The organism is Streptomyces sp. NPDC093546 (genome assembly GCF_044765045.1).
Taxonomy (GTDB): Bacteria; Actinomycetota; Actinomycetes; order Streptomycetales; family Streptomycetaceae; genus Streptomyces.
The window spans coordinates 110637-167349 of sequence record NZ_JBIWJG010000013.1 but is presented as its reverse complement, the minus strand read 5'-3'; the positions used below and the strand labels follow the sequence as shown (position 1 = coordinate 167349).

At 74.8% G+C, this 56713-nt stretch carries 46 protein-coding genes and 1 pseudogene (1 of these 47 running past the window's edge); 25 read left to right on the top strand and 22 right to left on the bottom strand.

The features are described 5' to 3' along the window. Window positions 1–183, top strand: the final stretch of a protein-coding gene (locus ACIRNI_RS25875) for a glycosyl hydrolase family 95 catalytic domain-containing protein (protein WP_403554763.1). 2082 nt of this gene lie to the left of the window's left edge; only the last 183 of its 2265 coding nucleotides appear in the window; its start codon lies off the left edge, out of view; it ends in the stop codon at window positions 181–183. On the opposite strand, the gene ACIRNI_RS25870 is transcribed toward ACIRNI_RS25875, so the two are convergent. After that, a complete protein-coding gene (locus ACIRNI_RS25870) occupies window positions 170–1180 on the bottom strand; it encodes a LacI family DNA-binding transcriptional regulator (RefSeq protein WP_403554761.1) in 1011 nt (336 codons plus the stop codon). The genes ACIRNI_RS25875 and ACIRNI_RS25870 overlap by 14 nt on opposite strands. Window positions 1181–1362: 182 nt before the next feature. Continuing rightward, window positions 1363–3936 carry an alpha-L-arabinofuranosidase C-terminal domain-containing protein gene (locus ACIRNI_RS25865; RefSeq protein ID WP_403554759.1) on the bottom strand — a complete coding sequence of 858 codons (2574 nt, stop codon included), beginning with the start codon at window positions 3934–3936 and terminating at the stop codon, window positions 1363–1365. 160 nt (window positions 3937–4096) lie between these two features. Here ACIRNI_RS25865 and ACIRNI_RS25860 point away from each other — a divergent pair, with 160 nt between their 5' ends. The 5 genes and pseudogenes from ACIRNI_RS25860 (at window position 4097) to ACIRNI_RS25840 (ending at window position 10554) form a co-directional block, all read left to right on the top strand. Continuing rightward, window positions 4097–6166, top strand: coding sequence for a SpoIIE family protein phosphatase (locus ACIRNI_RS25860; RefSeq protein ID WP_403554757.1), 2070 nt, complete (start codon window positions 4097–4099; stop codon window positions 6164–6166). Then, complete coding sequence (locus tag ACIRNI_RS25855) at window positions 6166–7191, top strand: PHP domain-containing protein (RefSeq protein WP_403554755.1); 1026 nt, start codon at window positions 6166–6168, stop codon at window positions 7189–7191. Before ACIRNI_RS25860 ends, ACIRNI_RS25855 begins: the two co-directional genes overlap by 1 nt. A gap of 93 nt (window positions 7192–7284) precedes the next feature. After that, window positions 7285–7425: pseudogene (locus tag ACIRNI_RS25850) on the top strand (MBL fold metallo-hydrolase); the annotation flags it as partial. A 171-nt stretch (window positions 7426–7596) separates the two neighbouring features. After that, complete coding sequence (locus tag ACIRNI_RS25845; RefSeq protein WP_403554753.1) at window positions 7597–8238, top strand: hypothetical protein; 642 nt, start codon at window positions 7597–7599, stop codon at window positions 8236–8238. A gap of 180 nt (window positions 8239–8418) precedes the next feature. After that, window positions 8419–10554, top strand: coding sequence for an FG-GAP-like repeat-containing protein (locus tag ACIRNI_RS25840; RefSeq protein ID WP_403554751.1), 2136 nt, complete (start codon window positions 8419–8421; stop codon window positions 10552–10554). 291 nt (window positions 10555–10845) lie between these two features. On the opposite strand, the gene ACIRNI_RS25835 is transcribed toward ACIRNI_RS25840, so the two are convergent. Both ACIRNI_RS25835 and ACIRNI_RS25830 read right to left on the bottom strand, forming a co-directional pair. Then, window positions 10846–11598 (bottom strand): class I SAM-dependent methyltransferase, encoded by a 753-nt coding sequence (locus ACIRNI_RS25835; protein ID WP_403554749.1) that lies wholly within the window; start codon window positions 11596–11598, stop codon window positions 10846–10848. Window positions 11599–11937: 339 nt separating this feature from the next. Next, complete coding sequence (locus ACIRNI_RS25830) at window positions 11938–12570, bottom strand: restriction endonuclease (RefSeq protein WP_403554747.1); 633 nt, start codon at window positions 12568–12570, stop codon at window positions 11938–11940. A gap of 351 nt (window positions 12571–12921) precedes the next feature. Here ACIRNI_RS25830 and ACIRNI_RS25825 point away from each other — a divergent pair, with 351 nt between their 5' ends. The 4 genes from ACIRNI_RS25825 (at window position 12922) to ACIRNI_RS25810 (ending at window position 19986) form a co-directional block, all read left to right on the top strand. Further along, on the top strand, window positions 12922–13350 hold the full coding sequence (locus ACIRNI_RS25825) for a CU044_2847 family protein (protein WP_403554745.1): 429 nt from the start codon (window positions 12922–12924) through the stop codon (window positions 13348–13350). Further along, on the top strand, window positions 13347–15575 hold the full coding sequence (locus ACIRNI_RS25820) for a trypsin-like peptidase domain-containing protein (protein WP_403554743.1): 2229 nt from the start codon (window positions 13347–13349) through the stop codon (window positions 15573–15575). The genes ACIRNI_RS25825 and ACIRNI_RS25820 overlap by 4 nt, the downstream gene beginning before the upstream one ends. Before the next feature lie 76 nt (window positions 15576–15651). Then, window positions 15652–16698 carry an AAA family ATPase gene (locus ACIRNI_RS25815; RefSeq protein WP_403554820.1) on the top strand — a complete coding sequence of 349 codons (1047 nt, stop codon included), beginning with the start codon at window positions 15652–15654 and terminating at the stop codon, window positions 16696–16698. A 3-nt stretch (window positions 16699–16701) separates the two neighbouring features. After that, window positions 16702–19986, top strand: a complete 3285-nt coding sequence (locus ACIRNI_RS25810; RefSeq protein ID WP_403554741.1) for an SAV_2336 N-terminal domain-related protein — start codon at window positions 16702–16704, stop codon at window positions 19984–19986. A 339-nt stretch (window positions 19987–20325) separates the two neighbouring features. Here ACIRNI_RS25810 and ACIRNI_RS25805 read toward each other — a convergent pair whose 3' ends face one another. Beyond that, on the bottom strand, window positions 20326–21426 hold the full coding sequence (locus tag ACIRNI_RS25805; RefSeq protein WP_403554739.1) for a hypothetical protein: 1101 nt from the start codon (window positions 21424–21426) through the stop codon (window positions 20326–20328). 360 nt (window positions 21427–21786) lie between these two features. Here ACIRNI_RS25805 and ACIRNI_RS25800 point away from each other — a divergent pair, with 360 nt between their 5' ends. Continuing rightward, entirely contained in the window at window positions 21787–22632 is an 846-nt protein-coding gene (locus tag ACIRNI_RS25800) for a helix-turn-helix domain-containing protein (RefSeq protein WP_403554737.1), read from the top strand. Window positions 22633–22718: 86 nt separating this feature from the next. Then, on the top strand, window positions 22719–23702 hold the full coding sequence (locus tag ACIRNI_RS25795) for a glutathione S-transferase family protein (RefSeq protein WP_403554735.1): 984 nt from the start codon (window positions 22719–22721) through the stop codon (window positions 23700–23702). A gap of 4 nt (window positions 23703–23706) precedes the next feature. Here the strand turns inward: ACIRNI_RS25795 and ACIRNI_RS25790 are convergent, their stop codons facing one another. From ACIRNI_RS25790 to ACIRNI_RS25775, 4 genes are all read right to left on the bottom strand, one after another. Further along, window positions 23707–25101 carry an NADP-dependent succinic semialdehyde dehydrogenase gene (locus ACIRNI_RS25790; RefSeq protein ID WP_403554733.1) on the bottom strand — a complete coding sequence of 465 codons (1395 nt, stop codon included), beginning with the start codon at window positions 25099–25101 and terminating at the stop codon, window positions 23707–23709. Between the two features lie 81 nt (window positions 25102–25182). Further along, window positions 25183–26343, bottom strand: a complete 1161-nt coding sequence (locus ACIRNI_RS25785) for an aromatic acid exporter family protein (RefSeq protein ID WP_403554731.1) — start codon at window positions 26341–26343, stop codon at window positions 25183–25185. After that, window positions 26340–27230, bottom strand: a complete 891-nt coding sequence (locus ACIRNI_RS25780) for an SDR family oxidoreductase (protein ID WP_403554729.1) — start codon at window positions 27228–27230, stop codon at window positions 26340–26342. Before ACIRNI_RS25780 ends, ACIRNI_RS25785 begins: the two co-directional genes overlap by 4 nt. 126 nt (window positions 27231–27356) lie before the next feature. Continuing rightward, window positions 27357–27776 (bottom strand): nuclear transport factor 2 family protein, encoded by a 420-nt coding sequence (locus ACIRNI_RS25775; protein ID WP_403554727.1) that lies wholly within the window; start codon window positions 27774–27776, stop codon window positions 27357–27359. Between the two features lie 105 nt (window positions 27777–27881). Between ACIRNI_RS25775 and ACIRNI_RS25770 the strand changes: the two genes are divergently transcribed. The 4 genes from ACIRNI_RS25770 to ACIRNI_RS25755 are packed head-to-tail and all read left to right on the top strand — an operon-like array spanning window position 27882 to window position 32678. Then, window positions 27882–28469 (top strand): TetR/AcrR family transcriptional regulator, encoded by a 588-nt coding sequence (locus ACIRNI_RS25770; protein WP_403554725.1) that lies wholly within the window; start codon window positions 27882–27884, stop codon window positions 28467–28469. A 9-nt stretch (window positions 28470–28478) separates the two neighbouring features. Continuing rightward, on the top strand, window positions 28479–30887 hold the full coding sequence (locus ACIRNI_RS25765; RefSeq protein WP_403554723.1) for an FHA domain-containing protein: 2409 nt from the start codon (window positions 28479–28481) through the stop codon (window positions 30885–30887). A 7-nt stretch (window positions 30888–30894) separates the two neighbouring features. Next, a complete protein-coding gene (locus ACIRNI_RS25760) occupies window positions 30895–31689 on the top strand; it encodes a hypothetical protein (protein WP_403554721.1) in 795 nt (264 codons plus the stop codon). Further along, complete coding sequence (locus ACIRNI_RS25755) at window positions 31689–32678, top strand: serine/threonine-protein kinase (protein WP_403554719.1); 990 nt, start codon at window positions 31689–31691, stop codon at window positions 32676–32678. The genes ACIRNI_RS25760 and ACIRNI_RS25755 overlap by 1 nt, the downstream gene beginning before the upstream one ends. On the opposite strand, the gene ACIRNI_RS25750 is transcribed toward ACIRNI_RS25755, so the two are convergent. Next, on the bottom strand, window positions 32655–33986 hold the full coding sequence (locus ACIRNI_RS25750; protein ID WP_403554717.1) for a streptophobe family protein: 1332 nt from the start codon (window positions 33984–33986) through the stop codon (window positions 32655–32657). The two genes, ACIRNI_RS25755 and ACIRNI_RS25750, sit on opposite strands and share 24 nt — an antisense overlap. Before the next feature lie 324 nt (window positions 33987–34310). Here ACIRNI_RS25750 and ACIRNI_RS25745 point away from each other — a divergent pair, with 324 nt between their 5' ends. From ACIRNI_RS25745 to ACIRNI_RS25715, 7 genes are all read left to right on the top strand, one after another. Beyond that, window positions 34311–35276, top strand: a complete 966-nt coding sequence (locus ACIRNI_RS25745) for a DUF6777 domain-containing protein (protein ID WP_403554715.1) — start codon at window positions 34311–34313, stop codon at window positions 35274–35276. 16 nt (window positions 35277–35292) lie between these two features. Further along, entirely contained in the window at window positions 35293–36387 is a 1095-nt protein-coding gene (locus tag ACIRNI_RS25740; RefSeq protein ID WP_403554713.1) for an ABC transporter permease, read from the top strand. Between the two features lie 68 nt (window positions 36388–36455). Further along, window positions 36456–37382, top strand: a complete 927-nt coding sequence (locus ACIRNI_RS25735; RefSeq protein ID WP_403554711.1) for an alpha/beta fold hydrolase — start codon at window positions 36456–36458, stop codon at window positions 37380–37382. 64 nt (window positions 37383–37446) lie between these two features. Beyond that, complete coding sequence (locus ACIRNI_RS25730; RefSeq protein ID WP_403554709.1) at window positions 37447–38580, top strand: hypothetical protein; 1134 nt, start codon at window positions 37447–37449, stop codon at window positions 38578–38580. After that, window positions 38561–41515, top strand: a complete 2955-nt coding sequence (locus ACIRNI_RS25725; RefSeq protein WP_403554708.1) for an AAA family ATPase — start codon at window positions 38561–38563, stop codon at window positions 41513–41515. The genes ACIRNI_RS25730 and ACIRNI_RS25725 overlap by 20 nt, the downstream gene beginning before the upstream one ends. Further along, the gene (locus tag ACIRNI_RS25720) at window positions 41512–42636 is read left to right on the top strand and encodes a trypsin-like peptidase domain-containing protein (protein WP_403554707.1); all 1125 of its coding nucleotides are present in this window, start codon (window positions 41512–41514) and stop codon (window positions 42634–42636) included. The genes ACIRNI_RS25725 and ACIRNI_RS25720 overlap by 4 nt, the downstream gene beginning before the upstream one ends. 21 nt (window positions 42637–42657) lie before the next feature. Then, window positions 42658–43722 carry a trypsin-like serine peptidase gene (locus ACIRNI_RS25715; protein ID WP_403554705.1) on the top strand — a complete coding sequence of 355 codons (1065 nt, stop codon included), beginning with the start codon at window positions 42658–42660 and terminating at the stop codon, window positions 43720–43722. A gap of 66 nt (window positions 43723–43788) precedes the next feature. Here ACIRNI_RS25715 and ACIRNI_RS25710 read toward each other — a convergent pair whose 3' ends face one another. The 6 genes from ACIRNI_RS25710 to ACIRNI_RS25685 all read right to left on the bottom strand — a co-directional run bounded on the left by ACIRNI_RS25710 (window position 43789) and on the right by ACIRNI_RS25685 (window position 48742). After that, complete coding sequence (locus tag ACIRNI_RS25710; protein ID WP_403554703.1) at window positions 43789–44442, bottom strand: DUF305 domain-containing protein; 654 nt, start codon at window positions 44440–44442, stop codon at window positions 43789–43791. Window positions 44443–44529: 87 nt separating this feature from the next. Then, window positions 44530–44988: a DUF6153 family protein gene (locus tag ACIRNI_RS25705; RefSeq protein ID WP_403554701.1), complete on the bottom strand. Its 459-nt coding sequence runs from the start codon at window positions 44986–44988 to the stop codon at window positions 44530–44532. Between the two features lie 59 nt (window positions 44989–45047). Then, window positions 45048–46118, bottom strand: a complete 1071-nt coding sequence (locus ACIRNI_RS25700; RefSeq protein WP_403554699.1) for a class I SAM-dependent methyltransferase — start codon at window positions 46116–46118, stop codon at window positions 45048–45050. A 160-nt stretch (window positions 46119–46278) separates the two neighbouring features. Next, entirely contained in the window at window positions 46279–47079 is an 801-nt protein-coding gene (locus tag ACIRNI_RS25695) for a polysaccharide deacetylase family protein (RefSeq protein WP_403554697.1), read from the bottom strand. Beyond that, the gene (locus tag ACIRNI_RS25690) at window positions 47073–47957 is read right to left on the bottom strand and encodes a DMT family transporter (protein ID WP_403554695.1); all 885 of its coding nucleotides are present in this window, start codon (window positions 47955–47957) and stop codon (window positions 47073–47075) included. The genes ACIRNI_RS25695 and ACIRNI_RS25690 overlap by 7 nt, the downstream gene beginning before the upstream one ends. A gap of 2 nt (window positions 47958–47959) precedes the next feature. Beyond that, entirely contained in the window at window positions 47960–48742 is a 783-nt protein-coding gene (locus ACIRNI_RS25685; RefSeq protein WP_403554693.1) for an SDR family NAD(P)-dependent oxidoreductase, read from the bottom strand. A 225-nt stretch (window positions 48743–48967) separates the two neighbouring features. Here ACIRNI_RS25685 and ACIRNI_RS25680 point away from each other — a divergent pair, with 225 nt between their 5' ends. Beyond that, a complete protein-coding gene (locus ACIRNI_RS25680) occupies window positions 48968–50131 on the top strand; it encodes a galactosyldiacylglycerol synthase (protein WP_403554691.1) in 1164 nt (387 codons plus the stop codon). On the opposite strand, the gene ACIRNI_RS25675 is transcribed toward ACIRNI_RS25680, so the two are convergent. The 4 genes from ACIRNI_RS25675 to ACIRNI_RS25660 form a co-directional block, all read right to left on the bottom strand. Beyond that, entirely contained in the window at window positions 50096–51262 is a 1167-nt protein-coding gene (locus tag ACIRNI_RS25675) for a lanthionine synthetase LanC family protein (protein ID WP_403554689.1), read from the bottom strand. The genes ACIRNI_RS25680 and ACIRNI_RS25675 overlap by 36 nt on opposite strands. A gap of 70 nt (window positions 51263–51332) precedes the next feature. After that, a complete protein-coding gene (locus ACIRNI_RS25670) occupies window positions 51333–51485 on the bottom strand; it encodes a hypothetical protein (protein WP_403554687.1) in 153 nt (50 codons plus the stop codon). 19 nt (window positions 51486–51504) lie between these two features. After that, window positions 51505–54237, bottom strand: a complete 2733-nt coding sequence (locus tag ACIRNI_RS25665; RefSeq protein ID WP_403554685.1) for a lantibiotic dehydratase — start codon at window positions 54235–54237, stop codon at window positions 51505–51507. A gap of 1 nt (window position 54238) precedes the next feature. After that, entirely contained in the window at window positions 54239–55204 is a 966-nt protein-coding gene (locus ACIRNI_RS25660) for a thiopeptide-type bacteriocin biosynthesis protein (RefSeq protein ID WP_403554683.1), read from the bottom strand. A gap of 230 nt (window positions 55205–55434) precedes the next feature. Between ACIRNI_RS25660 and ACIRNI_RS25655 the strand changes: the two genes are divergently transcribed. Further along, window positions 55435–55836 carry a ChaB family protein gene (locus tag ACIRNI_RS25655; protein ID WP_403554681.1) on the top strand — a complete coding sequence of 134 codons (402 nt, stop codon included), beginning with the start codon at window positions 55435–55437 and terminating at the stop codon, window positions 55834–55836. Window positions 55837–55926: 90 nt separating this feature from the next. On the opposite strand, the gene ACIRNI_RS25650 is transcribed toward ACIRNI_RS25655, so the two are convergent. Both ACIRNI_RS25650 and ACIRNI_RS25645 read right to left on the bottom strand, forming a co-directional pair. Further along, window positions 55927–56202 carry a DUF1876 domain-containing protein gene (locus ACIRNI_RS25650; RefSeq protein WP_355359328.1) on the bottom strand — a complete coding sequence of 92 codons (276 nt, stop codon included), beginning with the start codon at window positions 56200–56202 and terminating at the stop codon, window positions 55927–55929. Window positions 56203–56369: 167 nt separating this feature from the next. Next, window positions 56370–56678: a DUF1876 domain-containing protein gene (locus ACIRNI_RS25645; RefSeq protein WP_403554678.1), complete on the bottom strand. Its 309-nt coding sequence runs from the start codon at window positions 56676–56678 to the stop codon at window positions 56370–56372. Between the last annotated feature and the right edge of the window lie 35 nt (window positions 56679–56713).

Here is a 56713-nt window from a genome sequence, read left to right as displayed (position 1 = left end):
CTGCGCGGCGTGCGCACCCGCTTCGGCGCCGAGGTGGACCTCGACTGGGGCGGCGGCGCGGCCGGCGCCACGGTACGGCCGTCCCGCACGGTCCGGGTCGAGCTGCGGACACCCGACGGCCGCCCGCGGATGCTGGAGCTGATGGCCGGTGAGGAGCGCGCCCTCACGTTCAGCGTGCGCTAGACCGGCCGGTACTCGCGCGGACGGTCAGCTCCGGGGCGAGCAGGACGACTTCGTCGGTGCCGCGGCCCTCCAGTTTGGCGACGACCTGCTCGACGGCGTACCGGCCCATCTTCTGCGCCGGTACGGCGACGGAGGTGAGGGGTACGGAGGCGTGCGCGGCGACCTGGTCGGGGCAGATCGCCATCACGGAGACGTCCTCGGGCACGGCGCGGCCCTGCTGGCGGAGCAGGGCGAGGAGCGGGTCGGTGGCGGCCTCGTTCTGGACGACGAAGGCGGTGGTGGCGGGCCGTTCGTCGTGGATGCGGGCGAGGGTGGCGGCGACGGCGGCGTAACTGCCCTCACAGGGGCGGTGCAGGAGGCGCAGGCCGAGCTCGTCGCTGCGGCGGCGCAGCCCGGCGAGGGTGCGCTCGGCGAAGCCGGTGTGGCGTTCGTAGACGGCGGGGGCCTCGCCGATGACGGCGATCTCGCGGTGGCCGAGGGAGGCGAGGTGGTCGGCGCACAGGGCGCCCGCGGCTTCGAAGTCGAGGTCGACGCAGCTCAGTCCGGCGGTGTCGGCGGGCAGGCCGATGAGGACGCCGGGGCGTGCGGCCTCGCGCAGCAGCGGCAGCCGGTCGTCGTCCAACTCCACGTCCATGAGGATCATCGCGTCGGCGAGGGCGCTGCCCTCGATGCGGCGGACGGCGGCGGGGCCCTCCTCGCCGGTGAGCAGCAGGACGTCGTAGCCGTGGGCGCGGGCGGTGGTGGCGACGGCGATGGCGATCTCCATCATCACCGGGACGTACATGTCGGTCCGGAGCGGGATCATCAGCGCGATGATGTTGGACCGGCTGCTGGCCAGCGCGCGGGCGCCGGCGTTGGGGTGGTAGCCGAGCTGGGCGATGCTGCGCTCGACGCGGGCGCGGGTGGAGGCGGAGATGGACCGCTTGCCGCTGAGGACGTAGCTCACGGTGGAGGCGGAGACTCCGGCGTGCTGAGCGACGTCGGCGAGGGTGACCATGCGGCTCTCCCGGAGGTGAAGCGCTTCGATGCGTGGGGCTCCGAGATTAGGGGGGCTACGGGGAGCTGTCCAGGGGCTGTTCGGCGGCGGTGGTCGAAGCGCTTCGACTCCGGTCGGCGAAAAGGCCGGGGAGTGCTGGCGGCGCTCCCCGGCCAGGGTGGTGAGGCGGAACCCTCTCCGCCCTACCGGGTTTTGATCCGCAGGAAGGTGACCGAGTGGGCCGGGAAGGTGTACGTGAACTCCCGCGCGATACCGCTCAGGGTGGATTCGCGTGGCTGGACCGGCCGTGCGTCGGCCGTGTTGACGGCGTCCGGGGCGCCCTGGAGCGTGGTCAGCCGGGCCGTCGGGGCGACCTTGTCCGTGCCGAGGTCGACGCGGGTGTGGGCAGGCGCGGCCTGCGCGTTGACGACCTTGACGACGAGGTCGTCGCCGTCCCGCGTCACCACCTGGCGGAACGGTTCGGCGGTCTTGTCGTCGGTGAAGGAGCCCCACTTCTTCCCGTCGAGGTAGAGCGTGACCTGGCGGCCCCGCACCTGGACGTGGAGGTCGTACGTCCGGCCGGTCTCGATGGTGGTGGCGTCCTCGAGCAGCGTCTGCTTGCCGCCGTCCACGGACTCCTCCACGGCGGAGCGGGTGTTGCCCCAGCCGCCGAGGTTCCACCAGTAGTGGTTGCCGGTGTCGCGGACGCCGAAGGCGACGAGGAAGCCCTCCTTGCCGGACTTCTTGGTGGCCTTGAGCCGTAGGTCGTAGTCGTGCCAGCCGGTGTCGCCCGCCGTCACGAGGGTGTTCTCGGCGGCCGCGTCGGACTGGAGATACGCGCCGTCCACCACGGCCCAGTCGCCGCGCCCGGCGGCGCGGGTCCACCGCGCGTCACCGGCAGAGAAGTCGTCCTTCAGGAGCGGGGTGCCGTCCGCGCCGGTCACCTCGACGTCGTCGTACGCGGCGCTCGTCGCCCACGTCGACAGGCCGACGGCGCCGGTGATCGGGCCGGAGACGGCGGGCGTCGTGGAGGCACGGCTCGGTACGACCCGGTCGCCGGTGTTGTTCATGAAGAGCTTCTGCACCTCGTAGCTGGTCGAGCCCCAGGAGCGGTGGTTGTCGAACCAGATCATGTCCGGGCGCCACTGGTTCTGGTGGACGTCGGCGAGGAGCGGGGCGTAGGAGGCGAGCTTGACGACGTCGGCGTTGCGCTCGAGTCCGGTCATGTAGGCGGCTTCGGCGAGCGCGTTGGAGAAGCGGTTGTCGAGGGACGCGTACTCGCCGAGGAAGACCTTGGGGCCCCGGCGGTCGTAGGAGTCGTAGCGGTCGTTGTTCTCCAGAAACCACTGGGGGCTGTTGTAGTAGTGCTCGTCGACCATCGCGACCCCGGCCTCGCGGTTCAGCTGCCAGTGGCGGTCGAAGACGCCGCCGGCGTCGTCGGGGCCGGAGTTGGAGATGACGGTGATGTCGGGGTGCTTCGCCTCGACGGCCTTGCGGAACTCGGTGAAGCGGGCGAAGAAGGCGTCGGGGAGGTTCTCCTCGTTGCCGACCCCTATGTGTGTGAGGCCGAAGGGCCTGGGGTGGCCCATCGCGGCGCGTTTGCGGCCCCATTCACTGGTGACCGGGCCGTTGGCGAACTCGATGAGGTCGAGGGTGTCCTGGATGTGGCGCTTGAGCAGCGCCGGGTCGTCGGTGGCCTGGTTCTGGCCGCAGCCGGTGACGAGGGCGGGGACGACCGGCAGCGGCATGGCGCCGATGTCCTCGGCGAACTGGAAGTACTCGTAGTAGCCGAGGCCGTAACTCTGGTGGTAGCCCCAGAAGTTGGCGTTGACGGCGCGCTGTTCGACGGGGCCGATGGTGTCCTTCCACTGGTAGGACCGCTTGCGTTCCCAGTTCGGCGCCTCGTACGCCTGGTGGCTGCCGGTGTTGACCAGGCAGCCGCCCGGGAAGCGCAGGAAGCCGGGCTTGAGGGCGGCGATCTTCTCCGCGAGGTCCTTGCGCAGGCCGTTCGGGCGGCCCTTGTAGGTGTCGCGCGGGAAGAGCGAGACCATGTCGAGGCGTACGGTGCCGGTGCCGGCCGCCGTGACGGCGAGGCGCCCGCCGGTGGTGGTCACCTTGGGGACGAGCGTGCCGGTGTACTTCGCCCAGCGGTCGCCGCGCACGGTGAGGTTGAGGGGCGCGGACAGCACGGTGCCGTCGGCGGCGCGCAGCTCGGCGGCGAGGCGGGTGCCGGAGGGGCGGTCGGTGCGGGCCCAGACGGAGAAGTCGTAGCGGCGGCCCTCGGTGAGGGCCATGCCGGCGCCGTAGCCGCTGTTGACGACGCCGAACCGGCCGGTGGGGGTGTTGGCCGGGGCGAGGTCGAGGCGCAGGTGGTGGCGGTTGCGCTCGTTCAGCCGCTCGGCGTCGTCCGCCACCTTCAGCTCACCGGCGGCGCCGCCGGTGGCGGTGCGCTGCCAGGCGGTCAGCGCGTTGTAGGCGGGGTTGTCGGCGGGGGCGAATTCGAAGGAGCGGTTCTGTACGAGCTCGGCGTACAGCCCGCCGTCGGCGGCGTTGTTGATGTCCTCGTAGAAGACGCCGTACATAGTCCGGTCGATCGCCGGGCCCACGCGGTCGGGGCTGACCGTGAGCGCGTAGTCGGCCGGCGCGGCGGCCGCCGGGGGGTGCTGGGCCCGGGTGTCGTCGGCGCGTGTGGTGGGCGCGGTCAGCACCGTACCGGCGAGGAGGGCCGGGAGGAGAGCCGCCAGCGCGAGGGCGTGCCTCGGCCGTGTGCGTGGCATGGGTGTGCTCCTGGAAGGGTCATTCGTTCGAGATATCGGACATTGACCAGCACTTCGAACAGACCATAGGCATGGGGCGTGAACGCGTCAACGGGCTGAACACGAAGGGCGGACGCCGACACCTTGGCGTTCGAGCGTGACGCACTCGACAATGAGGGTGATGACGGACAACCGGGCACACAGCGGCGAGATCGGCACGCCGGAGCGCCTCGCCATGAACCGCACCGGCAGCTTCGACTGGGATCTCGACGCCGGGACGATCGACGTCGACGAGGCGGGCCTGCTCGTGTTCGGCCTGACCCCCGGCACGTTCGACGCCCGGCCCGCCTCCCTGGTGCGCCGGCTGGAGCCGGAGGAGCGGACGCGGCTGGAGGCCGTGATCCGCGAGGCGCTGACCAGCGGCCGCACCTCGTACGCCGCCCACTTCCAGATCCCGCTGGACGACGGCTCACCGCAGTGGACGCACGTCCAGGCGCGCATCCTGCGGGGCCCCGACGGCCGGGGCCACCGGATCGTGGGGATCGTCCGGGACGCGACCTTCGAGGTCACGCACTCCGCCTTCGTGGTGGAGTTGGAGAAGCGCAGGGAGCGCCAGACCAACATGGTCGAGCGCACCACGCAGGCGCTGTCCCGCGCGGTCACCGTGGACGACGTCACGGCCGCGCTCACCGGCCCCGGCGGCCTCGCGCGCCTCGGCGCCGACGGGTTCGCGCTCGGCCTGGTCGAGAACGGCTCGCTGAACATCATCGCGCTCAGCGGCGAGTCGCTGGACGTGCTGGAGGACCTGCGGGTGCAGCGGCTGGAGCGCGGGATGCCGCTCGCCGAGACGGTGCTCAGCGGGCGCCCGCTGTTCTCCAGCTGCTTCCAGAACCTGGTCCGCGGCTACCCCGCGCTCGCCCCGTACGCCGGGCAGCTGCGCTTCCGGGCCGCCGCGTACCTGCCGCTGGTGGCGCAGGCCCGGACGCTCGGCGGGATGGCGCTGTTCTACCGCAGCCGCACCGCATTCAGCGCGGACGAGCGCAACCTCACGCTGGGCCTGGCGGCGATCGTGGCCCAGTCGCTCCAGCGCGCGATCCTCTTCGACGAGGAGCGCGAGGTCGCCACCAGCCTCCAGGCCGCGATGCTGCCGCGCCGCATCCCGGCCGTCGAGGGCGGCGAGATCGCCGTGCGCTACCACTCGGCGTGGAGCGGCCGCCAGGTCGGCGGCGACTGGTACGACGTGATCCCGCTGCCCCGGAGCAGGGTCGGGGTCGTCGTCGGCGACGTCCAGGGCCACGACACGCACGCGGCCGCGATCATGGGCCAGCTGCGCATCGCCCTGCGCGCGTACGCCGGTGAGGGCCACGCCCCCTCCACGGTGCTGGCGCGGGCCTCCCGGTTCCTCGCCGAGCTGGACACCGAGCGGTTCGCCACCTGTGCCTACGCGCAGGCCGACCTGGGCACGGGCACGGTCCGGGTGGTGCGCGCCGGCCACCTGGGCCCGCTGATCCGGCACACCGACGGGCGGGTCGGGGCGCCGAAGGTGCCGGGCGGGCTGCCGCTCGGCGTGGCGTCGGTCTTCGGGGACGAGGAGTTCCCGGAGACCCGGCTCGACCTGGTGCCCGGCGAGACGCTGGTGATGTGCACCGACGGCCTGGTCGAGCAGCCGGGCGTGGACATCGGCGAGGGCTTGGCCGCGCTGGAGCGGGCGGTGAGCAGCGGGCCGCCGGGCGCGGAGGCGCTGGCCGACCACCTCTCGGAGCGGTTCTGGGAGCGGTGGGGCGCGGGCGACGACGTGGCGCTGCTGGTGCTGCGGCGCAGCCCCGACCCCGGCACGCCCCGGGCACCGCGCATCCACCAGTACATCCACCAGGCCGACCCGCAGGGCCTGTCGGAGGCGCGGGCGGTGGTACGGCGGGCGCTGCGCGACTGGGGGATGCAGGAGTTCGCGGACGACGCGGAGCTGGTCACCGGCGAGCTGCTGGGCAATGTGCTGCTGCACACGGAGGGCGGTGCGGTGCTGACCCTGGAGGTGCTGCCCGAGCCGGTGCGCCGGGTGCGGCTGGCGGTGCAGGACCGCTCCAGCGCCTGGCCCCGTCGGCGCTCGCCGGGCGAGGCGGCGACGGGCGGGCGCGGGCTGCTGCTCCTCGACGCGCTGGCGCTGCGCTGGGGCGTGGAGCCGCGCGGTGAGGGCAAGGCCGTGTGGTGCGAGATCGGCCCGTCACCCCGGCGCGGCCCGGGAGGCGCGTGATGGACCCCGTCGAGGCGCTGGACCGGATCGCCTTCCTGCTGGAGCGGGCGCAGGCGCCGACGTACCGCGTGCGGGCGTTCCGTACGGCGTCGGCGGCGCTGTCGGCCCTGGACGCGGGCGAGGTGGCCGGGCGGGCGGCGGCCGGGACGCTGGAGCGGCTCAAGGGCGTCGGGCCGAAGACCGCGCAGGTGGTGCGCGAGGCGCTGAACGGCGGGGTCCCGGCGTACCTGGAGCGGCTGGAGGAGGAGGCGGGCGAGGCGGCCACGGTCGGGACGGAGCTGCGGGCCGCGCTGCGCGGCGACTGCCACCTGCACTCGGACTGGTCCGACGGCGGCAGCCCGATCGAGGCGATGGGCCGGGCCGCGGCGGCGCTCGGCCACGAGTGGGCGGTGCTCACCGACCACTCCCCCCGACTGACGGTGGCCCGGGGCCTGTCGGCCGAGCGGTTGCGGGAGCAACTGGACGTGGTGGCGGAGCTGAACGAGCGGTGGGCTCCCTTCCGGCTGCTGACCGGCATCGAGTGCGACATCCTGCTGGACGGCACCCTCGACCAGGAACCGGAGCTCCTCGACCGCCTCGACGTGGTGGTGGCGTCCGTCCACTCCAAGCTGCGGATGGAGGCTCCCGCCATGACGCGGCGCATGGTCAGGGCCGTACGCAACCCGCTGGTGGACGTGCTCGGCCACTGCACCGGCCGGCTCGTCGGCGGGAAGCGGCCGGAGTCGCAGTTCGACGCGGAGGCGGTCTTCGCCGCGTGCGCCGAGTCGGGCACGGCGGTGGAGATCAACAGCCGCCCGGAGCGCCTGGATCCGCCCCGGCGGCTGCTGCGCGAGGCGGTGGCGGCCGGGGTGTTCTTCGCCATCGACACCGACGCCCACGCCCCCGGCCAGCTGGACTGGCAGATCATCGGCTGCGCCCGCGCCGAGGAGTGCGGCGTACCGGCCGGCCGCGTGATCAACACCTGGTCGGCCGACGAGCTGCTGACGTGGACGCGGACCCGGCAGGCGCCGAAGGGAGCGGACTGAGCCGCTCTTCCCGATCTGAAGGCCGAAAGTTGACGCTCTTCGCCTCATACGGGTCGCAGGGGCGCGGATCCTGGTCGACCGGTTCTCGACACGTCCTTCGGGCACTCGTCCGCACTCCGCTTCGAGATCCACCCGGCGCGCCGCATCGACGTGGACCTGATGCCGCCGGTGGACGCCGTGGTCGTCACCAACGAACACCTCGACCACTTCCACCTGCCGTCACTTCGGCGCCTCCCCGCCGACATCCGTCGGACCAGTCGCCGGGGGTCCGTCGCCGCCGCCTCGTCACCGGGAGCGGGGGCTGCTGCTCAACATCGCCCCCTTCGTCTTCAGCATGGCGACACTGGTGCGCCTGGACGAACCGCGCCCCGGCTCAGCCGCCGACGGCTCGGGAAGGCAGGGCTGGTGCGGGAGGCGTTGGACGGCGTCGCGTACGTCCGCGGCCACAGCTGGATGCTCGGCATCATGCTGCAGGGCACCGCCCAGGCCGCGCTGGTCATCGCCCCGATGGCGGTGGTGGTGCCGCTCGTGATCGGCGGCCGCGGACCTGCGGCGCTCGGCCTCGTCACCGGTGCGACGGCGTGCGGCGCACTGGTGGCGACGCTCGCCGCCCCGCACATCCGGTCTCGCCGGGCCGGTACCGTCGCCATGCTCGGCCTGCTGTGCGAACTGCCGCAGATCGGCACCGTATGGGCGGGGGCACCGACCGTGTGGGTGGTCCTGTGCGGCATCTGCGCCGGTGCGGGCTCCTCGGTGTTCGCGGTCCTGTGGGGCGCGGCGCTCCAGGACCGCACCCCTGACAGCATGCTCGGCCGGGTGTACGCCCTCGACGCCCTCCTCACCCAGGCACTCGTGCCGGTGTGCGTGGCGGCGTCGGGACTCCTGCTGGGAGTGTTCTCCGCGTCGGTGCTCACCGCCTTCGCCGGGTGTGCGCTCATCCTCACCGTGGTCGCCGTCCTGCCCCTGCCGGGCGTCTCCACCCTCGGTTCGCCGCCGGAGCGGGAGCCGGCGGCGAACCGGTCCGGGCCGCCGCCGCGCCGAGCCTAGCCGCACACCGAAAACCGGTTCGATAACCCCCTATGTGTGCTGTTAGGCTCCTTGATCACTGGATGTGCATGGGGAGAAGCAGCCGGGGTCGGGGGACTTCACACACTGCAGGGCGGCACGCGAATCGCGCGGGCCGTCTCCTCGCCATGCCTTTGACCACCGGTATGGGGAGATCTTTCAATGCGGAGAAGCAGGCTCATCAGCGCGGCCGTGGCGTCCACGCTGACGCTCGGGGTCGTCGGCGCGGGGGTCTCCGTCGCGATCGTGGCGGCGGCGCCGGCCGGTGCCGCGACGCCGCGGGCGTGGGGAGGGCCCGCGGCGCTGACAGAGGCGGGGGTGCACAACTCCGTGCACGAGGTGAAGGTGACCACGGACGGAACCGCCGTCACCGTGTGGACCCGCGACAAGGGCGACGGCAACCAGGAGCTCTGGGCCGCCACCCGCCCAGCGCAGGCCACCGCGTGGAGCGCGCCGGTTCTCGTGGCCGCCACGAAGGGCGAGGTGTACTCGGCCGAACTGACTGCCGGCACCGATGGTTCGGCGACGGTCGCCTGGCACCACTGGGGAGGTTCCGGTTACACCCTGAGCTCGTCCACCCTGCTCGCCGGGGCGGCGTCGTGGACGCCCGCCGCGCAGGTGTCGACCGCGACGCACCCGGCCTGGTACGTCCTCGCGAGCGGCCCCGGCGGACGCCTCGTGGCGGCGTGGACCAGCTTCGGCGACCCAGCCGAGGGCGACGCGGGCAAGGGGCTCTACGTCTCCGAGCGCTCGGCTCCGGGCGCCGCCTGGTCCGCGCCCGTCAAGCTCACGGGCGTCCTCGCCTTCACGCCGACCGCGACGGTCGCGGCCGACGGCACCATCACGGTCGCCTGGGACGACAGCCTCGGCGACGGCGGCGTGCGCATCACCTCCCGGGCCGCGGGCGCGACCGAGTGGGAGGCGCCCCGGGGCATCGAGGGGGCCACGTCCGGTTCGTTCTCGGGCCTGACGCTGCAGTCCTCCGCGTCCGGCGCCACGCTGCTGGGCTGGTCGGAGGGCAGGTATGCACATCGCTACGCCTACCGCCCCGCGGGCGGCGCGCCGTGGGGCGCCGTGGAGACGCCCCCGTCCGACGGCACCCCGCTCGGCTCCGCCATGCCCCAGCTCGGTCCCGACGGCGAGGTGACGGCCCTGTGGCAGGACTACTCCGCCCTGCGTACGGCGACCCGCTCGGCGGCCGGTGCCTGGTCGGCGCCCCACACGCTGACCGAGTCGTACATCGGCAAGATCTGGTCCCCGAGCGTCGGCCCCGACGGGACGGTCACCGCCCTGTGGACGGCGGGCGAGGGTGAGCTGACGGTCGCCACGCGCAAGGGCGGCACCTGGACACGGCCCCTGATCCTGGGCCGGATCGATGCGACCGCGGCCGGCCGCAACGCCAGCGCGACCGGTCCGGACGGCCGGGCCGTCGTCGTGTGGAACCGCAAGACCGGTGTGACCAACGCGGACAAGGACGTCCACCAGGTGTGGTCCGCGTCCACGCTGCCGGTCACCGCCCCGCCGACCTCCCCCGCCAAGCACCGGGATTACGCCGGTGGCGACGGCCTGCCCGACCTCTACGCCCAGACCACCACCGGTGCGCTCACCGTCTACCGGGGCAACACCAGCGGTACCGTCTCGGCCCGCGTCGACGGCGGCACCTGGCCCACCGGCTCCACTCTGATCCCCTTCGGTGACCTGAACGCCGACGGCGCCAACGACACCCTCGTGCGCACCGGCACGGGAGAGCTCGACCTCTACAGCCCGCCGCGCGGCCAGGCCGTCACCCCGAACACGCCGTACACCCGCATCGGCACCGATTGGTCCGGGCTCGACGCCCTGACCTACTCCGGCGACTTCAACGGCGACGCCATCCCCGACCTGGTGGCCCGTCAGACGGACACCGGCGACCTCCTCCTCCACACCGGTACCAGGAACGGCACGCTCTCCGCCGGCGTCCGCATCGGCACCAAGTGGAAGGGGCTCACCATCGTCGGCGCCGGCGACCTGAACAACGACAAGAACGCCGACCTCCTGGCGCGTACCGCCACGGGTGACCTCTACCGCTACAACGGCACCGGCAAGGGCACCATCGCGGACGGCACCAGAATCGGGTCCCGCTGGGGCGGCATGGTCGACTTCGTCGGCATCGGCGACCTCAGCGGGGACGGGAACGCCGACATCCTGGCGCGCCACACCACCGGCGACCTCTACCGCTACAACGGCACGGGGGCCGGCGCCATCGGCGACGGCACCAAGATCGGCACCGGCTGGAAGTCGTTCGCCGGGATCCGCTGAACCGGATGCCCGGGGCCCGTCAGGCCGGACGCGTCACCAGCGCCCGGCCGGACGGGCCCGGGCCTTCCTGCGGGCGCTGCCTCGCGGACGAGTGCGTCAGGCCCCGCCGCCGCCGACACCGGGGGCGACGAAGCGGCGGGGGGCCGGCGATCACTTCAGCCGGGGTCCGGCGTCGCCTTGAGCATCACGCGCATCGCGTTCTCCCTCGGTCGACACACACAAGGCCAGAATGACCGAAGTCCCCCTTTCCCGTACCGCAGGAAGACCAGCCGTCGGCACGCATGGACGCCGTCAGGCGTCGCGCCGGATCCGGAGGAAATCCTGGTCGCAGCTGAGGGCGAAGCCTCCCCCGGGCTCGGCGCAGTGGGTGTGCAGGTAGCCGGCGACGGCTGTCCGGGCCGAGGGGTTCTCCAGCGGGCCGACCAGCAGTTGGCAGACCTCCAGGGCCGTGGGCAGGTCCGGAACGCGGACGGAGGCGCGCTGGCGGACGAGTTCGGCGCGGTACGGCCGGTCCGCGGCACCGTCCAGGTACGGGAGCAGTGCGTTCAGGCTGCGGGTGGGGCCGCCGAAGTGCCGGACCATGGCCATGCAGGCGTTGTGGGGGTGCTGGAGCACCAGGACCAGTTCACCGCCCGGGCGCAGCCAGGACAGCATCCTCGCCACGTGCCCGGGCCAGTCGGCCTCGGGTACGTAGTACAGGACGTGCGAGCACAGGACGAGGTCGGCGGGACCCGCGGGCTCGGCGGCGGCGATCGGCACGGGCAGCACTTCGGCGTCCGGGCAGGCCGTGCGCAGCTCCCGCCGCAACGCCGGATCGGGTTCGACGGCGACCGTCCTGTCGAACCTCTCGGCGAGGCCGGCGGTGAACAGCCCGGGTCCCGCGCCCGCATCGACGAAGACGTCGTGCTGCGGCAGCTCGTCGACGATGGCGTGGAGGAGGCGCTGCTGGTTCTTCTTCTCGTCGGTGTGGGCGAGGTACGTACGGAAGATGTCGCCGTAGCGCGGGTGGGAGGGGTCGAGCTCCCTCCACCGGTGACCGTCCATGCGGGGCTCCTACGAGTCATGGTTGCGGGCATGGCTGCGGCGATCGGCAAGCCGCTCGCCGCGGCAGCGCAGCCGTGCGCGGCCCGTCGTGTCCGTTACGGCGATCGAGTGGCCGGGCCCTGGACGACGTCACCGACACGGCCGGTCCGACAGCACCCGGCCGGTGCGGAACGCACCGGCCTGCCGGGCACGACAAGATCACCTCCACGGGATCCTGCCGTAGCCGGTGACCCGCCCGCGATGCTCCTTTCGGGGATCACGGAGGTGCGCCCGCGCGCTGGGGGCGCACACAAAGGAGGGGCCCGGCGGCGTCGCCGGGAGCGGCACGGACGGGCCGGTTCAGGAGAGGGCCGACGGCTTGCGCGGCGGCGGGACGGCCCTGAGCAGTTCCCACAGGGGACGTGAGCCCGACGCCCATACTCCGAGGGTGTGGCGGCGGGCGGTGCCGTTGAGGACCTGGAGATCCGGGGTGCCCACCGCAGAGCCGGCGAGTCCCTGGCGACGGTGCTTGCACTGGATCACCCAACGCCGACCGTAGGGGTCGGTTGCCTTTACGTCGGCACCCAGATCCCCACCACCGCCGACGCGGACCGCGTCCCGGCAGCCGTCACGGTGCATCAGGTCCCGCACCGCCTCCTCGAACCGGGCATGGTGCAGGTCGTCCAACTGGGACAGGCCGTACCGCAGGCCTTGCGCACGGACCGCTTCCCACCGCGCCCTGCGCTGCTGCCGGCAGAGCCGGCCGCCGCCCGCCAGCACCGCGAGCGCGGCGACGATGACGAGGACCCACCAGTGGGCCAGCAGCCAGTTGACGACGGCCACCGCCGCGCCGACGGCCACGACCGCGGCTACGCCGAGACCGATCAGGCGGTCCTCCGCACGCTGCCTCCGCTTGACCGGCCTCCGGGTACGCCGCCGTGTCGTCGGGCGCCCGGTCGTCGCCGCCCGCCCCTTGCGGGCACGGGAGCTCATCGGCCGGCCTGCGTCACGCCGCCCGCGAGCAGCACGGCCACATCGATGGTCAGCAACCGCCCAGACCTCCCCCAACGACCGGCCATCACCATGAGGGCAGAGCAGCACGCTCCCTCGGCCTTCTTGTGTATCCGGGCCGCGGCACCGCTGGAGGCAGGTTGCCGGTGAATGGCACAAAGCGATCGGACCTGGCTGGATACCGCGCGGCGGATCATCCGTGGACGTACTCATGCGGCCCGCGTGCTCCCCAACGCCGGTGCGGGTTTGCGCGAGGATGCGAGAGTTCGAGGGTTCGCACTCGCTTACGGAAACCACACCAACCCCGCGGCCATGATCGGACACAATGACCGCATGCCCGAATACGCAGAACTCGATCTCGCCGGCGCCGCATTGCGGGTGGAGCTGTCCGACACCGGAACACCGGCGGCCGGCGGCCGCACGGCACCGGAGCGGGCCGACGGACCGGACCTGCCCGGTGGTTTCGGCACGGCCACGCCCGTGGCCCGTGGCGGCGGCCGGACGGCGGCGCTCGCGGCCGACGCGCTGCGCACGGCGCTGCGCCCGCTCGGCCCGCTGCTCGAAGAGGTGCACGCGGCGGTGGCGAGTGCGCCGAACCCGCCGCAGGAGCTGACGGTGGAGTTCGGCGTCCAGATCGGGCAGGACCTCAAGCTGGGCATCGTCGGCGCGAACGGGAACGCCACGATGACGGTGTCGGCGACCTGGCAGCACGGCGCCGGGCCGGCCGCCGGAGCCGAGCACCGACAGGACCGGCACGGATGACGTGGTTCCGCAGCCCGGCAGCCGCCGGCACCCGCGTCTCGCTGCTTTACGAGGGCAGCTCCAAGGCCGCGGGCGCCGCCGCGCTCCTCTCCCCGAACCGCGTCCTGACCTGTGCCCACGTCGTCAACGACGCGCTGGGCAAGGACCTTTACGCCGCCGAGCGGCCGGGCGCCGCCGGGCCGCTCACCGTGGCCTTCCGCGGCTCCGGCGCGACGGGCCGTCGGACGGCCACCGTGTCCGTGTGGGTGCCCCCGCAGCGGCGCCCCTCGGCCCTGGAGTGGGAGGGCGACCTCGCCGTGCTGGACCTCGACGAGCCGGCGCCCTCCTGGCTGCGGCCCGTGGTGTGGCGGGACATGGAGGAGGGCCAGGAGCTGCGGGCCTGGCACGGCGGCGGCGAGGCCATCACCTTCGCCGACATCGTCGTCCGCCTCAAGGAGGGCCGGTACGGCTACCTCGACGGCCGGCTGTCGGGGGCGGCCATCGGGCCCGGCTACAGCGGCGGTCCGCTGTGGACGCGGGACGCCTCCTCGGTCGCCGGGCTCGTGGTGGCGCACCTCATGCCCGACGAGACCCAGCCGTTACGGGCCCAGCAGGCCGTGCGGCGCAGCTGGGCGGTGCCGTGGCAGGCGGTGCGCGAGGAGCTGGCCCGCGCCGGCGCGGCCGACGTCCTCGACGAGTGCGCCGTCGCGGCCCCCGCCGCCGCGGGCCCCTGGTGCGGCGGGCCGGACGTGGCGCGTGCGGCGGCCGGGCTCGCCCCCGTACTGCGGGCGCTGCTGGACGACCCCGGGCGGCGCGCGGACCACGCCAGGACGCTGGCGGCCGGGCTGGGCCGTCCGATGCCGCCGCCCGAGGAGGGTGCGGCGCCCACCGTGGAGGAGCTGGCGGAGTTCCTGGTCACCGAGGAGCGGGCCCTCGCGACCCTCACCGAGTCGCTGGCGCCCGCGGTCCGCGGTCCGGCCGACCGCGAGGCGCTCGACAGCCTCCTCGCGCTGGGGCGGCTGGAGGAGAACGTCCGGCTGCTGTCGGTCGGGGAGCACCGGCACCTCCTGGACGACCTGCGCCGGGTCACCGCCGCCGACGCCACGCTCGTGCCGCGCGCCGCCCGGGAGGCCCTGCGCTACATGGTGCTGCCCGGGCCGCTGGCGGCCTCGGGCCGCCTGACGGAGGCCGACCTCGACGCCGTGGTGCTGAGTCTGGAGGGGTTCCCGGACGGACCGGCGCCCGACGGGGGCGCGCCGCCGGTGCCGGCGCTGCTCAGGCTCGCCGCGTTCGTGGCGTCGGCCGCGCCGGACCGGGAGACCCGCGGCTCCCTGCACGGCTGGTGCGACCGGGTCGCGCAGCGGCTCGGCATCAGCCCGGTCGCTCTGGCCGAGCGCCGCGCCGACGCGGCCGGCTGGGCCGCGCACCGCTCGTCGCCGGTCAGCCGCATCGTGCTCAGACTGACCGCCGACGGAACGAACATGGGAGCGGAACAGGCGGGCGGCGCCGGACGCTACCGGTGCCGGGTGGGCCTGGTGCGCCAGGACGGTACGACGTCGACCGTCGCGGCACCGGAGGGCGCGTGCGCCCCGGAGGAGATCGGCCGTCTGGTGCGCGAGGCGGCGGAGAGCGGCCAGGGGGACGACCCGTACCCGGTGACCCGGGTGGACGTCGTCGTGGGGCGCGACGGGCTGCAACTGCCGGTCGACAGCTGGGACACGGGCAACGCGCTCGGTGACCTGTTCCCCGACCTCGGGGGCCTGCGGCTCGCGCTCGGCGCCAAGTACCAGGTGGCGCTGCGCTGCCCGGAGATGAGCCGCCGCTCCCCGCGCCGCGACGCCGAGATGCGCCGCCGCTGGGCGTCCGGGCATCCGGAGATCCTGGTCGTCGACGAGACCTCGGCGACGCTCCAGCAGCTGTACCAGCGGCTGGAGACGAGCCACAAGGACGTCGCCGGGGTCGTCCTGCACGGGCCGCGCGAGGAGCGGGACCGGCTGCTGGACCTGTGCCTGGCGCTGGGGGTGCCGGTGGTGCTCTGGGACCGCGAGGCGGACGACCACGCGGACGCGGCCCGGCTCGACGCGCTCGCGCCCACCGGGCCGCTGCACCAGCTGCCGGAGCGGGTGCGGGAGTTCCGGGAGGGGGTCTTCGGCTCCTCGGTCGTCTCGGCGGCGCGGCCCGCCCTGGTGTGGGAGGACGCCGAACTGCCGGTGCCGGACTCCCTCGAACTGCTCGACCCCTCCTGAGACCCCGCATGACACCTCTCATGGCATCCCCCAGGACACCCCTCATGACATGGCACGGAACGGAAGCGAACGGCTGATGACGGTGAACGGTCCCGGCACGGGACGCGAAGAGGGCGACGGCGGCGGCGCCGAGGCGTGGCGGCTGTTCCGGGGCGACGGGCGGCCCCGTACGCCCGCGTTCCCCGAGGCGCCCCCGTGGCGGCGGTTCCGCGGCGCGGCGGACGGCGCGCCGCGCCGCCCGCGGCCGTACCTGATCGGCCCGGCCGAGGCGGACGTCGTCAACGCCGCCCTGCTGCTGCGGCGGCCCCTGCTGGTCACCGGGCAGCCCGGCACGGGCAAGTCCTCGCTGGCGCACGCCATCTCCCACGAGTTGTCGCTCGGGCGCGTGCTGCACTGGCCGGTCAACAGCCGTACGACGCTCCAGGACGCGCTCTACCGGTACGACGCGATCGGCCGGCTGCGCGAGACGAACCTGCGGCGCGACCGCGACCTCGACGGGGACGGCGCGCCGGACGAGGGCCCCGGCATCGGCTCGTACGTGCGCCTCGGTCCGCTCGGCACCGCGCTCGTGCCGTCCGGCCGGCCCCGGGTGCTGCTCGTCGACGAGCTCGACAAGGGTGACGTCGACCTGCCCAACGACCTGCTGAACGTCTTCGAGGAGGGCGAGTTCGAGATCCCCGAGCTGGCCCGGCTGCCCGAGGAGCAGGCCCGGGTGCGGGTGATGACGGCCGATCCGCACTCCTGGACCGAGGTCGTACGGGGCCGGGTGTGCTGTGCGGAGTTCCCGGTCGTCGTCATCACCAGCAACGGCGAGCGGGACTTCCCGCCCGCCTTCCTGCGCCGCTGCGTCCGGCTCGACCTGCCGGAGCCCGACGAGGAGCGGCTGCGCGCGATCGTCCGGGCGCACCTGGACGCGGCGGGCGCCGGGGACGGCGACGGCTCCGGTGCCTCCGGTCTGGAGGGCGTCGACGACCTCATGCGTGCCTTCCTCGCCCGCCGGGCGCGCGGCGAACTCGCCACCGACCAGCTGCTGAACGCGGTCTTCCTGCGCCGGGGCGGCGTGGACCTGGACGCCGACGGGCTGCTGGACGCCGTGCTGCACCGGCTCGGCGGGACGGTGTGACCGGTGCTGGAGCGGGTGCGGGACGTCCTGGCGGACTGCGGGGCGGAGCTGTCGGCCGAGGAGCTGCTGGACGCGCTGTGGCTGGCGGCCCGGCTGCCGTCCGCGGGTGTGCTTCCCGGCGCGGCCGGGCCGCCGCCCGCCGCTGAGCCCTCGCGCGGACCGGAGCCGCGGGATCCGGACCGGGCCGGGCCGTCCGGCGAGTCGCCGGAGCTTTCCGGGCCGTCGGAGGGGCGCGAGCCGTCCGGGGCGCCGGGCGGGGCCGGGGCCCTGCACGCCGCGCCCGTTCCGGCGGCGCGGCGGGAGCGCTCCGCGACCGAGGTCCCGGCGATGCCCGTGCGCGCTCCGGGCGAGAAGGCGCTGGGCGGCGCCGAGTTGCGTCTCGGCCGGGCGCTGCGGCCGCTGCGGCACCGGCGCCCGGACGCGCTGCGGTGGGAACTGGACGTGCCGGCCACGGTCGCGGTGATGGCCGAGACGGGGCTGCCGGACGCGGTGGTGCGGCCGGCCGTGACGCGCTGGCTCGACCTGGTGCTGCTCGTCGACGACGGCGTGTCCATGCTGCTGTGGCAGCGGCTGGCGGCCGAGGTACGGGTGCTGATGGAGCGGAGCGGGGCGTTCCGTGACATCCGCGTCTTCGGCCTGGACAGCCGGAGCCCGGGGGGCCCGCGGCTGCGCCACCGCCCCTTCGGCGACGGGCCCGCCACGCTGTCGCTGTCCACCGTCGGCGACCCGTCCGGGAACACGCTGCTGCTCGTGGTGAGCGACGGTGTGGGAGCGGCGTGGCGCGACGGGCGGATGCACGCCGCGCTGGAGCGGGCGGCGGCGACCGGACCGGCCGCGGTGCTCCAGGTGCTGCCGCCGCGGCTGTGGGACGGCTCGGGCATCCGGGCCGAGCGGTGGAAGGTCACCACGCGCCGCCGAGGCGCGGCGGGTGGCTCCTGGCAGATCGCGGACCCGGTGCTGCCGCCCGAACTGGCCCCGTTCGACGGGATCCCGGTGCCGGTGCTGGAGGCGACGCCCGAGTCGGTCGGCGCCTGGGCGGCGCTGGTCGGCTCGCCCGGGGGCAGCGCCGTCCTGCCGCTGCTGGCGCGGCACGGGACGCACGCCGGCGGTACGCCGCCGGGGGGCGGCGCCGCGCCCGGGCGCGCGGGTGGGGAGGCGTCCCCGGAGGCGGTGCTGCGGTTCCGGGAGGCGGCGTCCCCGGAGGCGTACCGGCTGGCCGCGCACCTGGCGGCGGTGGCGCCGCTGCCGGTGCCGGTGATGCGGCTGGTGCAGGGCGCCATGACCCCGGCGGTGGACACCGGCCACCTGGCGGAGGTCTTCCTGGGCGGGCTCATGCACCGGGACGAAGAGGGGGCGCGCAGCCTGCCGCACCAGCGGGAGTTCGACTTCCGCGAGGACACGCGGCGGATCCTGCTCGGCACCGTTCCGCCCGCCGAACTGGTGCGGACCACCCGGGCGGTGACGGCGCGGCTGGCCCAACTCGGCCGTTCCTCGGCCGACTTCCCCGCGTGGCTGCCGCATCCGGAGGGACCGGAGCGGGTGGCGGTGGACGGGCCGCGTCCGTTCGGGTGGGTGGACGAGCGGGTGATGCGCAGGCTCGGGGTGGCGGCGCCTGCTCCGGGGACCGGGACAGCGGCCGCGCCCGAGCCGCCGCCCCTTCCGGAGGGCTCGGAGGGGCTCCCGGTCCCGCCGGGCGTGCGGCTCCGTCTGAGGGGCGCGGACTGGGTGCCCGTACGCGTCGGCGACCCGCGTTTCGCCGGAGCCGGCGCGCTGCCGTACCGGGTGTTCGCGGAGCACCGGCGGGGGTGGACCGGGCTCGGGATGTACCTCGCGGTGGACGGCGAGGGCGTCCCCGTGCTGATCCGCAGGCCGGAGGCTCCCGCGCTGCGCGAGACCGACCTGGTCGCCCGGGAGGTCATCGCGCTGAACCGGATGGCCGGCGTCCATGCGCCCCGGCTGGTCGCCCGCCAGGTGGAGGGTGCCCGGCCGTGGCTGGCCGTCGAGTGCGCCCTGGACGACGAGGAGGTGCCCGGGCCCGCGCCCGGCCTGACGGCGTTCGTCCGCCGCTACGGGCCCCTGCACGATGACGGTCTGCTCGCCATAGCCCGTCAGTTCGCGAACGGGCTGGTCAGGGCGCACCGCACGGGGCTGGTGCACGGCTCGCTGGTACCGGGGAGCGTGCTGATCGCGGGCCGGGAGGTGCGGATCACCGGCTGGATGACCGCGTCCGTGGCGGGCCGGCCGAGCGGACACCGGAAGGTCTTCGGCCGACCGGGGCCCTACCAGGCGCCCGAGCTGGCGCACCACTCGGTGCCGCCGACCCCTGCCTCCGACGTGTACTCCATGGGCGCGATCCTGCTCGCGGCCGTCTCCGGCGGCGGGGCGAACGCCCGGCGCGAGGGCGGACGGGAGGAGGCACCGGTCGTCGGCGCGCGCCTCACCGACGTCCTGCTCGACTGCGTGGAGCCGGTTCCGGCGCGGCGCCCCACCGCCGAGGAGGTCCTGCGCGCCCTGAACGACATCGCGCGCCGCGAGGTGCCGCACCGGCACCGGCTGCGCGTCACCCTCGGCCGGAGCGCGGCGGGCCGGCCGGTGCGGGTGGACATGGCCGGCCCCGAGTCCGACGGCAGCGGCCCGCACATGCTGTGCCAGGGGGCTCTGGACGCGGGCCGGCGGGAGTTCCTCGACACCGTGCTGAGCCAGCTGACCCGGCGCAACCCGGCGGACGGCCTGCGCCTGCTGCTCGCCGACTTCACCGGCCGCAGCGGCCTCGAACGGTACGCGGACCCGGCGGCGAGCGGCGCCGCCCTGGGGCTGTCGGACGTGCCGTCCCGGGCGCTGGACCTACGCGAGAGGCTCGTCGCCGAACTGGGGCTGCGGGAGGACGCGCTGGCGTCGGCCGCATGCCCGGACATCGCGGCGTACGAGGCGCGGCGGAGCACCGAGCCGGAGATGCCCGCCCTGCCGCGCCTGGTGGTCGCGGTCGACGAGGTGACGGAGATCCTGCCCCGTCAGCCGGAGCTGAGCAGCGTGCTGCTGCGGGCGGCGCGGACCGGCGGGAGGCTCGGGATCCACCTGCTGCTCGCCACGCGGAACGAGGTGCACCCGTGGTTCGCCCGGTCGTTCCTGGAGTACATCCCCGCGCGCGTCACGCTGCGCACGCGGCGGGTGGGTACGCCCGCTCCCCATGACGTACCGGACGGGGGGCGGCTGGCGCACGCGGCGTGGCAGGAGGACGTGTGGTTCGAACCGTCGCCTGAGGAAGGCGGAGACGGAGCGGCCTCTTAGGACGAGGGGCACGGGAGGCACGGGAAGCCCGGCGGCACGGGAAGCCCGAGAGGCTCCGGAGGAGTGACGCCCTATCACGGGGGGTGTAACGAGACGAAGGTGATCCCCTGCGTTCCGCCAAGGCCCTGGCAGCGACCTTGCGGTACCCACGCGATGCCCGGCAGGGCACGCTGCCCGTGCCCTGCGCTGCCCGGTTCCGGCATGAGGCGCGGGTAACGCCCCCCGTAATAGCGGCTTTCGCGGACCGGTGACGCCCTGTGCGGGCGGCCCGGCCGACCCCGCTCAGGATGCCGTACATCCGGGGATATTTCTTCTGAAGGTTCTTCGGTGAAAAAGCGATCACGGCGCGGCACCGCGGCCGCCCTCGTCGCGGCCCGTGCCCCGCCGCTCGGCGGAGAGGGCCCACTGGTAGGCGAGGGCGGCGAGCGTCGGCACGCCCCAGCGGTCCCGGAGGTGCCCGAGCTCCTTGCTGAGGGTGCGCAGGCCGATGCCCAGGCGGCGGGCGGTGATGCGCTGGTCGATGCCGGCGGCCGTGTCGTTCAGGATCTCGCGCTGGCGCCGGGTGAGCCCGCCGCCCGCCCCACCGGTACCGCAGGGTCCCTCGCCCTCGGCTCCCCCGGGGTCGCCGTGCCAGACGTCGGCACGGCGCCAGGCGTCCGTGAAGCCCTCGGCGAGGAAGGCGACCAGGGCTCGGTCGCCGACCTGCCACGCCGCGTGCCCGGGGCTGTAGTTGTCGACGTGGTCCGGGATGAAGGCCTGGCGGCGGTCGACGACGACGCACTGCTGGAAGGGGGCGGCGAGGGTGCGGAACCGCGCTCCCTTCGCGGTCATGGCGGTCACCCACCCGCGGCTCGCGGGGTCGTCCCGCTCGCTGTCGTGGTACAGCGTGTGCACGCGCACACCGCGGGCGAGCGCGCCGGCCTCGCGCGCCATGGTGCTCTCGACGAGCTCGGGGCTGTGCGGGCCGCAGGGCCGGGCGATCAGCAGTTCGGTCTCGGCGCGGCTGACGGCCTGCCCGATGCGGGCGTCGACCTCCTCCGGTTCCGCGAGGAACTCGCTGCTGGCGCCGGAGCGCCACTTGGCGCGCTCGAAGTGCACGCCGAGCTCGTCGGCGAGGCCGGGTATCTCGGCCATCCGGGCCGCCCGGACGGCCAGGGCGCGCAGCTCGTCGTCGAGGAGCCTGCGGCCCGCCTCCTGCGGGTCCAGGGCGATCGGCGCCCGCGCGCCCTCCGGGTCGAGGGCGACCAGGCGCCAGTCCGTCAGTTCCCGCAGGGCGTCGGCGTCCGCGTCCTCGACGCGCTCGCCGCGGGTGACGCGGGCGTACAGCTCCCTGGCGGCGGCCGACAGCACCGTCGTCCCGTCCGCCACCGCGCCGTCGCCCTCGCCCTCGTTCCCGTTCGTGTTCCCGTGCCCGTGCCCGTGCCTGGCCCTGTCTCCCACCCGTCTCCCCCTGCCCCCGTCGAAGGCCTCCGTCGAAGGCCCCTGTGGCGGCCCGGTGCGGATGCGTGTGTGCGCCGTGCGCAGGTACGCACCCCCCAGGCGCTTGATCGTCGGCGTCCGACGGGTCAGCGTACCCGTGCGCCCCTCCCCCGCTCCCGCCGCGCGGGTGCGGGCCCTCGCCGAGCCGCAGAACCGCCGTATGCCCATGAACGGACGCACCCCATGCACCAGCCCGTACGCCGCGACGCCCGCACCGGGCCCGCACCGTTTCCGGCCGCCGCCCGTACCCGGGACGCGGTCACCGGACCGCCTCACGTACAGGCTGACCAGGAATTTCGGGAACCTTGGGGGAAGAACCGCATGGACAAGGTGGCACTGCGCTGCCTGCTGCGCGAGCGCCGCGCGATGATCAAGCCGGAGAGCCACGGGCTGTCCCGCCCGACCCGGCAGGGACGGCGGGCTCCGGGCCTGTCCCAGGCGCAGATCGACCAGCTCCTGCACCGCGCGCCGGACACGTACGGCCGGCTGGAGTCGGGCCGGTACACCAACCCGCCGGTGGGCCTGCTGCACGACGTGGCGCGGCTGTTCAACATGACCGAGCAGGAGTGGGTCGCGCTGTGGCGGTACGCCCTCGGCCAGGATCCGCCGCATCCGCTCAACTCCCGGTCGGGCGAGGAGATCCCGGGCGTGTGGCAGACGGTGCTGGACGGCTTCTCCCACATGGCGTACATCAGCGACCGGTCGTGGAACATGCTCGCCCACAACGCCCACATGAAGGGGGTCTTCCCCCGGCGTGAGGTCCCGGCCAACACCATGCGGTGGATGGCGGTCGAACCGGAGGCCCGGACCGTGCTGGCGGACTGGGAGACGGCGTGGGCCCCGATGGTGCTGCCGCAGCTGCGGGTGGCGCTCGCCGCCGACCCGGGCAACCGGACGCTGCGCGGCATCGTGCGGGACGTGCTGGCCGATCCGGTGGCGGCGCCGATCTACGAGTCGGCGAGCAGCCGCATCCGGCTGGACGGCGACGAACGGCCCTTACGCCACTCCGAGCTCGGCCCCGGGTGGGTGACCCTGTGCGCCGCGCAGCCGCTGGCCGCGCCGGGCGCCCGCCTGATCATCCTCCACTTCCAGCCGGGTGAGCGCCGCCGCGAGCCGGTCCCCGCGCTGCGGGCGCCCGCCGACGGGCGGGGCACCCCGCAGGGGTGACGCCGCGGTAGCCGGCGGGGTGGCGCGGGTACCCGTCCCTTCGCGTACGCGACGTACCCCGTCAGGACGAGGAAGGGTGGGCGACCGTGCAGCAATCCGCCGAGTGGACGCGTTCCGCGAGCCACTTCACGGACCGGATCACCGCCGACGGCCGGGACAGCTGGCCCGTCGAGGCCGGCCGCTACCGGCTGGTCGTCAGCCGCGCCTGCCCCTGGGCGAGCCGCGCCCTGGTGGCGCGGCGGCTGCTGGGGCTGGAGGGCGCCCTGTCGCTGGCGGTGGTCGATCCGATCCAGGACGAGCGGAGCTGGCGGTTCACCCTGGACCCGGACGGCCGGGACCCGGTGCTCGGGATCCGCTTCCTGAGCGAGGCGTACCAGGCGCGGGAGAAGGGGTACGACGGCGGGGTCAGCGTCCCCGCGGTCGTCGACGTGGCCGGCGGCGCGCTGGTGACCAACGACTACCAGCGCATCACGCTGGACCTGGCGACCGAGTGGCGCGCCCTGCACCGGCCCGGAGCGCCCGACCTGTACCCGGAGGCGCTGCGCGACGAGATCGACGAGCGGATGGACGGCATCTACCGGGACGTCAACAACGGCGTGTACGAGGCGGGTTTCGCCAAGCGCCAGGAGAAGTACGACGCGGCGTACGCGCGGCTGTTCGCGCGGCTCGACCAGGTGTCGGAGCACCTGGCCGGGCAGCGGTACCTGGTGGGCGACACGATCACGGAGGCGGACATCCGGCTGTTCACCACGCTGGTGCGGTTCGACGCGGTGTACCACGGCCACTTCAAGTGCAACCGCAACAAGCTGACGGAGGACCGGGTGCTGTGGGCGTACGCGCGGGACCTGTTCCAGACGCCGGGGTTCGGCGACACGGTCGACTTCGACCACATCAAGCGGCACTACTACCAGGTCCACCAGGACATCAATCCGACGCGGATCGTGCCGCGCGGCCCGGACCTGCGCGGCTGGCGCGCCCCGCACCACCGCGAGGAGCTGGGCGGCCGGCCCTTCGGCGACGGTACGCCGCCGGGCCCGCCGCCCGCGGACGAGGTCGTGCAGCCGCTGTGACCGGTCAGGCCGCCTGCCACACGGTGGTGGCGTTGCAGAACTCCTTGATGCCGTGGCCGGACAGTTCGCGGCCGTACCCGGAGCGCTTGACGCCGCCGAACGGCAGCGCGGGGTGCGAGGCGGTCATGCCGTTGACGTACACGCCGCCCGCCTCCAGGTCGCGGACGAAGCGCCGCAGCTCCTGCTCGTCGCGGGTCCAGACGTTGGAACTGAGCCCGAAGTAGGTGTCGTTGGCGAGGCGTACGGCCTCGTCGAGGTCCGCGACGCGGTAGAGCGTGGCGACGGGGCCGAAGGTCTCCTCCTGGTGGATGCGCATGTCCGGGGTGATGTCCGTGAGCACCGTCGGGGCGTAGTACCAGCCCCGGTCGGCCAGGCCCTCGGGGCGCCGGCCGCCGCACAGGACGGTGGCTCCGGCGCGTACGGCGTCGTCGACGAGCTCCGCCAGGCCGTCGCGGCCGGCTTCGCTGGCGAGCGGGCCGACGTCGGTGGACTCGTCCATCGGGTCGCCCACGCGGAGCGCCGCCATGCCGGCCGTGAAGCGCTCGGCGAAGGCGTCGTAGACGTCCGTGTGGACGATGAAGCGCTTGGCGGCGATGCAGGACTGGCCGTTGTTCTGGGCGCGGGCGGTGACGGCGGTGGTGGCGGCCTTCTCGACGTCGGCGGAGGGCATGACGATGTACGGGTCGCTGCCGCCGAGCTCCAGGACGGTCTTCTTGATCTCGTCGCCCGCGATGGAGGCGACGGAGCGGCCGGCCGGTTCGCTGCCGGTGAGGGTGGCGGCGGCGACGCGCGGGTCGCGCAGGACGCGTTCGACGGCGCGCGAGCCGATCAGCAGGGTCTGGAAGCAGCCCTCGGGGTAGCCGGCACGGCGGAAGAGGTCCTCCAGATAGAGGGCGGTCTGCGGCACGTTGGATGCGTGCTTGAGGAGGCCGGTGTTGCCGGCCATGAGGGCGGGCGCGGCGAACCGGACGACCTGCCAGAGCGGGAAGTTCCACGGCATGACGGCGAGTACGGGCCCGAGGGGCCGGTAGTGGACGCGGGCGGTGGCGGCGCCGGCGTCCCGGACGTCCGCCTCGGGCGGGTGCTCGTCGGCGAGGAGCCGCTCGGCGTGGTCGGCGTACCAGCGCATGGCCTTGACGCACTTGGCGGCCTCGGCGCGGGCGGCGCCGATGGGCTTGCCCATCTCGGTGGTGAGGGTGCGGGCGATGTCCGCCTGGTCCTCCTCCAGCAGGTCGGCGGCGCGCCGGAGCAGGCGGGCGCGGTCGGCGAAGGAAGTGGTGCGGTAGTCGCGGAAGGCCGCATCGGCGGCGGCCACGCGCCGGTCGATACCGGCGTCGTCGAGTGCGTCGAAGGTCTTCAGCGTCTCGCCGGTGGCGGGGTTCACCGTCGCGATGGGCATGGCTGTGTTCCTCTTCCTCGCGGTCGCTGACCCGACCCTCCCGCGCGGGCGGCGGCCCCGCAACGCGAGCGGAGGGCGGGGTCAGTGGACACGTGCGTTCTCCAGGTCGTGCAGCAGTTGGCGGGTCTCGGCGGTGAGGCCGCCGACCGAGGTGGCGGTCTCGCCGTCCCGCCCGGCCTCCTCGGCGAGCCGGGCCTTGAGCCGGTGGTGGGCCTCCCAGGCGCGGTCCATCGCCTCGTCGCGGTCCCGCCGGTCCGGGGCTGGCCCGGCCGGCCGGCTCAGGGCGGCGCAGTCGGTCTCGCACACGTCCGCCAGCGCGTACAGCAGCGGCGGTACGTCGGCGAGGACGTCGTCCGGCGGCGGGGCGAACCGCGGCCGCTCGCCCGCCGCCTCGGCGAGCAGCGCGGTGAGGGAGGTCAGGTGGTCGACGACGCGTTCCCACGCGGCGTCCCACTCGGTGGAGGGCAGTTCGGGTGGGGCCTGCCGGCGGATGCGGAGGGCCGGGTTGAAGCGGAGGCTCTCGCGGGTCCAGGTGCGGGCGTCGCGCAGCGCGGCGAGGCGACCGGTGAGCCGGCGGGCGCGGCGGTGCCACTCCTGGGCCTGGCCGCGGTCGTGGCCGTGCCGGATCTCGTCGGCGATGGTGCGCAGCAGGTCGGCGCCCTCGCGGGGCAGCCGGCACAGCGAGTCCCGGGCGTCGCGCAGGTGCACGGGCGGCAGGATCAGCGCGTTCACGCCGATGCCGATGACGGCTCCGAGGAGTGTCTCCAGCAGCCGGTGCAGGATGTCGAAGCCGGTGTACGCCCCGTACACGAGCACGAACAGCGCCGTGGTGGAGGCGTACAGGCCCTGGTCGCCGAAGCGCGGGTAGTTGCCGAGCAGCACGGTGACGGGCAGGGCCAGGGCCATGGCCGCCATGGTGTCGCCGGTGAGGCCGACCGCCGCGGCGGCGACCACGGTTCCGGCCGCGATGAGGACCACCTGCTGCAGGCCCGTGCGGACGGACCGGTAGACGGTGCTCTGGACGAGCGCGACGGCCGTCCAGGGTGCCATCAGCGCGAGCGGCGCCTTCCACCACCAGCCGGCGACGGCCCAGGCGAGGATGGCGGCCCCGGCGGCCTTGAGCGACTGGACGGCCAGGTCCCGCTCGGGTCCGGGCCCGGTGAAGGCCCGGCGTACGGAGCCGCCGACCGTGGCCGTCTCCCAGCGGACGCGCTGCCACGCTTCTCGGGCGGGGCGTATCACGGAAGGGGCGTACCTCCGGTCGCGTTGACGACCTCGGCGGTGATGTAACTCGCGCTCGGCGAGGCGAGGAAGACGTAAGCGGGCGCCATCTCGACGGGCTGGGCCGCGCGTCCGAGGGGCGCCTGCTTGCCGAACTCGACGGTCTCCGGCATGGTCGCGGGGATCAGCGGCGTCCAGACGGGGCCGGGGGCCACTGCGTTGACGCGGATGCCGCGCGGGGCGAGCAGCTGGGCGAGCCCGTGCGTGAAGGTGACGATGGCGCCCTTGGTCATGGCGTAGTCGAGCAGGGGCGGGCTCGGTTGGTACGCCTGCACGGAGGTGGTGTTGATGACGCAGCCGCCCTTGGGGATGTGCGGGAGCGCCATCTTGGTGAGCCAGAACATGCCGTAGAGGTTGGTCTTCATCACCCGGTCGAACTGCTCCGTCGTGATGGCCTCGATCCCGTCGGGCTGGGCCATCTGGAAGGCGGCGTTGTTCACCAGGACGTCGATGCGGCCGAACTCGGCGGCGGCGCGCTCGATCAGGTCGCGGCACTGGTCCTCGTCCCTGATGTCGCACTCCACGGCGACGGCCTTGCGCCCGGCCGCCTCGATCAGGCGGGTGGTCTCGCGGGCCTCGTCGAGCTCCTCGGGGAGGTGGGTGAAGAGCACGTCGGCGCCCTCGCGGGCGTACGCGAGGCAGACGGCCCTGCCGATGCCGGAGTCGCCGCCGGTGACGACGGCGGCCCGGTCCGTCAGCTGCCCGCTGCCACGGTACGAGTCCTCGCCGTGGTCCGGCCTCGGCGTCATCGCCTCGGTCCACCCGGGGTGGGGCTGCTCCTGGTCGGGGAAGTCGGGCCGGGGGTGGCGGGTGACGGGGTCGTCGGCGTGCCGGCGGTCATCGGTCATGGTGGTCCTTACTCCTGGACGTCCGGTGGCGCGGGGTACGCGCCGAGTACGCGCATGGTGTGCGGTGTGTGCTGTTCCGCGTTCTCCGCGTTCCCAGGAGCGGCGGACCGAATCACGCCGGACGGGTCATTCGGCGGTGTGCGCGATACGGCGCTCGGCCGCGGTGATGGGCAGGTCGTTGATGCTCGCGTAGCGCTTGCGCATCAGGCCGTGCTCGTCGAACTCCCAGTTCTCGTTGCCGTACGCGCGGAACCATCGGCCGTCGGCGTCGTGGTACTCGTACTCGAAGCGGACGGCGATCCGGTCGTCCGTGTACGCCCACAGCTCCTTGCGGAGCCGGTAGCCGAGCTCGCGCTGCCACTTGGCGGTCAGGAACGCGATGATCTCCTCGCGGCCGTTGATGAACCGGTCGCGGTTGCGCCACTCGGAGTCCGGGGTGTAAGCGAGGGCCACTTTCCCGGGGTCGCGGGTGTTCCAGGCGTCCTCGGCGAGCTGCACCTTCAGGCGGGCGGTCTCCTCGGTGAACGGCGGCAGGGGCGGGCGCACGATGGTCTCCTCTCGCGTGAGAACGGTCGTTCTCACCTCGTTCGGTACCCTACGAGAACGGTGGTTCTCACACAAGGGACCCAGGCACACACAGGGAGTGGAGCGATGGACGACGAAGCCGCCCGCACGCGCGTCCTCGACGCCGCCGAAGAGCTGTTCTACGGGCGGGGCGTCCAGGCCGTCGGGATGGACGCCGTCCGCTCCGCGTCCGGCGTGACCCTGCGGCGGCTGTACCAGCTCTTCCCCTCGAAGGCCACGCTCGTGGAGGCGTACCTGCTGCGGCGCGACGCCCGCTGGCGGGGTGCGCTCGCGGCGTACGTGGACGGTGCGGGCGGCGTGGACGGCTCGCCGGATGTCCGGCTGCTGGCGGTCTTCGACTGGCTGGAGCGGTGGTTCGAGGAACCGGGCTTCCGCGGCTGCGCGTTCGTCAACTCCTTCGGCGAGCTGGGCACCTCGCCCGACGTCGCCCGGGCGGCGCGCGCCCACAAGGAGGCGTTCCGGCGGCAGATCGACGACCTGGCGGCGGAGGCGGGGGCCGCCCCGGCGGCCGGCGCGCAGCTCGCGCTGCTCGCCGAGGGCGCCATCACCACGGCCGCCCTCACGGGCTCGTCCGCGCCCGCTCGCGAGGCACGGGAGGCGGCGCGGCTCCTGCTGGCGGTCCACCGATCTGCGCATACCGGGGCAGAACGATAAAATTCCCCTATGGGAGAGCGGCCTTTCGCGCCCCCCGCACCCGAGCTGGTACTCGACATCGACGGGGACAGCACCGTCATGACCCCCGGCCGGGTCTACCGCGTCGGGCGCGACCCCACCAGCGACATCGTGCTCCACGATGCCCGGATCTCGTGGCACCACGCGGAGCTGCGCGCCGACGGCGGCCACTGGACCGTCCACGACGACGGCAGCACCAACGGCACCTTCACCGAGGGCGGGCGCGTACGCGTGTGGGAGGTGGGCCCCGGCAGCGTCATCCGGTTCGGGCATCCCGCAGAGGGGCCGTGCGCGATCCTGTCGCCGCACGGACCGGCGCCCCGGGGGCCTGCGGCACGGGGGCCGTCGACGGCCCCGCCCCTGCCCCGACCGTCCTCCGTCTCGATGCCCGCCGCGACCGGCACCTTCCGGCAGCCCACGTCCGTGCGCCCCCTGCCCACCGCGCGCACGGTGCGCATCGGGCGCGCCACCGACAACGACCTGGTGGTCGACGACCTGACGGTCTCGCGCCGCCACGCCGAGCTGGAGGCGCACCCGGACGGCACGTACTGGATCCACGACACCGGCAGCCACAACGGCACGTTCCTCAACGGGCGGCGAGTGGCCCGCGCCCGGGTGACGCCCGACGACATCGTCGGCATCGGGCACTCGGCGTTCTGCCTGGTCGGCGACCAGCTGGTGGAGTTCACCGACACCGGCGAGGTCTCGCTCGACGTCCAGGACCTGTCCGTCACGGTCGACCACGGCCGCAAGACGCTCCTCGACGAGGTCACCTTCCCCGTCGGCGAGAAGGCCCTGCTCGCCGTCGTCGGACCGAGCGGCGCCGGCAAGTCCACCCTCCTCAACGCGCTGACCGGCCAGCGCCCCGCCGACCACGGCACCGTCCTGTACGACGGGCGCGACCTGTACCGCGACTACGCCGAACTGCGCCAGCGCATCGGGCTCGTACCGCAGGACGACATCCTGCACCTCCAGCTGACCGTGCGCCGCGCCCTGACGTACGCCGCCGAGCTGCGCTTCCCGGAGGACACGGCGAAGGCCGAGCGGCGGGCGCGCGTGGAGGAGGTCATCCGCGAACTGGGCCTGGAGCAGCGGGCGGGGCAGCCGATCCACAGCCTCTCCGGCGGCCAGCGCAAGCGGGTCAGCGTCGCGCTGGAGCTGCTGACGAAGCCGTCGCTGCTCTTCCTCGACGAGCCGACCTCCGGTCTCGACCCGGGCATGGACCGGTCGGTGATGCACATGCTGCGCGGGCTCGCCGACGACGGCCGTACGGTCATCGTCGTCACGCACAGCGTGTTGAGCCTCGACGTGTGCGACCGGCTGCTGGTCCTCGCCCCCGGCGGGCGGATCGCGTACTACGGGCCGCCCGGCGACGCGCTCGGCTTCTTCGGGTTCGCGCAGTGGCCGGAGGCGTTCGAAGCGTTCGAGAACGACCGCGACCACGACTGGGCGGGCCGGTACCGCGCCTCCGCCTTCCACCAGCGGTACATCGCGGGAGCCATGCGGCGGCCGCCGCAGCCGTCGGGCGACGGTGACGGCGGCGACGCTGCCGCCGCCGATGTCGTGCCCGAGCCGCCGCCGAAGGCGCAGAGCTGGGGCGCCCAGCTGCGTACGCTCGTGCGGCGGTACGCGGCCGCGCTCGGTGCCGACCGGACCTTCCTCGCCATCATGATCGCGCTGCCGTTCGTGATGGGGGCGATGGCCCGGGCCCTGTCGGAGGGCCGCCTCGGGCCCGAGTCGACGATGAACGTCCTGCTCATCCTGTGCGTGGGCGGGGTCCTGACGGGCGCCGCCAACGCGGTGCGGGAGCTGGTCAAAGAGCGGACCATCTACCGCCGGGAGAGAGCCGTCGGCCTGTCCAGATCGGCGTACCTGATGTCCAAGGTGGTGGTGCTCGGCACGATCACGGTCGTGCAGGCCGTCGTGCTGACGCTGGTGGCGCTCGTCGGCGTGCCGCTGAACGCCCCGCGCGGCGAGGGCGTGCTGATGCCGCCGCTCGTGGAGATCGTGGTCGCCGTGGCGCTGCTGGCCTTCACGGCGATGATGCTCGGGCTGTTCGTGTCCGCGCTGGTGCGCAAGGAGGAGGTCACCATGCCGCTGCTGGTGCTCCTCGCGATCGTCCAGGTGGTGTTCTGCGGCGGGCTCCTGACGATCAGCGGCTCGCTGGTCATCGAGCAGCTGGCGTGGCTGGTGCCGTCGCGGTGGGCGTTCGGGGCGATGGGAGCCACCATCGGCATCGGGCGGATCGTGCCGGGCGAGAAGACGGCCGATCCGCTGTTCGAGCACTCCCTGGGCACGTGGCTGCTGGACGTGGGGATGCTGGCGGTGCTGAGCCTCGTCCTCGGGGTGCTGGTCGCCCGGCTGCTGCGCCGGCACGAACCCGTGATCATGCGAAAGTAGGCGGTTCATGGTCGCCCACCCGACGAGCCCCGACTTCCGGCCGACGCACGTCGTCCCGCGCGGGGGCCTGCCCGCCTGGGACGCGCCGGACCGGGCGCGGCCGACGGCACCGCTGGACCCGTTCCTGCCCGTGCAGCTGATGGACCGGGTCGGCGACTGGGGGCGGATCCTGTGCTCCAACGGCTGGACCGCCTGGGTGGACGGGCGGCTGCTCGTCTCCGTACCGGCCGATCCCCCGGCCGCCGGGCAGCCGGCGAGCCGGGCGGCCGATCCGCGGCCGCTGCTCGGCCGGGCCGAGGATGCGCTGGGCCGCTACCGGCGCGCGGCGGAGGAGCTGGCGTCGGGCCGGACGGACGGCGAGGACTTCCGCCGCCGCACGCGCGGGCTGCGGGTCGGCGTGGTCGTCGACGGGGAGGCGCTGTGGCTGTACGACGCCGAGCACGAGCGCTGGGTGTACTGCGACGGGCGCAGGATGAGCACGTACGCGGCGTCGGCGGGCCCGTCGGCGAGCGCGGCCCCCGCGGGCTCCTCGCCGTCGGCAGCCCCGGTGGCCCCCGCGCTGTCGGCGGCCCCCGCAGCACCCGCAGCCCCGGCGTCCGCCGCACCCTCCGACGGCCCGGCGGAGGGTGACGCGCAGGCGGACCCGGGCGCGGACCGGGACGCGGACACGGACACGGATGCGGGCTCGGACGCGGACGCCACGCGCGTCGTCGATCCCGCCGTCCCCGTGCCGCACGAGCCGACGCGGGTCGTGGAGTGGCCCGGCGACGGCGGCGGCCCCGGCGCCGGGCGTGAGCGGTGATGAGCGGCGGCACCGGGAGCGCCGAGCTGCCGGCCGGGCGGCCCTCCGGGCTGACCGGCACGCGGATCGCGGACTACCAGGTGGAGCGGGAGATCGGCCGGGGCGGCATGGCGGTGGTGTACCGCGCCCGCGACCTGCGGCTGGACCGCACGGTGGCGCTCAAGCTGCTGGCGCCGGAGCTGGCGCGCAACGACACCTTCCGCAAGCGGTTCGTGCACGAGTCGCGGGCGGCCGCGGCGATCGACCACCCGCACATCGTGCCGGTCTTCGAGGCGGGCGAGACCGACGGCGTGCTGTACATCGCGATGCGGTACGTCGCCGGGCACGACCTGCGCGCGCTGCTCGACCTCGAGGGGCCCCTGCCGCCGGAGAAGGCCGCGCGGATCGCCGTACAGGTGGCGTCGGCGCTGGACGCGGCGCACGCGCACGACCTGGTGCACCGGGACGTCAAGCCGGGCAACATCCTGGTCGCGGCGGGCACGGACAGCGACCACCCCGAGCACGCGTACCTCACGGACTTCGGCCTGACGAAGAAGTCGCTGTCGCTGACCGGGTTCACGACGGTCGGCCAGTTCGTGGGGACGCTCGACTACGTGGCGCCGGAGCAGATCTCGGGGCGCCCGGTGGACGGGCGGTGCGACGTCTACAGCCTGGGGTGCGTCGTCTTCGAGACGCTGGCGGGCGCGCCGCCGTTCCGGCGGGACGACGACATGGCGCTGCTGTGGGCCCATCAGTACGACCCGCCGCCCCCGCTGACCGGTGAGCGGCCGGAGCTGCCGTCCGCCGTGGACGAGGTCATGGCGAAGGCGCTCGCGAAGACGCCGGAGGAGCGGTACGACACGTGCCTGCGGTTCGTCGTGGAGCTGCGCGAGGCGCTGTTGGCGGACGACCGCCGGCGCACGCCGGAGCCCGCGCCCCCGCCCGCGCCGGAGACCGGACCGCCGCCCGGGCCGCCGCGCTGGGCGCTACCGGTCTTCCGGGGGCTGTAGCGGGGCCCCGGGCGTGACCTGGACCTCGCCCCGGCGGCGTACCCGCGAGGCGAGCAGTCCGCCGAGGAAGCCCGCGACCAGGCCCCAGGCCAGGGCGAGGCCGACCATCGTCCACAAGTGCGGCCGCAGCGCGACCTCACCGCTGAAGGCGTCGACGTCCCCGATGATGATCATCGACAGGCCGTACCGCGCGGAGACGCGGGTGACGGGGATGATCACCAGCATGGTGAGCGCGAAGGCGGCGCCCAGGTGCACAGCGTGCTGCCACAGCCGTGTGCGGGCCGGTGAGCGGACCGCCATGACGAAGGCCGCGGCCAGCAGCAGGACGGCGGCGACCGGGATGAGCCACCAGGCGCGCGCGTCCTGTTCGGCGAGTGAGCCCACGTCGACGGTGGCGTCCGGGGAGCCGCGCATCACCGCGTCCAGGACCTTCGGCATCGGCAGCCCGAAGGGCCCCTCCGCCCGGCCGTCCCAGGCGCCGCCGATCCCGACGCCGAGGGCGAGCCAGACGACGTTCGGCAGGCCCAGGAGGATCACCGCGAAGGTGTCGGCGGGGTGCCCCCGGGTGGCCGCCACGACGAGGCCGACGACCAGCCCGACGACGACGTACGCGAGGACCAGCAGCAGCATCGCGAAGGCGGCGGGACGGACGGCCTCCTGGTAGCGCAGCAGCCGGGCGGGGAGCGCGGCCGTGCGCGAGACGAGCAGGGCGGCGAGGAGCACCCCGAGCACCCACAGCAGGCCGAACAGCAGCGTGGGCCCGAGGTCGGCGCGGAAGCCGAGCGTGGGGGTGGCACCGAGGAAGTCGAGGATGTCGCCCGCCGTGTCCCCCGGGTCGAGGGTGAAGCTGTGGCGCGCCAGGGCGGTGAGCGCGGCGAGCGCCGCCAGCCACAGGACGGCCGTCCGGGCGATGCGGGCGAGGAGTTCACCGGTACCGGTGACGGCGTGGTGGCGCAGCGGCCGCAGGAAGACGGTGCCGGTGGCGAGCGCCCCGGCGAGGGTCACGGAGAGCGGCATCGCGGTCAGTTCGGCGTCCGTCCCGGCGAAGGCCCCGGCGTCCCCGGCGAGTCCGACGGAGCCGCCCGCCGCCATGACGACGACGGCGGCCACGACGCTGGGGAACGCGCCCTCGGGCAGGTCGGCGGCGCCCGCGACCCACAGGCCGAGCGCGGCCGTGACGGCCATGGCGGCGACCCCCGCGAGCACCGCGAGGAGGGCGTGGCCCCAGTCGCGGGCGACGCGCCCCGCGCCGCCGGGCGGGGCGCCCCCGGGGCTGACCTGACGGACCTGACGGGCCTGACGACTCACGGTCTCACGTTAAGCGGGCGCCAGTCCCCTCGCCCGCGGGGAGGGCCGTTCGGCGCTGCGCCGCCGCCTCGGCTTGCGAGCCCCGCCCGTACGGAACACACAATGACCCGGAACGGAAGAAAGGGAAAAACTGTGACTTCCCAGCCGCCTCCCGATCGCCCCACGGGCCCTCCCTCGGGTCCGCCGACCGGCCCGCCCTCCGGACCCCTCTCCGGTTCGGGCTCCCAGCCGGCGGGGGACGGCGGGGGCGGCGGGGGTCGTCGCGGCGGCGGCACCGGTGGCCCGTGGTGGCGGTCGGCCCCCAAGATCGCGGTGGTCGCGGGCGTGGTCGTGCTCGCCGTGGTGCTCGCCGTACTCCTGCCCCGCCTCGGCGGGGACGGGGACAAGGAGGGCGGCGGCACGGCCGGAGGGGGGACCATCTCCCTCCAGAACGCCTCGGCGGCCGGCCCGGACCCGTTCACCGACTCGACGGAGGACGAGGACGACCGGCCGACCGCGGCCCCGACCACCCCGCCCGCGCCGACGACCCCGCCCCCACGGGAGAACAGGCCCACGGTGTACGAAGGTTCGTGGGACGGCCTCTACGGCGGCACCAAGAACGTGGCCAGTTGCGACGTGGAGCGCCAGATCGGCTTCCTCGGCAAGGCGCCCGAGAAGAACGCGGCCTTCGCCTCCGCGCTGCACGTGGCGCCGTCCGCGGTCCCGGCGTACCTGCGCGGGCTGACCCCGATGCGGCTGACGAAGGACACCTGGGTCACCAACCACGGCTTCCGCGACGGCAAGGCCGCCCCCTACCAGGCGGTGCTGCAGGCCGGTACGGCCGTCATGGTCGACGCGCACGGCGTGCCGCGGGTGCGCTGCGCCTGCGGCAACCCCCTTCAGGAGCCGGTGCGCCGGGGCACGTACCGGCCCGTCGGCGACCCGTGGCCGGGGTACGACCTGTCGAAGACGGCGGTCGTCAAGCCGTCGCGCTCGGTCGTGAAGGAGTTCGTCATCGTCGACGTCAAGGAGGGCGGGTACATCGAGCGCCCGCCGGGCGAGAAGGGCCACCGCAAGGACGACGAGACGGCGTCGCCCTCCCCCGGCCGCACCCCGCCGTCGCCGGGCCGCACCCCGCCGTCGCCCGAGGCGCCCAGGACGCCCAAGTCGCCGGGGCCCTCGACGCCGGACGGTCCGACCACGCCGGAGCCCGCGCCCGACACCTCGCCACCGAGCCCGCGGGACCCGGGCACCGACACGTCCCCGGCCGCGCCGCCGGAGCCGGTGGAACCCCCGCCTCCGGCGGTCTGACCCCCTCGCCCGCACCATGCCCGAGACAGCCGCCGAGCAACCCGCCGAGCAACGCGGGGAACGTCCCGAGCACGGCGCCCACGGCAGGCCCCCGACCCGGGCCGACCGGTGGGCGTCGGTCCGGAAGTCGCCCTTCCTGCCCGCCTCCGTGCTGGTGCTGATCCTGGCCGCCGCGGCGGCGCTCTTCGCCGGCTCGTACACGTACACCATGGCGAACCCGACGCCCCGCCACATTCCGACGGCGCTCGTCGGACCGGCCGACGCGCCGCACGGACGGCGGTTCGTCGCGGGCATGGAGAAGGCCCTCAACGCCTCGCTGAAGGTGCGCCGGTACGCCGACGAGGCCGGGGCCCGGCGCGCCGTGGAGGAGCAGGAGGTCTTCGCCGTCCTGACGGTGCGGCAGCGCGGTGTGGAGCTGGACGTGGCCGGGGCGGCGGGCGCGACCGTGGCGCAGGTGCTGGCCGAGGCGGGTCCGGCGGTGGGCAGGGCGACGGGCGTGCCGGTCCGGGTGCGGGACGTCAAACCGCTCCAGCCGGGCGACCCGCGCGGGCTGGCCCTCTTCTACATCTCGCTCGCCGCCGTGATCATCGGCTTCGTCGGGGCCATCCAGCTGAGCGTGCACGCCCGCGCGCTCGACCCGGGCGAGCGGATCGCCTTCACCGCGGCGTACGCGCTGCTGGGCGGTTTCGCGATCGCGGCGACCGCCGACTGGCTGCTGGGCGCGCTGGACCTGCCGTTCGTGGAGTCGTGGCTGATCCTCGCCCTGACGATGTTCACCTCGGGCATGGTGTTCACGATGTTCAACACCCTGATGGGGCGGTGGGCGATGCTGCCCACCTGGGGCCTGATGGTCCTGCTGGGCAACCCGTCGTCCGGCGGCGCCGTGTCCTGGCCACTGCTGCCCTCCGCCCTCGGCCACATCGGTCGCTGGCTCCCGCCCGGCGCCTCGGTGAACGCGCAGCACACGGCGGTGTACTTCGGCGACCACCAGCACCTGTTCCCCTTCGCGGTCCTGGGCGGATGGGCGCTGCTGTCCTGCGCCGTCTTCTGGGTCTGGCGCCACCGCCACCCGGGCGGCCGCGACCGGGCCCCGGCACACGCGGCGGCCTGATCCACAAGACACTCCCGAGAGCGGCTGGGATACTGGGAGTGCCTTTCCCAGGGGGGACGGGAGCCGCCATGCGACCCAGGGTGATCTACGTCCACGGCAACGGCAACAAGGTCCGCGCCGAGCTGCTGAAGTCGCAGTGGGACCAGGCGCTCTTCGGCCGGGACATGGGCGAGGTGTCCCGCATGGCCTACTGGGCGCCCCTGCGCTACGACACGCCGCTGCCCGACTCCGAGCCCGACCCGCTGGACGGCGCACCCGAAGCCTTCGAGGAGATGCCCGGGCCGACGGCCGTCGAGGCGCCGGAGGAGTTCGTGGCGCGCACGCTCGGGGAGTCGTGGTTCGAGTCGGGCGGCGCCGCGCCGGAAGGCCCGTGGACGGGCGAGGCCGGGGACCCGCTGGGCCGCTGGCTGCGCGACATGACGTACCTGGCGGACACGATGGCCGAGACGGAACCGCGCCGAGGATCCGGCCTGGACGAGGCGTTTCCGTTGCCGGCGCCGGTCCGCAAGGCGGTGTTCCGGATCCTCGTCAAGCACACCTTCAAAGACGTGCACGCCTACTTCTTCGGTGGCGCGGGCCCCGCCATCCGCGACGTGCTGCGGACGGAGCTCGACGCGGTCGGCGACGCGCCGCTCCTCGTCGTCGGCCACAGCCTCGGCTCCATCGTCGCGTACGAGGTGCTGGCCGAGACACGGCGGGAGGTCGAGCTCTTCGTGACCGTCGGCTCGCCGCTCGCCGTCAAGGAGGTGCAGGACCACCTGGCCGCGCCGCCCGCCGTGCCCGCCGGGGTAAGGGCCTGGCGCAACGCGTCGGACCTGCGGGACCTGGTGGCCCTGGACCACACGCTGCGCCCCGAGTACGCGCCACCGGAGCTGATCACGGACCTGCTGGTGGTGAACGACAGCCCCAACCACCACCGGATCGCCCCGTACCTGTCGGACGCGCAGGTCAGGAATGCGTGCCAGGAGGTCCTGGACCGCCTTGCGGGAGCCTGAACCGGGTGTGAATATGACAAAAGAGGGGGACGAGGAGGGGGCCTCAACCCTGGTAGGTGGGCCCATGCCCCTGGCCGAACCGGAATGGCATCTCGTGACCCAGTGGGTGCGCGAGTACCTCCTGGACACCGTCGACCCGCACACCGGACTCGCCCAGGCCGGCTTCCCGCCGGACTTCGTCGCCAGGCTGCCGCTGACCGCCGTCAGCGCCGAGAACGCCCACGAGCTCGTCCGCGCCTCCCGCCGGGACATCCCGAGCCAGCTGCGGCTCGTCGAGGCCGTCGCCGCGAACGACCGGCTGGCGGTACGGCCCGAGATCCACAAGGCGCGGGAGTTCCTGGAGCGGCTGCGGGAGGACCAGCGCGTCCACGCCTCCCAGGACAGCTTCCGCACCCTCCTGCTCAAGAATGGCACCGAGGCGTTCATCGACCGCCAGGACCTGCGCGAGACACTGCGCCACTTCGTCCAGGACCCCGAGAAGTCGGTGCTCGTGGTGGACGGCGACCCGGACAGCGGCCGCTCGTACACGTACACGCTCATCCGGCACGTCGGGCAGCACAGCGGCTTCCGGCCGGCGCGCGTCACCCTCTCCCCCACCTCGACCGCGGCCCGGGTGCTGCGGCGGCTGGCCGAGTTCGTCGCCGAGCCGCACGCCGCCGCACCACCGCCGCTCGACCCCGCCGGACGGGACGAGCCGGTGCCGTCGGTCGAGGACGCCGTCCACTCGGTGGTCCGCCGGGCCACCGCCGCGGAGGACACCTTCTGGCTGGTGCTGGACGAGTGCGACAAGCTCGACGCCACCTCCGACGTGTGGGACCTCATCGGCCGGCTCGCCCTCGCCATCTACGAGCACGCCGCCGTACGGGGCCCCCAGGCGCCCCGGCTGGTGCTCCTCGGCTACGGGCCCACGACGCGTCAGCTGCCGTACGACGTGCGCGGCAGCGTCTGCCGGGACACCGCGAGGGTCGCCAACCGCGCCGACCTGCGCGCCTTCTTCCACCAGTACTTCCACGAGGCCCCGCCCGCCCCCGTCGCCGCCCTCGCCTCCGGTCCTCCCAGGGACGCGGAGATCGCCGCGCTCGTGGACGTGGCCGTCGAGGAGGTGCTGCGCGCCGCCGGGGCGGGCGACGGCGACAGCTACATGCGCAGGCTCTGTACGGCGGTGGAGGCAGCCATCCATGTCTACCGGACCCTCTGACCGCGGCCCGGCCGGGCCCGAGGCGCTGCGGGAGCTGTTCGCCACCCGGCTGCGCCGGGAGCTGCGCGCCGGCGCGGAGCCACCGCCCGACGTCTCGGGCCGCCACCGCGCGTACCGCGAGGCGGCGTGTCTCCTCGGCTCGTTCGACCCCCAGCGGCTGCGGCTGCCGGACGACGAAAGGCCTCACGGCGACGCGGTCTTGGAGCTGCTCGACGACTGCGCCGGCGGTGGGGCGGACACCGGGCGGTGGAGCCTCAAGCGCCGGGTACGGGAGGAGACGCTCGCCGGGCTGGCGGGGCCCGGGACCGCGCGGCGGCTCCTGGAGTGCAACGCCCACCAGTTCGCGGGCGAACCCGGGCCCGAACAGGCCGCGCTGGCCTGCCTCTCCGGCCACCCGCCCGACCTGGGGCGGAAATCCGCCGACAAGCTGGCCGACATCCTCCAGGCGGTGCTGTGGCTCTCCCTGGTGCCGGGCGTCACCGGACTGCCGGAGGTGGACGAGGTCCGGCGCGCCCTCGACCGGGCCCGGCTGCTGGAGCCGCTGAGGCGTCTCGTACGCGAGCCCTTCCAGGGCCGCGGCGCCGAGCTGCGGGAGCTGCGCGCCTACACCGGGTTGTCCGGCGGCGGTCCCGGGTCCCTCCCCGTCGGGCCCCTGGTCGTCCACGGCCCGGGTGGCATGGGCAAGTCCACGCTGCTCGCCGCGTTCCTGCTGGAGAGCGTCGACCGGGAGACGCCCGGGTTTCCGTTCGCGTACGTCGACTTCGAGCGGCCCTCGCTGTCGGTGCACGAGCCGAGCACCCTCATCGCCGAGGCCGCCCGTCAGCTGGCCGTCCAGTACCCCGGCGACCACGCCGCCTTCGACGCGCTGGCGGACGAGGCGCAGGAGGTGGCGGGCGGCGAGCGGGAGGACCTGGAGCGGCTGTCGCGGCTGCACCGGCTGTCCACCACCCGGGCGGTGCTGGGGCGCAGGTCGTCGTACGAGTACCTGGTGCTGGCCACCGAGCGGGAGACGGTGCTGGTGCGCCGGGTCGCCGAGGTGCTGGTGCGGGCGATGGCCGGTGCCGGGCAGGCGGACGCACCGTTCGTGGTCGTCCTGGACTCGTTCGAGGAGGCACAGTACCGCGGGTCGCCGGCCGTCGGCCGGCTGTGGGCGGTCTTCACCGCGTTCCACTCCGTCCACCCGCGGCTGCGGGTGCTGGTCTCCGGGCGGGCGCCCGTCGGCCACCCGGCGCAGACGGTCGCCTCCCGGGACCTGGAGCTCGCCGAACTCGACCCGGAGGCGTCGATCAGGCTGCTGAAGTCGTGCGGGGTGTCCGATCCGGAGCTGGCCCGCATGCTGGCGGACCGGGTGGGCGGACATCCGCTGAGCCTGAAGCTCGCCGCCCGTGCCGCCCTGGTCGCCGGGGTCGCGACGGGCGATCTCATCGACACCCTCCCGGCGCCGCGGCAACGGTTCTTCGAGCGCGTGGACCGGATGCTGGTCCAGGGCATCCTGTACGACCGCATCCTCCACCACATCGCGGACGACGAGGTCCGGCGCCTCGCCCATCCGGGGCTGGTGCTGCGCGTGATCACGCCCGAGATCGTCAAGGAGGTCCTCGCCGTGCCCTGCGGCCTGCGCGTGGAGACCCCGGGCGACGCACGGCGGCTCTTCGACGAGCTGGCCCGGCTGGACCTGGTCGAACCGGCCGGCCCCTCGGCGCTGCGGCACCGCCCGGACGTGCGCTGCATCATGCTGCGGCTGCTGGGCCAGGACCGTACCGAGCTGACCCAGGAGGTCGAGCGGCGCGCGGTGGAGTTCTACGCCGCCCGGGGCGGGCCCGAGGCGCGGGCCGAGGAGATCTACCACCGGCTGCGGCTGGGCGAGAACCCCCGGTCTGTGGAGGAGCGGTGGCTGCCCGGGGTGGAGCGGTTCCTGGCGGGCGCGGAGCGGGACCTGAGCCCCCGCGCGGCGGCCTTCCTGGCCGCGAAGTCCGGCCGGGCGGCCCCGGAGCGGGTGATGGCGGGCGCCGAGCAGGAGGACTGGGAGCGGCTGGCGGCCCGTGAGGTGGAGGACCTGCTCGCCCAGGGCCTCGCCGGGGACGCGGCGGCCCGGCTCACCGAACGCCGCCCGTGGACGCCGTGCAGCCCGCTGCACGCGCTCCACGCCGAGACGCTCGACCGGCTGGGCCGCCGCGCGGAGGCCCGTGAGGCCGTGGCGGCGGCGATCGAGGCGATCGATGTGGGGATGTGCGCCGACCGGCAGTTGGAGCTGCTGTTGCTGGCGGCACGGCTCGCCCAGGAGGACGGCGACCTGGAGGCCGCCGACCGGGACCTGCGCCTGGCGGAGGACATCGCGGTACGCCTCGGGCACGAGCTGGAGGCGATCGGCGCCCTGCTCGCCCGTACGCGCCTGACCGACGGGGCGGGGGCCCCGGGGGACGAGGGCGCCGACGGCCGGCTGGCGCGGCGGCTGCGCCGGCTGCCGGACGCGGTGCTTGCCGGTCAGCCCGAGCTCGTACGGGCTGCCGCCTCGCAGGTCCACGCGCGGGATCCGCAGGCGCTGGGCCATGCGCTGGCGGCCGTGGGCCTGCCGGCCGACGACGGTGTACCGGACGTGCTCGGAGCGGCGATCCGCCGGGCGGTGGCGCACCGGCCCGGGCTCCTGGGCACTGTGATGGACCTGCTGGTCGACGCGGCGGGTCCGGCGCGGCGGCCCGACGCGCCGCCGCCGTCCAGCGTCACCGAAATCCTGCGCCTGGCGCGCGGCCACGGCACGCTGGACGCGCTCGCGCGGCGGCTGCTCGACGTGCCGGACGGCAGCGGTGAGATCGCCGCCGGAGTTGCGGCGGCGATGGGCCTGGACGCCCCGGGCCGCGACCGGCCCGGGCCTCCCCCGCCGGCCCCGGCGCCGACGACCCACACACCCACGACCCGTACGACAGGACCGCCATGACCTCGACCCCGTATCTCCCGCCCGACCGGATCCTCGAAGTACGGGACGCCGCCCTCCAAGCGGGACTCGCCGACCCGTCGGTGCGGCCCCTGCTCTTCGAGAACATCATGCCGGCTTACCGCGGCACCCTGCCGCTGGTGCCCGCGCCGGGGCGGCAACTGCACTCGGACCTCAACGAGATGAACCGCGTGGAGCGGCTCGTGGACACCCGCGTACCGCTGGAGATCTGGCTGCGCAACGCCATCGCGCAGACCAGCGAGGCGGCACCGCTCGCCGTCTTCCAGCGCGCCCTGGACGACGTGGTGCGGGACTCGTCCGGCGAGCCCGACGTCCTGACCGGGCTGGACCTCCCCGAGGTCAAGGAGCAGCAGGTCAACCGGGACGACACCGTGCCCTTCGGTTTCCTGCGGGACGGCGACCGGGCCGGAGCGGCGGTCGCGCGCGTCACGGTCCCGCCGTACGAAGGCGGCGCACCGCTCCAGCCGAACGGCTCTCCGCACTCCGGTACGGGCTGGCTCATCACGCCGGACCTGCTGGTCACCAACCACCATGTGGTCAACGCCCGCACCGGCGGCAGCGCGGCGGCCGCGCCGGACGACCTGCTCCTCCAGGCACGGCACGCCCGTGCCCGGTTCGACTACGACACGGACGCGGACGGCGAGGCGGAGGATGCGGCCGTCGCCCTACTCGTCGCTGCCGATCCGGACCTGGACTACGCGGTCCTGCGCCTGGCCGAGGCCCCGAGCCGCCCGGTGCTGAGGGTCGCCCGGCGCCCGCTGACGGTCGTGTCCGACAACCCCGTCGCCGTCAACATCATCCAGCACCCGAGCGGCCTGCCCAAGCGCGTGGCGCTGCGCAACAACGTCGTGTACGAGGCCGACGAGCGCGACCTGCGCTACTTCACGGACACCCGCGGCGGGTCCTCCGGCTCGCCCGTCCTCACCGACGACTGGCGGGTGGTGGCGCTGCACCGCGGGACGAAGTGGGTGGGGAACGCGAGCTTTCAGGGCAGGACGGAGACCTTCGTGAACGTGGGGACCCAGCTGGCCGCCGTGCTGGGCCACCTGGCTGCGACGAGTCCCGCCGTCCACGCCGAGATCGAGGCGGCGCAACAGGAGTGACACACAAGTGAGGTGAGGCGTATGCGAGAGAGAAACAGGTCCCCCGTGGCCACGGAGACCGAGCGGGTGTTCACCGACCTGGCCGAGGTCGCCGCGCGCGTACGGGAAGGGCTGGCGCGCGAGGTGCCGGAGTCGGAGCAGGAGCTCGCGCCGAAGGAGGGGCCCGCCGGTCACATCGCGGACTTCGCCGGGCAGGAGCGGGCCCGGGTTCTGTCGGCGGGGGCCGACGGTCTGGAGAAGCTCGCCGGAGGGCGTGGCGACGACATCACCGACGACGAGTTCTTCGGAATGGAGGCGATCGTCCTGCTGGAGGGCAGGCCCGCCCTCCTCGTCCAGGGCTCGGACTTCCCGTCCCAGGCGGGCGACTGGGCAGTGCTCGACGACCATCGGCCCGCGATCCGCGACTCGATCGCGCGCGTGGGGCGGGTGGAGGTCACGGGTCACCTCAGCCTGGACTGGATCGGCACCGCCTTCCTCGTCGGCACGGACGTGATCATGACCAACCGCCATGTCGCCGTGGAGTTCGCGCGGGCCGACGGCGACGGCTGGAGCTTCCAGCAAGGCATGGCGGCCCGGATGGACACGGCGGAGGAGTACGGCGCGCTGCCGGGGACCGGAGGCCCGTCGTACGAGATCGAGGAAGTGCTGGGCATCCACCCGGAGGTGGACATGGCCCTGCTGCGGATCGCCCCCGGCGACGGCGGTGACGGGCTGCGGACGCCGCTGGCCGTGGCGGCGGACGCGCCGGCCGACCTGCCGGGGCACCCGGTGTACTGCGTGGGCTACCCCGCCTGGGACGGCCGGCGCAACGAACCGGAGTCGATGCGCCGGATCTTCATGGACGTCTACAACGTCAAGCGCCTCCAGCCGGGGACGGCCACGGAGCTCGCGGCCGAGCAGTACGTCATGAAGCACGACTGCTCGACGCTCGGCGGCAACAGCGGCTCGCCCGTCTTCGACCTCACCGACCACCGCGTCCTCGGCCTCCACTTCGGCGGCCGGTACGGCATCGGCAACTACGCCGTGCCGCTGTGGCAGATGGTGGAGGACCCCCTGCTGGAGGGAGCCGGGTTGAACTTCGTGTGACCCTGCGGCTGTGCGGGGCGGGCCGGGCGGCTCCGTGTCGCGGACCGCCCGGCCGTACCCATCGGCTCAGCCCTTGCCGAGCAGCTTGTTCATCTCGGTGATCTCGGCGGACTGCGCGGCGACGATGTCGCCGGCCATCTTCTTGGCGGGCGCGTAGGAGCCCTCGGCCTGCTCCTTCTTCGCCATCTCCACCGCGCCCTGGTGGTGCTTGACCATCAGCTCCAGGAACGCCGTGTCGAAGGCCTTGCCGGAGGAGTTCGACAGCCGCTCCATCTCCTCCTCGGTCATCATGCCGGCCATGCCGTCGTGGCCGTCGTGGCCGCCGTGGTCCGTCCCGGCGTCCTCGCCGGGCACCTGCTCGCCCCAGGAGGTGAGCCACCCGGACAGCGTCCGGATCTCCGGGTCCTGGGCCTTCTTGATCTTCTCAGCAAGCTCCTTGACCTCCGGGGCGGCGGCCCGGTCGGCGGCCAGTTCGGACATCTCCACGGCCTGCCGGTGGTGCGGGATCATGCCCTGCGCGAAGGCGACGTCGGCGGCGTTGTGCGCGCCCTGGCCGGGCGAGGCCGGGGCGCTGGACGGGGTGGCCTGGCCGGTGCGGCCGGACGGAGTGTCACCGTCACCGTCGCCGCCGCAGGCGGCGAGGACGAGCGCGGCGGTGACGACGGCGGCGGCGGAAGCGGCCGCACGGCGGGCACGGGAACGTCGAGTGGTCGTGAACATGGGGTGGTGCACTCCTTGCGCATGAGGTGGGTACGGCTCGGGGCACGGCGACGGTCCCGTCAGGGGCCGCGCGCCGCGCGGGGGCCGCTATATGCGCAGGAGTTGGAGTTGTGCGAGGTCCGGCGGGGCCCGCTCGGTGGCCGCGCCGGCGGCCGGGCGGGACGGCGGCGCGAACGCCGTCGCCGGCTCCACGCCACTCGGGGCGAGGGGTGCGGGGGCGGGCGCGGTGGAGACGCCACCGGCGGCGCAGGTGGCGTCCGCGTGGTCGAGGTGACCGGCCCCGCCGTGTCCGGCCCCGGCCTCGTCCAGGTGCTCGCAGGCGTCGCCCGCGACGTGGACGGTGTGCGCGACGTGGACGGTGTGCGCGACGGCTCGTGCTCCGTGCGCGCCGCCCGCGTGGGGCTGCGCACCCGCGTGAGGCTGCGGCGCCGCCGTACCGGCGGCCAGCCCGTGCATCGCGAACACTCCGGCGAGCACGGCCAAGACGAGCAGCACGCGCCGGTACGCCGTCGGGCGTACGGGTCGGCGGTGCTGCGCGGCGATCACGTCAGCCATGGTAGGCGGCCGGGCGGCACCCCGGGCGCCGGGGTGGTCACCGGGGCCGGTCACCTCGGGCGGGCGATGTAGTAGACGTTCAGCGGGTCGCCCTCGACCGACCGGACCTCCACCTCGGGGAAGCCCGCCTCGTGCAGCATGCGGCGGGCGGTCTGCTCGCCCCACACCGTGCCGAGGCCGGCGCCGCCGGTGGAGAGCGAGGTGGTCATGCAGTAGAAGAGGCTGAAGCCGAAGAGGGCCGGCCCGAAGGGGTGGCCGATGTTCTTCTCCAGGCTGCTGGAGGCGGCGATGTCGCCCATCAGGAACGTGCCGCCCTCGCGCAGCGCGCCGGCGATCGCCGCCAGTGTGGGGCCGGGTTCGGCGAGGTCGTGGATGACGTCGAAGGCGGTGATGAGGTCGTACGTACCGGGGAGGTCCGTCGCGTCGCCGACGGTGAGGCGGACGTTGTCCAGGCCGAGGCGCTCGGCCTCGGCGCGGCCCGCGGCGATGCCCTCCTCCGACCGGTCCAGGCCGTGGAAGCGGCTGTGCGGGAAGGCACGGGCCAGCACCACGGGTGCGTGGCCCTGGCCCGTGCCCACGTCGAGGACGTCGATGCCGTCCCGGAGCCGCTCCACGACGCCGGGGGCGAGCGGGAGGATCGTGTCGACCAGCGCGCGGTCGTAGACGCGGGCGCTCTCCTCGGCCTGGAGGGCCTGGAAGCGCGGGTAGGCGGAGTACGGTACGCCGCCGCCGGTGCGGAAGCAGTGGACGACCTGCTGCTCGACCTTGCCCAGCAGCGCGATGTACTGCATCATGCCGGCGAGGTTGTCGGGGCCCGCCGCCGTGGTGAGGCAGGCGGCGTGTGCGGGCGGCAGGCGGTAGGTCCGGCCCTCGGGGTCGTACGTGACGAAGCCGCCCACGACCATGCCGCCCAGCCACTCGCGTACGTACCGCTCGTGCAGCCCGGCGGCGTCGGCGACGGCCCGGCTGGTGGCGGGCGGCAGGGTGCTCATGACGTCGAAGAGGCCGGTCTGGTGGCCGACGCTGGTGAGCAGGGCCAGGCACGCGTTGTTGAGGACGCCGGCCACCCGGGCGGCGAACTCCTCCGCCTCCGATTCCGCTCCCGATTCCACTCGCGTCACTCGTGTCACGCCCTCCTCGGGCAAGGCCGGGTCCCCCGGCGCGGCGTTGACCGCCCCGGGGGACCCGGCCCAGCAGCCCCCTGCGGCGGGGGCGCTTGGGAGTTAACGGCTCCCACCCTGCCAGGGGCGCGGCGTCCGCCCGGGCCGACGCGCGGCCGGGTCACCCGTCCGGCCCGGAGGCAGCACGTTCGGCCCCGGCCCCGGCTCCGAAGGTCCGCCGTCCGCGCGCCGGCCGGCCGCCCAGGCCGTGGTCGGCGAGCCGTCCGACCGTCAGGCCGCGCGCCCGGCACGCGGCGACGAGGCCGGGCAGGGCCCCCAGGGCGGCCCGCCACGCGCCGGGCGCGCTCGTCACGTCGGAGTCGTGGAGCAGGACCGTGCCCCCGCCGCGCAGGGTCCTCGTCACCTCGGCGAGGACGCTGCCGGGGGTGGCGTCGGCGGTCCAGTCGCGGCCCCACGCCGACCACAGCACCGGGCGCAGCCCGGCGGCGCGGGCCGCGGCCCAGCGCCCGCCGGTGAGGATGCCGTACGGGGGCCGGTACCACAGGGGCTGCTGCCCGGCCGCTTCGGCGACGAGTTCCGTGGTGCGCGCCAGGTCGCGGGGGTCGCGCAGCGGCCGGGGGCACCAGGGGCGGTCGTGGCGCCAGCCGTGGACGGCCAGTTCATGGCCCTCGGCGGCGATCCGGCGCCCGAGGTCCGGGTGGCGTGCCAGCCGCTCCCCGAGGACGAAGAAGGTGGCGCGGACGGAGAGTTCGTCCAGGGCTCGCAGGAAGCGGGGGGTGCTGGCGGGGTCGGGGCCGTCGTCGAAGGTGAGCGCGACGCGCGAGGGGTCGCCGCGTCCGTCGAGCCCCGGCCACAGCAGCGCGCGCGGCCCGGGCAGCCAGGTCACGGCGGGGCCGACGTGCCAGGCGGCGGCGGTCAGGGCCGCCCACGCGGCCGTGCGCGAGCTCAGGGGGCCTACCACTTCGACCGCCCGTTGGCCTCTGGCTCCTCGGCCACCAGCGGGGAGCGGGCCAGGTGGACACAGCCGGCGGTGAGGATCGCGAGGGCCAGCACCTCGAACCCGACGCGCCACCCGAGGTGGACCTTCTCGGCGAAGAGCGTCACGCCGAGGACCACGCTCAGCAGCGCGTCGCCGAGGGTCATCGCGGGCTGGGACGCCACCAGGGTGCCCGCCCGCAGGGTCACCTGGAGGAGCAGGAAGCTGGCGAGGCCCACGCCCATGGCGGCGTACGGCTGCCAGGTGGTGAGGACCGCTCCGATCCCGTCCGGCAGCCGCCCCAGGGCGTCCTTGAGCAGCGCGGCGGTGCAGGAGAAGCCGGTCGCGGTGGCCGTGCCGAGGGCGGCGGCGCGCGGCGCGGACGGCAGCCGTACGGACACGGCGATCATCACGGCGACGAACGCGCCGACGGCGATGGCGGTCCACAGCCAGTCGGCCGGGGGGACGGTGTCCCGGCCGCCCGAGGGGTCCGCGAGGGCGAGGAAGGCGGCGAGGCCGACCGCCATGGCGGCGAAGGCCCAGCGAGTGGCGGTGTCGGGGCTGCGGCGGAAGACCACGCTGCCGAGGACGAGCGTGAACATCAGCTCGGTGCTCATGACGGGCTGCACGATGGAGAGCGGGCCCGTGGCCAGGGCCAGCGCCTGGAGGATGCCCGAGACGGCGAGGAGCCCGGCGCCCCACACCCACACCCGCCGGTGCACCAGGACCGCCATCCACCCGCCCCGGGCCCGGGACGGGCCGGGGCCGGGTCCGACGTCGGCGGCGGCACGCCGCTGGAGCACGGAGGCGCCGGCGTTTCCGAGCGCCGCGAGCAGCGCCAGAAGGATCGACAGGGCGAGCACGATCAGCCGAACCGCTTCGCCATGGCGCGGAAGAAGCCCGGCACGGCGCCCTGCATCCGGGCGGGCATCGCCAGCCATCCGGGGACGTACAGGTCGTGGTCGGTGCCGCGTGCGAGGGCCCGCCACACCAGGTCCGCCACCCGTTCGGGGGGCACCGGCCGCGGGTGGTCGCGGTGGTACGGGACGCCCCGGCGGTCGAAGAACGGGGTGTCGACCGCGCCCGGCAGGACGACCGTCACGCGCACGCGCGTACCGGCGAGTTCGTAGCGCAGGCTCTCGGCGAAGGCGAGCAGGCCGCCTTTCGTGGACGCGTACACGGCTTCGTTGGCGACGCCGACACGGCCGGCCATCGACCCGATGACGACGATGCGTCCCGTTCCACGCTCCACCATCCCCGGCAGCACCAGCCGCACCAGGTGCAGCACTCCGGTGAGGTTGACGGTCAGCAGCCGGTCGATGTCGTCGCCCGGCATGCCGACGAACGGCCCCGCCCAGCCCACCCCGGCGGCGGTGACCAGCGCGTCGACGCGGCCCTCCCGCTTCAGGGCCTCGGCGGCGAGCCGTTCCACGCCCTCACGGTCGCCCAGGTCGACCGCGAGCGGTGTGCCTCCGGTGCGCCGGGCCACCGCGTCCAGCCGTTCCTCGTCCCGCCCGCCGAGCAGCAGGCGCCAGTCCCGGCCGGCCGCGGCGATGCGGTCGGCCACGGCCTCGCCGATCCCGGAGGAGGCTCCCGTGACGAGCGCGACCGGCCCTGCGGGTGCCTGCCCTGCGGGTGTCGGGGGCATCTGGATCCTCCGGGGTGTAGGGAACGTGCCCTTCCAGCGTCCCCGTTTCCAGCCGGTTCGCCTCCCGGGAGCGGGCGCGCCAGCCACGTTCCAGCGCAGATCCACCCGAACAGGCCGATTCGGTGCCTTCCCGGGCCGCGCCCCGCACCCGGACGGACGAGCATGGAATCCGCCGGGAACCGAGACCGGCGTCGAGGTCGGGAGGCGTCCATGGGGCGGCGGTGCATGGTGCTCAGCGCGAGCATGGGCGCGGGCCACGACACGGTGGCCGCCGAGCTGGCGCGCCGGCTTCGGGCGGCGGGCCACGACGTCCTCGTCCGCGATGTGCTGACGCTCCTGCCGCCGGGGGCCGGGCCGGGGGTGCGGTCGTTCTACCGGTTCACGGTGCGTCATGTGCCCTGGCTGTACGAGCTGATCTACGCGGTCTTCCTGGCGCCGGGGCCGGCGGAGGCAGGCCCGGCGGGGGCGTCGCGGGGCGCGGCACCGGCGCGCGGCCGGCTCGACGTGTCGCCGATGGCCGCGCTGGCCGAGAAGCGGCTGGGCGCGCTGGTGCGGAGCTGGCGGCCGGACGTCGTCGTGTCGACGTTCCATCTGGCGGGCCAGGTGACGGGGCGGATGCGGCGGCGCGGCACGCTGCGGGTGCCGAGCGCGGTGTTCGTCACGGACTTCGCCCTGCACCGGGCGTGGCTGGAGCCGGGGAACGACGTGTTCCTGTGCGTGTCGGAGGCCGGGGCGCGGACGGCCCGGGCGCTCACCGGGCGCCCGGCCGCCGCGCCGGGGCCCGTGGTGCCGCCGGGGTTCGACCGCCCGCCCCGGTCGGAGGCGTGGGCGGAGCGCCTGGCGCGGGCGGGCGGCGGGCGGCCGCCGGTGCTGCTGTCCGCCGGGGCGTGGGGCGTGGGGAAGGGGCTTCTGGCGACCGCCGGGGCGCTGGCCGGTCGCGGGTTCCTGCCGGTGCTGCTGTGCGGGCGCGACGCAGGGTTGCGGCGGCGTGCGGCCCGGGTGCAGGGGGTGCTGGCGCTGGGGTGGGTGGACGACATGCCCGGGCTGATGTCGGCCGCGCGGCTGCTGGTGGACAACGCGGCGGGCCAGACCTCGGTCCAGGCGCTCGCCGCGCGCGTGCCCGTCATCGGCTACCGGCCCATCCCGGGGCACGGCGCCGTCGGCGTACGGCGGATGGCCGCCGAGGGCCTGACCGTGTACGCGTCCGGTGTCGCGGAGCTGCTGGGGCTGGCGGACCGGCTGGTGCGCCCGGGGCCGGAGCGGGAGCGGCGCGTGGAGCGCGGCGCCGCGGTGTTCCGGGACGACGCGGCGCGGCTGGTGGCGGGGCTCGGCGAGCCGCCGGCCGGCGACCCGTCAGCGCAGCCCGAGGCAGGGCAGCCATGCGCGTGAGGCGCCGTGGGCGGCGGTGAGCAGGGCGCCGAGCGCGCCGGGTACGCCGCAGAGCAGGCCCGGCGGCCAGGCGTCGAGGTCGTCCCACGTGTCGGGCAGCCGTGCCACCAGGTGGCGGACGAGCCGTTCCTTGAGCGCGGCCGCGGCGGGCACGCGGGCGTGCCGGTCGAAGGCGTCGGCGACGGCCAGGACGCCCGCCGCTCCGTGGCACAGGCCCAGCAGGTCACCGGGCGTGTCGCCGAAGAGGTGGAACTCCTCGTCGTAGCGCTCGGCGAGGGTGGTGAAGGCCCCGGCGGCTTCCTCGGTCGCCTCCTTGTCGCCGAGCGCGTCGGCCGCGTCCCACAGCGCCCAGGCGACGCCCGGGTTGCCGTAGCACCAGGCCTGGCGGCGGTTCGCGCCGTCCGGTGGCGGGCCGCCGTCGAGTCCGGCACCGGGCCAGCTGCGGATGGCGCGGTCGTCGTCGTACGCCTGGCGCGCCAGCCAGCGGGTGGCCCGGGTGAGGGCGGCCGTGAGCTCCGGGTCGGGTCCGAGGCGGCGGAGGGCTGCGGTGAGGGCGGTGGCGAGTCCGGCGACGCCGTGGCCCATGCCGGTGTTGACGCGACCCTGCGTCCACGCGAGGTACGGGTGACCCTCGTACTGTCCGGCTCTCAGGCGGGGCAGTGCGTCGCCGTCGCACAGGAGCGCCAGGTGGGCGGCGAGCGGGCGCAGGTGAACCGGTGTCGGGTCGGCGCCCGCGCACAGGGCGAGGAGAGTCCCGGAGGGCCCGGAGATCAGGTCGTAGTCGGGAAAGGCGACGCGCTCCGTCCGGTACGCCGGGGGGCGGGCGGTGAGGTGGTCGCGCAGCCGGTCGGCGGCGCGGTGCAGCGCGGGGTGGAGGCGCGCGCCGAGGCGCAGGCCGACGAGCGTGCCGGCGAGGCCGCCGTCGTACAGCGCGGGGTGGGACGGCCCGCGCCCGGCCGACGTGGCCCAGACGGCCACGGCGGCGGCCGCCGCGTCCCTGTCCGGGAGCAGATGCGCGAGGACGGGGATGCCGGGGTCGGAGGGGTGCGTGGCCTCGGGGGGCGCGGTGGACCACTTCTCCAAGTACCGGACCGCGAGGTCGTGAGCGGTGTCATGGGTGGTGTGCGCCATCGGGCTCCTCCCGGGCGGGGCGGCGTGGGCGGAGCCGCCCGGACGGGCCGGGCGGCTCCTGTAGAGGCCGTCAGCAGATGACGACGGTGGCGCAGATGACGATCGTGCACAGACCGCTGCACCCGGCGGTCGTCGGCGCCGCCGACGGCAGCTCGCTGTCGGTGATGCGCTCGTCGAGGTCGTTGATCAGCAGGTCGAGGTCGGCCAGTTCGATGTTGGGCATGGGACGTTCCCTTTCTTCCTCACTGGATGGTGTCCGCCCCGGCGGACCGCCTGGCGGGCGGGCCGGGGAGGTCTTGTCCGTCGCCGCGCAGCAGTGCGTCGGCGGCGGTGACGGCGAGCTGTTCGGCGCTCCGGTCGTGCGGAAGCCGCAGCAGTGCCTGCGCGGCGACGGCCGCGCCGTGGTGCAGGGGATCGCGCAGCAGCAGCTCTCCCGGTGCCGGGAGCATCTCCTCCACGAGGAGTTCGCCGCCCGCCTGTTGGGCGCAGAGCCGCTCGACGAGGTGGAGGGCGGTGAGCGAGTCGAAGTCCACGGGCACGGGCTTCGCGCCGGGGGCCGTACGGACGAAGGCGTGGCGGGGCAGCGCGGTGTCGCGGCGCAGCAGGGCGAGGGTGCGGACCTTGGTGAGCAGGTCGTCGCCGGGGTGCCACAGGCGCGTGCGGTCGAGCCGCCAGGTGGCCGGGGAGAGGACGAGCTCGCCGCCCGCCGTGAGGCGCGGCAACCTGCGCCGGTGCGGCAGCGCCGCGTCCAGGCCGTCCAGACGGACGAGCCAGGAGGCGGCCGGGTGGCTCGCGGCGAGCAGGATCCGGACGAGGACGTCGTAGGGCGGGACCGGGGAGCGGGTGGCGTGGTGGACGGGGATGATGCGCTGCCCGTCCGCCTCGGCGATGATCCGGCGGCCGCTGCGGCGCACGGTGATGCGGTCCAGCGGCAGGTAGCGCGCATGCGCCCCGAGCGGTCCGTAGTACGGCGTGGGGTCCGGGTCACCGGTCCACCACGTGGTCGTCGCGGGGCGGCGGACGGCGTTGGCGGCCCGTTCGGCGAGCGGGGGTACGAGGAGCTCGACGAATCGGACGCCGGTGCGCCGTTCCACGGCGGCGAGGAAGTCGCGGTAGGCGTCGGCGTTGCCGTAACCGCCGTACAGGGTGCGCAGTCCGTCGGCGAAGCGGGCGTCGAGCACCCCGGCGGCCGACGCGGTCTCCAGGACGGCCACCGGTCCCGGACCGGTGTGCGGGCGCAGGGGGCGCAGCAGGCAGTCGACGGGCCACGGCGGCACGGCGTCGCGGCCCCGCGGCGCGCCGAGGGCGTCGAGCAGCGCGTCGTCGACGTCGACGCGTTCGGCGCCGGAGCGGGCGGCGGCGTCCAGGTGGTCCAGGAGCCGGGCGTAGCCGGAGCCGGGGTCGCGGGCGGGGGCCCAGCCGCCGTACCGGCGGAGGGCGGGCGGCGAGCCGTCGGCCGCGGAGAGCCGGTCGGCGAGGATCTCGCTGACGGGACGCGGCCGTTCGGTGGGCGCGGCGATCTCGGGGCGGGCCTGGGCCGGGATGTCCGGGTGGCCCTCGGCCTCGCGCAGGGCGGCGATCCGGGCGGCGACCCGCAGGCCCCGCAGCACGCGATCGGCCGCCGGTACGGGCACGGTGACGCCGGGTCCCAGGGCGCGGTACGCGTCGAGGAACCAGCCGCCCGGGTCGGCGGCTTCGGGCGTGTCGGGGTCCGGCAGCGCGCCGCTCGTGGTGACGGCGTCGGCCCGGGTCCAGGGGCTGTACCGGTGCCGGGGCGCCGCGCAGACCTGGAGGACGCCCATGGAAAGCAGGTGCTGGAGGAACCCGCGCAGCACGCCCGGGTCGGCGGCCGGCGCACCGCCGGGCGGCGCAACGGCGGCGCCCAGCACCGTCTTCTCCAGCTCGCCCAGCGGACACGGCCCGTCGGCGAGGAGGCCCAGGACGACCTCCAGGGCGCGGGTGCGGCGCAGCACGACCTGGCGGAGCCGGCCGGGTTCGCGCGGGTCGACGACGTAAGCGCGCAGCCGTCCGGAGAGGTCCTCCGGTGCGGTGGCCGGCTCGGTGAAGTGCAGGGGCGCGGGCACGAGCAGGGTGGCGGGGTCGGCGGTGCGCAGGTCCAGGGGCGCGATCCGGGCCCGTACGAGGTGGATGTTCTCCATGGCGGTGGCCGCGAGCGCGCCGAGCTCGGCGGCGGCGGGGACGAGGAGGGAACTCCCGTCCGGTGCGGCGGTGACAGGCAGGGCGGCGATCTGGCCCGCCCAGCCGCGGGGCGTGGTCTTCGCCGCGGCCCGGCCCAGGACGCGCCAGATGTACGCGGTGCGCTTGCGCAGTTGCCTGCCGGACCAGGGCTGCCCCTCGGCCAGGCGCCGTTCGACGTCCTCGGTGAGGCCGGGGGCGGCGGCCGCCAGGAAGGCGCGCAGGACGGGGCTCGAGCGGGCGGTGTCCCAGGCCTGGACGGCAATGCGTTCCTGCTCGGCGGCGACCGCGTGTTCCAAGGCCGTGAGGTCGGCGGCCGCGGTGCCGGTCTCGTGCAGCAGGGCCCGGGCCTCGGCCGCCAGGTGGGCGGGGACGGCCGGGGAGTCCTCCAGGAGGCGGCAGTCCGCCGCGCCCGGCGCCGCGCCGGAGTGCAGCCGCCGCCGCAGGGCCAGCACGGCGCGGCGGTCCGCGCCCGCCAGCCGGGCGTGCGGTACCACGTCGGTGCCGAGCCGGTCGGCGAGCAGCCGGGCGCGTTCGGCGCGCCGGTCCTCGGCCTCGGCCCGGCGGACGACCCGCTCGAACAGCTCGGGGTTCGCGGCCGTGGTCCAGGCACCGCAGGGCATGCCCGCGACGCGCAGCAGCGCTGTGGCGCCGAGCGCTCGGTCGCGTACGGACCCGGGGTCAGGTGCGCCGGCCACGTCCTGTGCACCGGCCGGTTCCCGTACCCGCGGTGCCTGCGCCGCGTCCCGCGCGTCGGCCGCTTCTCGTCCGGCCGCCATCTCAGGCCGTCCCCTCGTCGGCGTCGGCGAGCGCCTCGGTGAGCAGGCACTGCCGGGCCACGGAGAAGCGGCCGCGGTTCCAGTGGAAGATGACGTGGTGGGCGGCCGCCCGGCGCGGGCCGACCGTCGCCTCGCCCGACTCGAAGTAGCCGGCGCGCCAGCTGTCCGCCGCCCGCCGCGCCGCCTCCCGGTGGGACCGCAGGACGTCGCGCCACGCCTTGGGGAGCGCGTCGAGCTGCGCGTCGGGCGTCTCGTTCCAGTACGCGCGGATGCCGTCGGCGGCGCGCTGCCGGGCCTCGCCGCGCAGGCCGTCGGCGAGGCGGCGCCCGGTCTCCTCCCGGACGACCTGCCAGACCCCGCGGTGCTCCCATCCGACGATGCCGAGGGAGTCCAGCACGGTGCGCAGCAGGATCAGGGAGACGCGCCAGTCGGGCGGGGCGGGCTCCCCGGCCGCGGCCGTGTGGAGGTCCAGCCAGGCCCGGGAGTCGGCGGTGAACAGCCCGTGCAGGTACGGCATCGAGCGCGGGCCGCCGAAGAGGTACGTCTCCGGCTCGTACACGCCGGCGTACGGCCGCGACCAGGCGCCGTCCCGCCGTTCGAAGTGGCGGGCCAGCACGGCGCGCAACTCGCCGGCCCGGGACGCCTCGGAGGCGCGGAAGCGGACGCGGAGGCCCGGTGGTTTGTGCATGAAGAAGAAGTCGCGTGCCAGGCCGGTGGAGAGGAGCTCGTCGGCGGCCTCGGCGAGGCGTGCGTACAGCAGCGGCCAGGCCGACGCCCCGGGCGCCACACTGACCTGCACCCAGCCGGTCTCCGGCAGGTCCTCGCGCAGTGCCCGCAGCCCGGCCGTGAGGAACGCACGGCGGGCCGCCGCGTAGGCGGGGCCGTCGGGGACGAGCGGCACGGTGCCCAGCGGCTGGGTCCGTGCGTCGTCGAGGCAATCGGCCAGCAGACGCTCGACCTGCAGCATGCGGCCTCCTCGCTGGTGGGGGGATTCCTTCTCAGTGATGTCCGGGCCGCTTTGTGCCGAAAGCACGAAAAGAATTGATCGTATTATCGATGGACGTACGCGGGCGCATTTCCGCATTCCGGGACGACCGGCGCGCACGCCAGCCGGCCGCCGGCCGTGCCGTTTGTCGGGGAACTCCTCGGACACTCGTCCCTCGTCCGACATCCACCCGAGGGAGGGAGGCGGCGGTCATGCCGGGACGAGAGGTCATGCCGTCGACACTGAAGCGCTCTCCGGAGAGCGCGCAGCGCACGTGGGCGGAGGCGCACGACTCGGCCGTCGAGCAGTACGGCGAGGGCGAGCGCGCACACCGGGTGGCGTTCAGCGCGCTGAAGCACACGCACGAGAAGGTCGGCGACCACTGGGAGCGCAAGGAGGGCGGCCGCAAGGGGCCTTCGGACTCGCTGGCGGCGCGCCCGCGCGGCCAGGGCGGCCGGAGCGGCGAGGGCGTCGACGAGCACGCTTCCAAGGAGCACCTGTACGAGCTGGCGAAGAAGCTCGGCGTCGAGGGCCGCTCGCGCATGTCGAAGCCCGAGCTCCTGGAGGCCCTCCGCAAGGCGAACAGGTCCGAGACGCGCAAGGCGCGGGACTGAGGGCGAGCGCCGGAGAGCCCCGGGCCCGGCGGAGGCGGGCCCGGGGCTCCTCAGGGGGTGTCCGGCTCAGGGGGTGTCCGGCTCGGCGGCTCACATCGCGATGTGAGCCGGGATGTGCGTCACCTCCTCGATCTCGTGTCCGGCCTTTTTCATGAGATTCCTGCACAGTTCATTGAGCGCGCGCGCCGCCGCGATTTCCTCGCCGACCCGCTGCTGCTCCATGTCGTCCGGGTGCCGCTTGGCCCTGCCGTGGCCGCGCAGCTCCGTGCCGTCCGGGAGCCTGACGAGGCAAGAGGCCTTGGTCTTCCCCGTGTCCTCGTCCTCGGAGAATTCCAGGTCGACGTGCCATCCGACGATCGTCTGCATCACATTCACCTCCTGGGTCGCTCCCCTCCCCGGTCGGGCCCCTCCTGGGTCACTCCCCTCCTGGGTCACTCCTCCAGCGTGCACCCGAGCGCGGGGGCTCGCCCATTCGGGGGAGCGGCGTCGTGCGCCCCGCCCCAGGGGGCCCGGCGAGATCGACAAGACACCCCCTACCCGCTGACCGCCGACCACCCGTAACCGCCGGCGTCCTCGTACCGCTCGGCCTCCGGCAGCCCCGCGCCCACCTTGCCGATGTCCCGGTACGCCGTCCGCAGAAGCTGCCGCGCCAGATCGCTCATGGCGCGGCTCGCCGCCAGTTCGTCGCCGATCTCGGGGACGTCCGGGTCGTCGGGGTTGCGCCGGGCCGTCCCGTGCCCCGTGAGCGTCCCCGTCTCCGTCTCCACGGTCGCCCGCGCCCGCGTGGTGCCGTCGTCCTCGGCGAGTTCCAGGCGGACCCGCCACTCCAGTGTTCGTGCCATGGCAACCTCCTGATTTCAGGATCCCTCTCCGGGCC

What these genes read in the sequence shown, in the direction of transcription:
- ACIRNI_RS25870 (WP_403554761.1), bottom strand. Translation starts at nt 1,180, where the DNA reads ATGGTCACCCTCGCCGACGTCGCTCAGCACGCCGGAGTCTCCGCCTCC.
- ACIRNI_RS25765 (WP_403554723.1), top strand. Translation starts at nt 28,479, where the DNA reads ATGGGAGAGCGGCCTTTCGCGCCCCCCGCACCCGAGCTGGTACTCGAC.
- ACIRNI_RS25780 (WP_403554729.1), bottom strand. Translation starts at nt 27,230, where the DNA reads ATGACCGATGACCGCCGGCACGCCGACGACCCCGTCACCCGCCACCCC.
- ACIRNI_RS25655 (WP_403554681.1), top strand. Translation starts at nt 55,435, where the DNA reads ATGCCGGGACGAGAGGTCATGCCGTCGACACTGAAGCGCTCTCCGGAG.
- ACIRNI_RS25840 (WP_403554751.1), top strand. Translation starts at nt 8,419, where the DNA reads ATGCGGAGAAGCAGGCTCATCAGCGCGGCCGTGGCGTCCACGCTGACG.
- ACIRNI_RS25665 (WP_403554685.1), bottom strand. Translation starts at nt 54,237, where the DNA reads ATGGCGGCCGGACGAGAAGCGGCCGACGCGCGGGACGCGGCGCAGGCA.
- ACIRNI_RS25865 (WP_403554759.1), bottom strand. Translation starts at nt 3,936, where the DNA reads ATGCCACGCACACGGCCGAGGCACGCCCTCGCGCTGGCGGCTCTCCTC.
- ACIRNI_RS25835 (WP_403554749.1), bottom strand. Translation starts at nt 11,598, where the DNA reads ATGGACGGTCACCGGTGGAGGGAGCTCGACCCCTCCCACCCGCGCTAC.
- ACIRNI_RS25790 (WP_403554733.1), bottom strand. Translation starts at nt 25,101, where the DNA reads ATGCCCATCGCGACGGTGAACCCCGCCACCGGCGAGACGCTGAAGACC.
- ACIRNI_RS25660 (WP_403554683.1), bottom strand. Translation starts at nt 55,204, where the DNA reads ATGCTGCAGGTCGAGCGTCTGCTGGCCGATTGCCTCGACGACGCACGG.
- ACIRNI_RS25860 (WP_403554757.1), top strand. Translation starts at nt 4,097, where the DNA reads ATGACGGACAACCGGGCACACAGCGGCGAGATCGGCACGCCGGAGCGC.
- ACIRNI_RS25645 (WP_403554678.1), bottom strand. Translation starts at nt 56,678, where the DNA reads ATGGCACGAACACTGGAGTGGCGGGTCCGCCTGGAACTCGCCGAGGAC.
- ACIRNI_RS25855 (WP_403554755.1), top strand. Translation starts at nt 6,166, where the DNA reads ATGGACCCCGTCGAGGCGCTGGACCGGATCGCCTTCCTGCTGGAGCGG.
- ACIRNI_RS25730 (WP_403554709.1), top strand. Translation starts at nt 37,447, where the DNA reads ATGCCCCTGGCCGAACCGGAATGGCATCTCGTGACCCAGTGGGTGCGC.
- ACIRNI_RS25725 (WP_403554708.1), top strand. Translation starts at nt 38,561, where the DNA reads ATGTCTACCGGACCCTCTGACCGCGGCCCGGCCGGGCCCGAGGCGCTG.
- ACIRNI_RS25710 (WP_403554703.1), bottom strand. Translation starts at nt 44,442, where the DNA reads ATGTTCACGACCACTCGACGTTCCCGTGCCCGCCGTGCGGCCGCTTCC.
- ACIRNI_RS25770 (WP_403554725.1), top strand. Translation starts at nt 27,882, where the DNA reads ATGGACGACGAAGCCGCCCGCACGCGCGTCCTCGACGCCGCCGAAGAG.
- ACIRNI_RS25650 (WP_355359328.1), bottom strand. Translation starts at nt 56,202, where the DNA reads ATGCAGACGATCGTCGGATGGCACGTCGACCTGGAATTCTCCGAGGAC.
- ACIRNI_RS25825 (WP_403554745.1), top strand. Translation starts at nt 12,922, where the DNA reads ATGCCCGAATACGCAGAACTCGATCTCGCCGGCGCCGCATTGCGGGTG.
- ACIRNI_RS25715 (WP_403554705.1), top strand. Translation starts at nt 42,658, where the DNA reads ATGCGAGAGAGAAACAGGTCCCCCGTGGCCACGGAGACCGAGCGGGTG.
- ACIRNI_RS25815 (WP_403554820.1), top strand. Translation starts at nt 15,652, where the DNA reads ATGACGGTGAACGGTCCCGGCACGGGACGCGAAGAGGGCGACGGCGGC.
- ACIRNI_RS25760 (WP_403554721.1), top strand. Translation starts at nt 30,895, where the DNA reads ATGGTCGCCCACCCGACGAGCCCCGACTTCCGGCCGACGCACGTCGTC.
- ACIRNI_RS25820 (WP_403554743.1), top strand. Translation starts at nt 13,347, where the DNA reads ATGACGTGGTTCCGCAGCCCGGCAGCCGCCGGCACCCGCGTCTCGCTG.
- ACIRNI_RS25670 (WP_403554687.1), bottom strand. Translation starts at nt 51,485, where the DNA reads ATGCCCAACATCGAACTGGCCGACCTCGACCTGCTGATCAACGACCTC.
- ACIRNI_RS25740 (WP_403554713.1), top strand. Translation starts at nt 35,293, where the DNA reads ATGCCCGAGACAGCCGCCGAGCAACCCGCCGAGCAACGCGGGGAACGT.
- ACIRNI_RS25755 (WP_403554719.1), top strand. Translation starts at nt 31,689, where the DNA reads ATGAGCGGCGGCACCGGGAGCGCCGAGCTGCCGGCCGGGCGGCCCTCC.
- ACIRNI_RS25800 (WP_403554737.1), top strand. Translation starts at nt 21,787, where the DNA reads ATGGACAAGGTGGCACTGCGCTGCCTGCTGCGCGAGCGCCGCGCGATG.
- ACIRNI_RS25830 (WP_403554747.1), bottom strand. Translation starts at nt 12,570, where the DNA reads ATGAGCTCCCGTGCCCGCAAGGGGCGGGCGGCGACGACCGGGCGCCCG.
- ACIRNI_RS25675 (WP_403554689.1), bottom strand. Translation starts at nt 51,262, where the DNA reads ATGGCGCACACCACCCATGACACCGCTCACGACCTCGCGGTCCGGTAC.
- ACIRNI_RS25735 (WP_403554711.1), top strand. Translation starts at nt 36,456, where the DNA reads ATGCGACCCAGGGTGATCTACGTCCACGGCAACGGCAACAAGGTCCGC.
- ACIRNI_RS25685 (WP_403554693.1), bottom strand. Translation starts at nt 48,742, where the DNA reads ATGCCCCCGACACCCGCAGGGCAGGCACCCGCAGGGCCGGTCGCGCTC.
- ACIRNI_RS25680 (WP_403554691.1), top strand. Translation starts at nt 48,968, where the DNA reads ATGGTGCTCAGCGCGAGCATGGGCGCGGGCCACGACACGGTGGCCGCC.
- ACIRNI_RS25720 (WP_403554707.1), top strand. Translation starts at nt 41,512, where the DNA reads ATGACCTCGACCCCGTATCTCCCGCCCGACCGGATCCTCGAAGTACGG.